40 protein-coding genes (1 of these 40 cut by a window edge) are annotated in these 45,542 nt (G+C 60.1%); 23 read left to right on the forward strand and 17 right to left on the reverse strand.

Features of this window, described 5'->3' with window-relative positions; translation table 11 throughout:
• Nucleotides 1-711 carry the 3' portion of an asparaginase gene (locus RUESEDTHA_RS15385; protein ID WP_180887635.1) on the forward strand. It extends 288 nt beyond the left edge of the window, so 711 of the gene's 999 nt are visible here — the last part of the coding sequence; the start codon falls outside the window, past its left edge; its stop codon occupies nt 709-711.
• A 3-nt stretch (nt 712-714) separates the two neighbouring features.
• Here RUESEDTHA_RS15385 and RUESEDTHA_RS15390 read toward each other — a convergent pair whose 3' ends face one another.
• The 8 genes from RUESEDTHA_RS15390 to hutI form a co-directional block, all read right to left on the reverse strand.
• Nucleotides 715-1,035 carry a YciI family protein gene (locus RUESEDTHA_RS15390; RefSeq protein ID WP_180887636.1) on the reverse strand — a complete coding sequence of 107 codons (321 nt, stop codon included), beginning with the start codon at nt 1,033-1,035 and terminating at the stop codon, nt 715-717.
• Between the two features lie 20 nt (nt 1,036-1,055).
• Complete coding sequence (locus RUESEDTHA_RS15395) at nt 1,056-1,484, reverse strand: SRPBCC domain-containing protein (protein WP_180887637.1); 429 nt, start codon at nt 1,482-1,484, stop codon at nt 1,056-1,058.
• Nucleotides 1,472-1,801, reverse strand: coding sequence for a helix-turn-helix transcriptional regulator (locus RUESEDTHA_RS15400; protein ID WP_180887638.1), 330 nt, complete (start codon nt 1,799-1,801; stop codon nt 1,472-1,474). The genes RUESEDTHA_RS15395 and RUESEDTHA_RS15400 overlap by 13 nt, the downstream gene beginning before the upstream one ends.
• 44 nt (nt 1,802-1,845) lie before the next feature.
• Nucleotides 1,846-2,724, reverse strand: a complete 879-nt coding sequence (gene serB, locus RUESEDTHA_RS15405) for a phosphoserine phosphatase SerB (RefSeq protein WP_180887639.1) — start codon at nt 2,722-2,724, stop codon at nt 1,846-1,848.
• 72 nt (nt 2,725-2,796) lie between these two features.
• The gene (gene hutU / locus RUESEDTHA_RS15410) at nt 2,797-4,479 is read right to left on the reverse strand and encodes a urocanate hydratase (RefSeq protein WP_180887640.1); all 1,683 of its coding nucleotides are present in this window, start codon (nt 4,477-4,479) and stop codon (nt 2,797-2,799) included.
• Nucleotides 4,476-5,294, reverse strand: coding sequence for an N-formylglutamate deformylase (hutG, locus tag RUESEDTHA_RS15415; protein WP_180887641.1), 819 nt, complete (start codon nt 5,292-5,294; stop codon nt 4,476-4,478). The genes hutU and hutG overlap by 4 nt, the downstream gene beginning before the upstream one ends.
• Entirely contained in the window at nt 5,294-6,823 is a 1,530-nt protein-coding gene (hutH, locus tag RUESEDTHA_RS15420; RefSeq protein WP_180887642.1) for a histidine ammonia-lyase, read from the reverse strand. The genes hutG and hutH overlap by 1 nt, the downstream gene beginning before the upstream one ends.
• Entirely contained in the window at nt 6,820-8,028 is a 1,209-nt protein-coding gene (hutI, locus tag RUESEDTHA_RS15425) for an imidazolonepropionase (protein WP_180887643.1), read from the reverse strand. Before hutI ends, hutH begins: the two co-directional genes overlap by 4 nt.
• Before the next feature lie 81 nt (nt 8,029-8,109).
• On the opposite strand from hutI, the gene RUESEDTHA_RS15430 reads away from it, so the two are divergent.
• The 3 genes from RUESEDTHA_RS15430 to RUESEDTHA_RS15440 all read left to right on the forward strand — a co-directional run bounded on the left by RUESEDTHA_RS15430 (nt 8,110) and on the right by RUESEDTHA_RS15440 (nt 11,804).
• The gene (locus RUESEDTHA_RS15430; protein WP_180887644.1) at nt 8,110-9,465 is read left to right on the forward strand and encodes a formimidoylglutamate deiminase; all 1,356 of its coding nucleotides are present in this window, start codon (nt 8,110-8,112) and stop codon (nt 9,463-9,465) included.
• A 25-nt stretch (nt 9,466-9,490) separates the two neighbouring features.
• Nucleotides 9,491-10,195 carry a GntR family transcriptional regulator gene (locus tag RUESEDTHA_RS15435; RefSeq protein WP_180887645.1) on the forward strand — a complete coding sequence of 235 codons (705 nt, stop codon included), beginning with the start codon at nt 9,491-9,493 and terminating at the stop codon, nt 10,193-10,195.
• A gap of 91 nt (nt 10,196-10,286) precedes the next feature.
• Nucleotides 10,287-11,804, forward strand: a complete 1,518-nt coding sequence (locus tag RUESEDTHA_RS15440) for a malonyl-CoA synthase (RefSeq protein WP_180887646.1) — start codon at nt 10,287-10,289, stop codon at nt 11,802-11,804.
• On the opposite strand, the gene RUESEDTHA_RS15445 is transcribed toward RUESEDTHA_RS15440, so the two are convergent.
• The 3 genes from RUESEDTHA_RS15445 to RUESEDTHA_RS15455 all read right to left on the reverse strand — a co-directional run bounded on the left by RUESEDTHA_RS15445 (nt 11,791) and on the right by RUESEDTHA_RS15455 (nt 15,483).
• Entirely contained in the window at nt 11,791-12,522 is a 732-nt protein-coding gene (locus RUESEDTHA_RS15445) for a metallophosphoesterase family protein (RefSeq protein ID WP_180887647.1), read from the reverse strand. The two genes, RUESEDTHA_RS15440 and RUESEDTHA_RS15445, sit on opposite strands and share 14 nt — an antisense overlap.
• 113 nt (nt 12,523-12,635) lie before the next feature.
• A complete protein-coding gene (serA, locus tag RUESEDTHA_RS15450) occupies nt 12,636-14,231 on the reverse strand; it encodes a phosphoglycerate dehydrogenase (RefSeq protein ID WP_180887648.1) in 1,596 nt (531 codons plus the stop codon).
• Nucleotides 14,232-14,328: 97 nt separating this feature from the next.
• Entirely contained in the window at nt 14,329-15,483 is a 1,155-nt protein-coding gene (locus RUESEDTHA_RS15455; RefSeq protein WP_180887649.1) for a phosphoserine transaminase, read from the reverse strand.
• 285 nt (nt 15,484-15,768) lie between these two features.
• Between RUESEDTHA_RS15455 and RUESEDTHA_RS15460 the strand changes: the two genes are divergently transcribed.
• From RUESEDTHA_RS15460 to RUESEDTHA_RS15495, 8 genes are all read left to right on the forward strand, one after another.
• Nucleotides 15,769-16,353: an ANTAR domain-containing response regulator gene (locus tag RUESEDTHA_RS15460; protein ID WP_180887650.1), complete on the forward strand. Its 585-nt coding sequence runs from the start codon at nt 15,769-15,771 to the stop codon at nt 16,351-16,353.
• Entirely contained in the window at nt 16,350-17,522 is a 1,173-nt protein-coding gene (locus tag RUESEDTHA_RS15465) for a CmpA/NrtA family ABC transporter substrate-binding protein (protein WP_180887651.1), read from the forward strand. Before RUESEDTHA_RS15460 ends, RUESEDTHA_RS15465 begins: the two co-directional genes overlap by 4 nt.
• 272 nt (nt 17,523-17,794) lie before the next feature.
• On the forward strand, nt 17,795-19,162 hold the full coding sequence (locus tag RUESEDTHA_RS15470) for a CmpA/NrtA family ABC transporter substrate-binding protein (protein ID WP_180887652.1): 1,368 nt from the start codon (nt 17,795-17,797) through the stop codon (nt 19,160-19,162).
• Nucleotides 19,163-19,261: 99 nt separating this feature from the next.
• Nucleotides 19,262-20,347 (forward strand): ABC transporter permease, encoded by a 1,086-nt coding sequence (locus RUESEDTHA_RS15475; RefSeq protein WP_180887653.1) that lies wholly within the window; start codon nt 19,262-19,264, stop codon nt 20,345-20,347.
• Between the two features lie 5 nt (nt 20,348-20,352).
• Nucleotides 20,353-22,038, forward strand: a complete 1,686-nt coding sequence (locus tag RUESEDTHA_RS15480) for an ABC transporter ATP-binding protein (RefSeq protein ID WP_180887654.1) — start codon at nt 20,353-20,355, stop codon at nt 22,036-22,038.
• 5 nt (nt 22,039-22,043) lie between these two features.
• Complete coding sequence (nirB, locus tag RUESEDTHA_RS15485) at nt 22,044-24,476, forward strand: nitrite reductase large subunit NirB (RefSeq protein ID WP_180887655.1); 2,433 nt, start codon at nt 22,044-22,046, stop codon at nt 24,474-24,476.
• Nucleotides 24,473-24,805 (forward strand): nitrite reductase small subunit NirD, encoded by a 333-nt coding sequence (gene nirD / locus RUESEDTHA_RS15490; RefSeq protein WP_180887656.1) that lies wholly within the window; start codon nt 24,473-24,475, stop codon nt 24,803-24,805. Before nirB ends, nirD begins: the two co-directional genes overlap by 4 nt.
• Complete coding sequence (locus RUESEDTHA_RS15495; protein WP_180887657.1) at nt 24,802-27,426, forward strand: nitrate reductase; 2,625 nt, start codon at nt 24,802-24,804, stop codon at nt 27,424-27,426. Before nirD ends, RUESEDTHA_RS15495 begins: the two co-directional genes overlap by 4 nt.
• Before the next feature lie 2 nt (nt 27,427-27,428).
• Here RUESEDTHA_RS15495 and RUESEDTHA_RS15500 read toward each other — a convergent pair whose 3' ends face one another.
• Together RUESEDTHA_RS15500 and RUESEDTHA_RS15505 are read right to left on the reverse strand one after the other, a co-directional pair.
• Nucleotides 27,429-28,520, reverse strand: coding sequence for a Gfo/Idh/MocA family protein (locus tag RUESEDTHA_RS15500; protein ID WP_180887658.1), 1,092 nt, complete (start codon nt 28,518-28,520; stop codon nt 27,429-27,431).
• Between the two features lie 12 nt (nt 28,521-28,532).
• A complete protein-coding gene (locus RUESEDTHA_RS15505) occupies nt 28,533-29,243 on the reverse strand; it encodes a GntR family transcriptional regulator (RefSeq protein ID WP_180887659.1) in 711 nt (236 codons plus the stop codon).
• A gap of 107 nt (nt 29,244-29,350) precedes the next feature.
• On the opposite strand from RUESEDTHA_RS15505, the gene RUESEDTHA_RS15510 reads away from it, so the two are divergent.
• The 6 genes from RUESEDTHA_RS15510 to dctP are packed head-to-tail and all read left to right on the forward strand — an operon-like array spanning nt 29,351 to nt 34,928.
• On the forward strand, nt 29,351-30,505 hold the full coding sequence (locus RUESEDTHA_RS15510; protein ID WP_180887660.1) for an LLM class flavin-dependent oxidoreductase: 1,155 nt from the start codon (nt 29,351-29,353) through the stop codon (nt 30,503-30,505).
• Nucleotides 30,505-31,395: an aldo/keto reductase family oxidoreductase gene (locus tag RUESEDTHA_RS15515; protein WP_180887661.1), complete on the forward strand. Its 891-nt coding sequence runs from the start codon at nt 30,505-30,507 to the stop codon at nt 31,393-31,395. The genes RUESEDTHA_RS15510 and RUESEDTHA_RS15515 overlap by 1 nt, the downstream gene beginning before the upstream one ends.
• On the forward strand, nt 31,395-31,910 hold the full coding sequence (locus RUESEDTHA_RS15520) for a flavin reductase family protein (protein ID WP_180887677.1): 516 nt from the start codon (nt 31,395-31,397) through the stop codon (nt 31,908-31,910). The genes RUESEDTHA_RS15515 and RUESEDTHA_RS15520 overlap by 1 nt, the downstream gene beginning before the upstream one ends.
• 53 nt (nt 31,911-31,963) lie before the next feature.
• Entirely contained in the window at nt 31,964-32,551 is a 588-nt protein-coding gene (locus RUESEDTHA_RS15525; RefSeq protein WP_180887662.1) for a TRAP transporter small permease, read from the forward strand.
• Nucleotides 32,552-33,841 carry a TRAP transporter large permease gene (locus RUESEDTHA_RS15530; RefSeq protein WP_171124626.1) on the forward strand — a complete coding sequence of 430 codons (1,290 nt, stop codon included), beginning with the start codon at nt 32,552-32,554 and terminating at the stop codon, nt 33,839-33,841. It begins immediately after the preceding gene.
• A 25-nt stretch (nt 33,842-33,866) separates the two neighbouring features.
• Nucleotides 33,867-34,928: a TRAP transporter substrate-binding protein DctP gene (gene dctP / locus RUESEDTHA_RS15535; RefSeq protein WP_180887663.1), complete on the forward strand. Its 1,062-nt coding sequence runs from the start codon at nt 33,867-33,869 to the stop codon at nt 34,926-34,928.
• A gap of 31 nt (nt 34,929-34,959) precedes the next feature.
• Here dctP and RUESEDTHA_RS15540 read toward each other — a convergent pair whose 3' ends face one another.
• Nucleotides 34,960-35,430 (reverse strand): tetratricopeptide repeat protein, encoded by a 471-nt coding sequence (locus RUESEDTHA_RS15540; protein ID WP_170485844.1) that lies wholly within the window; start codon nt 35,428-35,430, stop codon nt 34,960-34,962.
• Between the two features lie 42 nt (nt 35,431-35,472).
• Here RUESEDTHA_RS15540 and RUESEDTHA_RS15545 point away from each other — a divergent pair, with 42 nt between their 5' ends.
• Nucleotides 35,473-36,714, forward strand: a complete 1,242-nt coding sequence (locus RUESEDTHA_RS15545; protein ID WP_180887664.1) for a cytochrome-c peroxidase — start codon at nt 35,473-35,475, stop codon at nt 36,712-36,714.
• A gap of 29 nt (nt 36,715-36,743) precedes the next feature.
• Here RUESEDTHA_RS15545 and gcvP read toward each other — a convergent pair whose 3' ends face one another.
• From gcvP to gcvT, 3 genes are all read right to left on the reverse strand, one after another.
• On the reverse strand, nt 36,744-39,599 hold the full coding sequence (gcvP, locus tag RUESEDTHA_RS15550) for an aminomethyl-transferring glycine dehydrogenase (protein ID WP_180887665.1): 2,856 nt from the start codon (nt 39,597-39,599) through the stop codon (nt 36,744-36,746).
• A gap of 110 nt (nt 39,600-39,709) precedes the next feature.
• Nucleotides 39,710-40,075 (reverse strand): glycine cleavage system protein GcvH, encoded by a 366-nt coding sequence (gene gcvH, locus RUESEDTHA_RS15555; RefSeq protein WP_180887666.1) that lies wholly within the window; start codon nt 40,073-40,075, stop codon nt 39,710-39,712.
• Nucleotides 40,076-40,092: 17 nt separating this feature from the next.
• The gene (gene gcvT / locus RUESEDTHA_RS15560) at nt 40,093-41,190 is read right to left on the reverse strand and encodes a glycine cleavage system aminomethyltransferase GcvT (protein WP_180887667.1); all 1,098 of its coding nucleotides are present in this window, start codon (nt 41,188-41,190) and stop codon (nt 40,093-40,095) included.
• A 269-nt stretch (nt 41,191-41,459) separates the two neighbouring features.
• Between gcvT and RUESEDTHA_RS15565 the strand changes: the two genes are divergently transcribed.
• The 4 genes from RUESEDTHA_RS15565 to RUESEDTHA_RS15580 are packed head-to-tail and all read left to right on the forward strand — an operon-like array spanning nt 41,460 to nt 44,962.
• Entirely contained in the window at nt 41,460-42,110 is a 651-nt protein-coding gene (locus tag RUESEDTHA_RS15565) for a histidine phosphatase family protein (RefSeq protein ID WP_180887668.1), read from the forward strand.
• 12 nt (nt 42,111-42,122) lie between these two features.
• Complete coding sequence (locus tag RUESEDTHA_RS15570; RefSeq protein WP_180887669.1) at nt 42,123-42,737, forward strand: glutathione S-transferase family protein; 615 nt, start codon at nt 42,123-42,125, stop codon at nt 42,735-42,737.
• Nucleotides 42,738-42,751: 14 nt separating this feature from the next.
• Nucleotides 42,752-43,804, forward strand: a complete 1,053-nt coding sequence (locus tag RUESEDTHA_RS15575; protein WP_180887670.1) for a saccharopine dehydrogenase — start codon at nt 42,752-42,754, stop codon at nt 43,802-43,804.
• Between the two features lie 3 nt (nt 43,805-43,807).
• On the forward strand, nt 43,808-44,962 hold the full coding sequence (locus RUESEDTHA_RS15580; RefSeq protein ID WP_180887671.1) for a saccharopine dehydrogenase family protein: 1,155 nt from the start codon (nt 43,808-43,810) through the stop codon (nt 44,960-44,962).
• Nucleotides 44,963-45,542: the final 580 nt, after the last annotated feature.

Consider the following 45,542-nt stretch of genomic DNA (forward strand, 5'->3'; position numbering starts at 1 on the left):
CATCTGGGCCTGACCGAACACGATCTGCGCTGTGGCCCGCAGGAACCGCAAGACATGGCGGCGCGCGACGGTTTGATACTGGCGGATGACACACCCTGCCAGATTCACAACAACTGCTCTGGCAAGCATTCCGGGTTCCTGACCGTGGCTCAGCATATGGGGGCCGGGCCAGAATACCTTGAGATCGACCACCCCGTGCAACAAGCGTGCCTGTCAGCCATCGAAGAAACAACTGGCGAGACCAGCCCGGCCTATGGGATCGACGGTTGCTCGGCCCCCAACTTTGCAACCTCGCTGGCTGGGTTGGCGCGATCGATGGCATGGTTTGCCAGCGCCGCGGACCGGTCCGATCGCGCCAGCGATGCGGCGGCGCAACTGACGGCTGCGATGATCAAACATCCTGAACTGGTTGCCGGGGAAAGCCGCGCCTGCACCGAGTTAATGCGCGCCATGGGTGGCCGTGCAGCTATCAAAACCGGGGCTGAGGCCGTTTTTGTCGCCATCGTCCCCGAAAAACGCATGGGAGTCGCGCTGAAGATCACCGACGGCACCACGCGGGCAAGCGAATGCGCCATTGCCGCCATTCTGGTCAGCCTTGGGGTGCTGGAGGCCGATCACCCGGCCACCCGCAAGTTTATGAACGCCATACAATACAGCCGTCGTGGTCTGGAATGCGGGCTAATACGCCCAGCGCCGGGTTTCCCCGGCTAGGCGTTACATCTCGATCTCGTGTACCTCGGCCACCTCGACCGAGCCTGAACCGTTCACCACCATCGGGCAGCCCTTGGCCATCTCGGTTGCGGCATCCATGCTATCGGCCTTAACGACAGTAAAGCCCGAGGCCGGGTTTGCGCCGCCATTGTCGACTACACCACCGGAACTGACCGTATAGGACTGACCAACCGGGTTTCCGGGGATTTCAAGCGCTTCGCCCATGTTCTGGAACCAAGCGCCCCAAGCGGCCATGGTCGCTTCGATCTCGGCCGGGTCGGTCGGGGTATGACCACCATGATAAACAAAAAGAAATTGCGGCATTCTTTCCTCCCTACTGAAATCTAATTCAACTGCGCAGCAAGCTTGTTGAGCGTCGAGGTCCAGCCTTTTTCGTGGTTGGCTGCGATATCGTCATCACCCAGATCACGGTGATCAATGATCAGCCGTGCGCCTTGGCCAGCGGCTTCAACGAATAGCGTCACGTGACTTTCTACGCCGCGCCGATCCTGATCGTCATGCCAGCCAAATGTGAACCCAACAGATTTAGGCGGATCAACGTGTGTGACCTGCCCCGATACCTTGAAACGCTGTCCTTCCGCGTTCTGCATCACCGAATACCACGGGCCAAGGCGTGAAAAATCCAGATTGTGTTCGGGTATATGCACACCTTCCGGCCCCCACCACTGCAACAGCTTTTCTGCATTGCTGATCCAGGCAAACAGGTCTTTGGGGTCAATCGGGAACTCTCGTTCCAGTTTCAGGTCGGCCATGACTGCTCCTTTTCGATAGCGTCGCCCAGACGATCAAGGCTGCTTTCCCAGAATTGCCGTTTCGAGATGGTCCATTCAGCGACAGCCCGCAGACCTTCGGCGCGGATCGAATACATACGCTGAGTGCCGTGCACGCGTTGCTGCACCAGACCCGCCTCGCGCAGCACCTTCAAATGCCGCGAGATCGCAGCACCGGACATGCCGCGCCCTTCGATCAGGTCACCGGCAGGCAGTTCTCCGTCTTGCATTAACTGTTCGACGATCGAAAACCGGGTGACATCGGACAAGGCGGAAAAAGCGGTCAGAAGTGTGTTCATGACCTCTTATTAACATTTTTGTTAAATTTAGAAAAGCCCCGATATCACGCGCAGGCGAACTCGGACCGGGCGTATCCCTGCACGTATAGCAGAGCGGTCAGATCCCCGTGGTTGACCCGAACATCGCATTTCTCGGCGACTGAGGGCTTGGCATGCAGCGCGACACCCGTTCCGGCGCGGCCCAGCATCCCAAGATCATTTGCACCGTCGCCCACGGCAATCACGTCCGCATCGGACAACCCCAATCGCGCCGTGATCTGCTCCAGGGCATCCACCTTAGCCTGTCGTCCCAGAATTGGGTGCTGAACGTCGCCCGTCAGTTTGCCGTTCTCGGCCAGCAGGGTGTTGGCCCGGTTTTCATCGAAACCCAAAGCCTCTCCGACCTTTGCTGTGAAGGCCGTGAACCCGCCTGAAACAAGCGCAGCGTATCCGCCGGTTGCCCGCATGGTCGCAACCAGTTCCTGACCACCGGGCATCAGGGTAATGCGTTCGGCCAGCACTTTGGCAATCACGGCCTCGTCCAGCCCCTTCAAAAGACCGACGCGTTCGGTCAGCGCGCCCTCGAAATCCAGCTCTCCGTTCATCGCGCGGGCGGTGATGTCCTTGACGCGGTCGCCTACGCCCGCTTCGTCCGCCAGCTCGTCGATACATTCTTGCTGGATCATGGTGCTGTCCATATCGGCCAGCAGCATCTTTTTTCGCCGTCCTTCGGTGGGCTGCAGGACGAGATCAACACCCATCTTCTGAAGTTCCGCCCAAACATCCCATTGATTGTCGGGGACTTGAGATACCGAAAACTCGGCCGCCTCGTCCGGGCTGAGCCAAACGATGTCGCCCCCGCCCCACGCATTGCGCAACGAGTCCACCAGTGTCTGGTTCAGCGTCGGCGCGTCGGGGTTGGTGATCAGTGTGGCAACGTACATCTTCGGTCTCCTGCAATCTGCCCTGCGCATATCGCAGGTGCAGCATTTTCACCAGAGACAGATTGATGCGGCCTAGCCCAGAATTCCCGGCAACCGCAAACCATGGTCACGCGCGCAATCCTTTGCGATGTCATAGCCCGCATCCGCATGTCGCCACACACCCGAGGCCGGGTCGTTCCACAAAACGCGCTCCAACCGCCGTGCTGCATCCTCGGTACCGTCGGCGCAGATCACTACTCCGGCGTGCTGACTGAATCCCATGCCTACACCGCCCCCATGGTGCAGAGACACCCATGTCGCGCCGCTGGCCGTGTTGATCAACGCATTCAGCAAGGGCCAGTCACTTACCGCGTCGGACCCATCCAGCATCGCTTCGGTTTCGCGGTTGGGACTGGCGACCGAGCCGCTGTCCAGATGGTCGCGTCCGATCACGACCGGGGCTTTCAACTCACCACTCGCCACCATTTCGTTGAAGGCCAACCCAGCGCGGTGCCGATCGCCCAGCCCGATCCAGCAGATACGGGCAGGCAGGCCCTGAAATGCGATCCGGTTCCGCGCCATGTCCAGCCAACGATGGAGGTGCTCATTCTCGGGGAACAGTTCCTTCATCTTGGCGTCGGTCTTGTAGATATCCTCGGGGTCGCCGGACAGCGCGCACCAGCGGAACGGACCGATCCCTTTGCAGAACAGCGGTCGGATATAGGCAGGAACGAAACCGGGAAAGGCAAAGGCATTCTCCAGCCCTTCATCCTGCGCGACCTGTCGGATGTTGTTTCCATAATCCAGCGTCGGCACGCCTGCGTTCCAGAAGTCTACCATCGCTGCAACGTGCTGCTTCATTGATGCGCACGCGGCCTTTTCAACCGATTTAGGGTCTGTTTCACGCTTATCGCGCCATTCGGCCATCGACCATCCCAAGGGCAGATAGCCGTTGATCGGGTCATGTGCACTGGTCTGGTCAGTAACGATGTCTGGGCGCATTCCACCGTCGGCCATACGGCGGTAAATCTCGGGGAACACCTCGGCTGCATTGCCCAGCAGGCCAACCGATTTCGCCTCACCCGCTTTGGTCCAATGGTCGATCATCGCCAACGCCTCTTCCAGAGTGTCGGCCTTTTCGTCCAGATATTTTGTCCGCAGGCGGAAATCGATGCTGTCGGGATTGCACTCGACCGCCAGACAACAGGCCCCGGCGAAAACTGCCGCCAGAGGTTGCGCACCGCCCATGCCGCCCAGACCTCCGGTCAAAATCCACCGGCCCGTCAGGTCGCCGCCATAGTGCTGGCGCCCAGCCTCGGCAAAAGTCTCATAGGTGCCCTGAACGATGCCCTGCGTGCCAATATAGATCCACGACCCCGCCGTCATCTGGCCGTACATCATCAAGCCTTTCTTATCGAGCTCGTTGAAATGGTCCCATGTCGCCCAATGCGGCACGATGTTGGAATTGGCGATCAAGACGCGCGGCGCATCCTTGTGCGTGCGGATAATGGCCACTGGCTTGCCGGACTGGACGATCAGGGTCTCGTCCTCCTCCAGATCCTTTAGACCAGCCACGATCCTGTCGAAATCCTTCCACGTACGCGCCGCGCGTCCGATACCGCCATAAACCACCAGCTCATGCGGGTTTTCGGCCACGACCGGGTGCAGGTTGTTCATCAACATCCGCAGCGGAGCCTCGGTCACCCAACTTTTGGCATTCAACTCGGGGCCGGTCGGCGGATAGACATCGCGGGTGTTTTTACGCGGATCGCTCATGTTTGGGTTCCTGTGTTGATGAGTTCGCCTGAAAGCGCCAGTTCGTTTAAACGAGACAGCATTTTGCGCAGATGAGGTCGCAGGGCTGCGGCGCGGTCATCCCGCCACGTCCACGGGGGTGTTTCGTCCATATAGGCCCGCTGTGCGATTTCCATCTGGATCGCGTGGATACCCTCGGACGGGCGACCGTAATGGCGCGTCGTCCATCCCCCCCGGAAGCGACCGTTCAGAACGGATGAAAACCCGTCCGCCTCAATCGCGACGTGATGCACAGCCTGCTCAACAGCGGGATGACAACTCTGGCCGACATTTGTGCCTGTATTGAACACCGGCAATTCGCCTTCAAACAGATAGGAGATCACCGACCGGATCGAGTGGCAATCGAACAGGATTGCAACACCGTGGCGATCGCGGACCCGTTCCAACTCTTGCCGCAAAGCATCGTGATAGGGTGCATGAAACGCCCGCCGCCGGCTTTCCGTTTCGTCCGCCGAAGGAGTCTGACCCTCGGCCCAGATCGGGTGCCCGTCAAAATCTGTCAACGGGACAAGCGTCGTCGTGTTTTGCCCGGGATACAGCGACGCCCCATCCGGTGCGCGATTGGCATCAATGACGTAGCGATGGATGTTGGATTGAACAACGGAAACGCCGTCAAAAAGCCCTTCATAGAGCCTGTTTATGTGCCAGTCAGTATCGCTAAGCCCACGGCCGGTATCATTCAGGCGCGCCGCGATATCGGCGGGTACAAATGTCCCGCCATGAGGTTGCCCCAGCACGATCGGCCCGTCACCCTTTAGGACGTTGACCACTTGCATCAGTTCAGCCCCGGCATTGGGGTGCCTACCGCGCGCAGGATATCCCCACCTGCAACCAGCTTTTTCGCAGCCTCAAGGTCCGGGGCAAGATAGCGATCATCCTTTAGCGGATCGATGTCCGCGCGCAGACGCTTGATGACCTGTTGCAACGGCACGCTGGTCCCCAGCGGAGCGCGAAATTCCACACCCTGAGCAGCGCACAGCGATTCAACCCCCAGAATATAGCTTAGGTTGTCCACCATCCGCATCAGGCGCCGCGCCCCGTGTGCTGCCATCGAGACGTGGTCTTCTTGGTTGGCAGATGTTGGCGTGCTGTCTGTCACGCAAGGGTTTGCCAGATGCTTGTTTTCGCTCATCAACGCGGCTGTGGTGACTTCGGCGATCATCAGGCCCGAGTTCAATCCCGGCTCGGGCGTCAGGAAGGGCGGCAGGTCAAAGCTGAGCGCAGGGTCAACCATCAAAGCAATACGGCGCTGGGCAATCGCGCCGATTTCTGACAGGGCCAGTGCGATCATATCCGCCGCAAATCCCACGGGTTCGGCATGAAAGTTCCCGCCTGACAGGATTGCGTCCTCAAGCACCAACGGATTGTCCGTGGCGGCGTTGGCCTCAATCCCCAGCGTGGTCGCCGCCTGACGCATGACATCCATCGCCGCGCCCGTGACCTGTGGCTGGCACCGGATGCAATACGGGTCCTGCACGCGGGTGTCCCCGTCACGATGGCTCTCACGGATTTCGGACCCGGCAAGAATGGATCGCATGGCACCTGCGGCTTCGGTTTGCCCACGATGACCGCGCAGGGCGTGAATCTCGGGCCGCAGAGGGGCGGTAGATCCCATAATCGCGTCCGTCGAAAGCGCTGAAATGGTCAGAGCGTTCTGGGCTGCGCGCCAGGCTTCGAACAATCCGGACAGCGCGTATGCGGTTGAGAATTGGGTGCCATTAATAAAGGCCAGCCCTTCTTTCGGTCCAAGCGCAACAGGCTCTAACCCGACCGAATTCAGCGCTTCGCGCCCGGGTAATAGGCTGCCGTCTACGTCGGCCTCACCCTCTCCGATCAAAACGGCTGTCATATGCGCCAGAGGTGCAAGATCGCCAGAAGCACCTACAGACCCCTGCGCAGGCACAACCGGAGTAACCCCGCGCTCAAGCATATTTTGCAACAGCTCGATCAGGTCCCAACGCACACCCGACGCTCCGCGCCCAAAAGAAATCAGCTTGAGCGTCATCATCAGCCGGGTAATGCGGCGGGGCACAGCAGATCCGACGCCACAGCAATGGCTGAGGATCAGGTTATGCTGCAGCTTGGCGGTGTCATCCGCCTTGATCTTATGGCTGGCCAGCTTGCCAAAGCCGGTATTGACGCCATAAACGGCGGCTTCTCCTGCGGCGGCCTCACGAACACGTGCCGCTGCCGCATCAACTGCTGGCCTGCACCCGTCGTCCAGAAAAGCCGAAGCCTGCGTCCAATAGATCTCCGCAAGATCAGACAGCGAAACCTGTCCTGGCACCAAAGCGTAACGCGTCATGCCTGACCTCCGAATAAGCGCGTATGCAAGGGGTTGAAACCGATCCGGTACGGCAACTCTGCCGGATGCTGAACATCCCACACTGCCAGATCAGCGCGCTGACCAACAGCGATCGTGCCGGTATCCCGAAGCCCAAGCGCGCGGGCCGCATTCCGGGTGACCCCGGCCCATGCGTCTTCGGGGGTCAGGCGGAACAGTGTGCAGGCCATGTTCATCGTCAGCAAAATGGAGGCCAACGGGGACGACCCCGGATTGCAATCCGTCGCCAGCGCGATAGGCACATGCCTGTCCCTTAGCATCTGCACCGGAGGAACCTGCGTTTCGCGCAAAGTGTAGAACGCCCCCGGCAAAAGCACTGCTACGGTGCCTGCTTTCGCCATCTCGGATACGCCATCTCCGTCCAGGTACTCGATATGATCAGCGGACAAAGCCCCGTATCTGGCCGCCAGTTTTGCGCCACCAAGGTTTGAAAGCTGTTCGGCATGCAGTTTAACGGGCAGCCCAAGGTGCTTGGCTTCGTCAAAAACAACGGCAATCTGGTCGGGTGAGAAAGCTATTCCCTCACAAAAGCCGTCCACCGCATCCACCAGACCCTCGGCCTGAGCCGCGCGCAGGGTTGGAAGGCAGACCTCGTTCAGATAGTCGTCTGGCCGGCCCGCAAAGTCAGGTGGCACAGCATGCGCGCCCAAAAAGCTTGTTCTGACCCGAACCCGGCGAGCCTGCCCGATCAGTCGCGCCACGCGCAGCATTTTCAGTTCGGTTTCAGTATCCAACCCATAACCGGATTTGATTTCGATGCAGGCGACACCTTCGGCCATCAATGCATCCACGCGTGTCAGGGCATCGGCCAAAAGCTCTGCTTCGCTGGCCTGTCGTGTTGCCGTAACGGTGGACAGGATTCCGCCCCCCGCGCGGGCAATCTGTTCATAAGAGGCACCGTTCAGCCGCATTTCGAACTCAGCGGCCCGGTTGCCCCCGAATACAATATGTGTGTGAGCGTCAATCAGGGCCGGTGTCATCAGCCTTTCCCCGAAATCCGTGCTTTGCCACCCCGAATATTGCTGGGGCAAAGCGGACTTGGAGCCGACCCAAGCAATTCTCTCACCTTCGACCGCAACCGCCATGTCCTGGCCCAAACCGTATGGCTCTGACCCCGGCATCATCGAGGCCACCTGCGAACAGAAAAGGACCGATTGTGCCGCCATGACGATTCCTTGGAGTTCCCGTTGCAATTTGCTATTTCGTATATGTATAAATATTTAAAGTCTACACAAATTGGAATACCTATGTCGATCCATGCCAAAACCGCCTTGTTAGGTTCTGATTGGGTCCACGACCTTTTGGTCAAGGTGGAAAAAGGCCGGATTGCGCAGCTACAAACCGGGGTCGCTGCCAAACCGGATGACGTGCGCGTGGATGTTCTGTTGCCAGCTTTGGCCAACCTGCACAGCCACGCCTTCCAAAGGGCCATAGCAGGCATGACCGAAGTGCGCGCAGCCGGTCGCGAAAGCTTTTGGACATGGCGGACCCTGATGTACCGCTTTCTGGACAGGCTGACCCCAGAACAGGTTCAAGCCATTGCAGCATTGGTCTACATGGAGATGCAGGAGGCTGGATACGCATCGGTGGGTGAGTTTCACTATGTCCACAACCAACCCGGCGGGCAGCCTTACGACACGCCTTCCGAACTCAGTCAGCGCATCTTTGCCGCCGCAAGTCAGACCGGCATCGGATTGACGCATTTGCCGGTGCTCTACACCTATGGCGGCGTGCGGCAGGAGCCTTTGACCGGCGGGCAATTGCGATTTGGCAACTCGACCAATCAGTTTCTGAAGCTGGTCGAAGACTGCCAAAAAGCCCTGCCCCATGCGGATTCCGCAATTGGGATCGCGCCCCACTCACTGCGTGCAACCACAGCGCAGGACATTCGGGCCGTACTCGACGCGCGACCAACCGGCCCTGTTCACATGCACATCGCCGAGCAGGTGCAGGAAGTCTCCGACGTCGAAGCCGCCCTTGGCGATCGTCCAGTAAGCTGGCTGCTCAGCAACTTTGACGTGGATAGCCGCTGGTGCCTGATCCATGCCACGCATATGACCAACGCGGAAACGCAGCGGCTGGCACGATCCGAGGCCGTGGCAGGGCTGTGCCCGATCACCGAGGCCAACCTTGGGGACGGTATCTTCAACGGCGCAGAGTACATCAACAATGGCGGGCGGTTCGGGATCGGATCAGACTCGAATATCCGGATATCACTGCCCGAAGAGCTTCGGATGCTGGAATATTCACAACGCCTCCGCGACCGGGTGCGCACCATTATGGTGTCGCCAGAAGGATCGGTTGGCCACGCCCTTTACACAGGTGCGGCCTGCGGTGGCGCTCAGGCGCTGGGGCGTAACGGCGGGGAAATTGCCGTAGGCAAGTTAGCAGACCTTGTCGCCATCGACCAATCGCACTCGACGCTGTGTGCCTTGCGCGAGGATCAAGTGCTGGACGGTCTGTGTTTTGCAGCCCCCGATGGGCTGGTGACAGACCTGTGGTCGGCAGGGCGCCATATGGTGCGGCTGGGGCGGCACATTCATCGTGAACAGATCATCCCTTCTTATCGGGCAGCGATTGCCGAACTGCTGAGTGAACTCTAAGACAAGGTACCAATCCCGAGGCCACATGACCCAATCCACCGAGAACACCAGCTACAAAGACATCAAGAAAACCGTTCTGGCACGTATTCGGTCCGGTGAGTGGCAGCCGGACTCCTTGCTGCCGAATGAGTCGGAACTTGCCACCGAGTTTTCGTGCACCCGCACCACCGTCAACCGGGCGCTGAGGGAACTGGCCGAGGAAGGATATCTGGAACGCCGCCGCAAGGCCGGAACGCGGGTCCTGAGCGCACCGCAACGTCAGGCGCGTTTCACCATCCCCATGGTCCGGGATGAGGTTGAGGCGTTAGGCGGAACCTATCGCTATGCGCTTGTATCCTGCGATCAGAAAACAGCCCCCGACTGGTTGACCGCGCGGCTTGCCCTATCGCCGGGTCAGGACGTCGTGCATGTGCGCTGCATGCACTATTCGGGCAACACCCCATTTCAGTACGAGGACCGCTGGATCGTTACCGACAGCGTACCGCAAGTGAAGCAGGCGAATTTTTCGGAGATTGGCCCGAATGAATGGCTGATCCAGACCGTGCCCTTCACCAATGTGGAACTGACCTTTCTGGCCAGCCGTGCCGATGCAGCACTGGCCGATTTTCTGGATGTCGCAGAAGGTGAGCCGGTTTTCACTGGTGAGCGCATCACGTGGCTTGAGGGGCGGCCGGTTACCTTCGCCAAGATGTATTTTGCAGCCGGGTACCGCATGACCACTCAGTTCTGAGAGGATCAGGGTTTTCGCAATTTTGACTTTACCGCCCCCGCATTCCAAGCCAGATTCAGAACCGGATATTCCGGCATAAGGGACTGATGGCATGGGCAACCCGCTCTATGATCGCTTGTTTGGCATTCACGCGGGCAAAGACACCCCGTTCCTGCAATTGCCGGATGGCCAGACGCTGACCCATGCCGCGTTTCTGGACATGGCTGCGCGGATCGCAAACGCACTGACCGGATATGGCCTTGAACCCGGAGACCGGGTTGCCGTTCAGGTGGAAAAGTCGCCCGAAGCCTTGGCCGTCTATGCGGCCTGTGCGCAAACCGGGTTAGTCTTTCTGCCGCTCAACACGGGGTACACGGTTGGCGAGCTGACCTATTTTATCGAAAACAGCGGCGCGTCGCTGGTCCTGTGCGACCCCCGGATCGAGGCAGACCTTGCGCCAATCGCCCAAGCACAAAATGCGCGGCTTGAAACTCTGAGTTCTGACGGCACTGGCAGCCTTATGCGGCGTGCGCTTGGCATGTTGCCCGCCTTTGAACCGGTTCGGCGGACCGAGGATGACTTGGCGGCTTTCCTTTATACTTCGGGCACGACAGGACGGTCCAAGGGGGCGATGCTGTCACAGGCCAACCTGCTGTCCAATGCAGACACTTTGGTGCAGGAATGGCGGTTCACCCGTGCCGATGTGCTTTTGCACGCGCTGCCGATCTTTCACACACATGGGCTGTTTGTGGCGACGAACGTGGCGCTGGCATCGGGTGGGTCGATGATATTTCTGCCGAAATTCGATCTGGACGACGTGCTGCGCCTGATGCCCCAGGCCACCTCCATGATGGGTGTCCCGACCTTTTACACGCGCCTGCTGGCCGATGACCGTTTTACCGGCGATTTAGCACAGCACATGCGGCTGTTCATATCAGGTTCGGCACCCCTGCTTGCAGAAACGCATGAAAGGTTCGAGGCGCGCACCGGTCATCGCATCCTTGAGCGCTATGGCATGACCGAAACCAACATGAACACGTCCAACCCCTATGACGGGGAACGCCGTGCCGGAACAGTTGGCTTTCCCTTGCCGGATGTCGAGCTTAAGGTCACCGATCCGGACACCGGCGACGCGCTGCCTCAGGGTGAAATCGGAATGATCGAGGTGCGCGGCCCAAATGTTTTTCAGGGCTATTGGGACATGCCGGAAAAGACAGCCGCCGAATTGCGCGAGGATGGGTTCTTTATCACAGGTGATCTCGGGCACGTGGACGCAGATGGGTACGTTCATATCGTCGGGCGCGGCAAAGACCTGATCATATCGGGCGGATACAACATTTACCCAAAAGAGGTAGAGCTGGTGCTGGATGATCAACCCGGCGTGCTGGAAAGCGCCGTGATCGGCGTGCCGCACCCGGATTTTGGTGAAACCGTTCTGGGTATTCTGGTGGCGGAACCGGGCCAAACACCGGATATCGCGTTGATTCAGGCAAATGTGCAAAAAGAACTGGCCCGCTTCAAACACCCGCGCAAGCTTATCGTGCTGGACGAACTGCCGCGCAATACGATGGGCAAAGTGCAGAAGAACATCCTGCGGGACAGGTATCAGGACCTGTTCACACAGGCATAAGCGGCATCCGCCCGCAATCCGTCAAAAGCCAGCACTGCCGCCCTTGGAACACGGCTGACGACAGTGGACGACCGTAGCCAGCGCCTGTATCCAGATTGACCCGATTGCCGCAATGTTCAGCCTGATCCACCGGCGTATGCCCATGCACGATCAGCCATGGATGCGTATTCGTGTCCCTAAGGAATTCGTGCCGAATCCAAACCAGATCATTCTCCGACTGCTGATCCAAGGGCACCCCGGGGCGAATACCGGCATGCACAAACAACAGGTCATCTTCCGTGTGGTAAGTCGGCAAGGCATTGATGAAATCAAGATGCGCTTGCGGCACTGCTTCACGCGCGCGTTCATGAGCCTGATAGATACGATCTGTATCGTCGATCATAACCCCGTAAGAGGCCAGAGTCTCGCGCCCACCCAGACGCGGGTGCAACCAGTTGAGCGTGATCGGAAGATGCGTGTCGGCGATCTCGGCATCTTGGACGAACCCCGCCATCATCCTGTCGTGGTTTCCTTTGACCATCACCCAGTTCCGCCCTGCGCGCTGACCTTCGATCAAAAGGTCAAGCACGCCGCGACTGTTCGGCCCCCGGTCCACGTAATCCCCAAGAAAGACGACACGCGCATCGGGACCGCCATCTTTCTCGATCCGCGACAGCGCATCCTGCAACATATCAAGCTGCCCATGGATATCCCCGACGGCGTAGACAGGTGTCGTCACTGCAATGCCCTTTCTTAGCGCGCCGCGTGTGCGGCCTGTGATGGTCAGCGAAAAAAGACAATGCCCGCACTAACTGAGCGCGGGCATTGAATTTGTTGTCCGTTTAAAGATGCTTATGCAACATCGAATTTCAGCGGCTTGATCTGTGTGAAAAGACCGGTTTCAGCCAACTGCGCTCGCGCCTCGGCCGGAACAGGCTCATCCACGTACAGCAAGGCGATGGCCTCGCCCCCGGCCTCGGACCGGCCCAGAGTAAAGTTCGCGATGTTGACGTCGTGGTCGCCCATGGTCCGACCCAGTGCACCGATGATGCCGGGCACGTCCTCGTTGGTGGTGTAGAGCATGTGCGAACCCACCTCGGCGTCGATATTGATGCCTTTGATCTGGATAAAACGCGGTTTGCCGTCGCTGAAGACAGTACCACCGATGGACCGCTCGCGCTTTTCTGTCACGACGGTCACTTTGATGTACCCTTCGAACGCGCCCGATTTGTCCTGATTGGTGGTCGAGATCTTGATCCCCCGCTCCTTGGCCACAACCGGGGCTGAAACCATGTTCACCTCGGGATTGAATTTCTTCATGATCCCGGCCACGACCGAACAGTTCAGCGCCGCCAGGTTCATCTCAGCCGCGACCCCGTCATACAGGATGTTGATCGCCTTGATCGGCTCATCCGTCATCTGGCCGATGAAGCTGCCCAGATGCCCGGCCAGTTTGATCCACGGCCCCATGATCTTGGCTTCTTCAGCCGTCACGCTGGGCATGTTCAATGCGTTTTCAACCGCCCCGGTCAGCAGATAGTTCGAAATCTGCTCGGCAACCTGCAGCGCGACGTTCTCCTGCGCCTCGGTCGTGGCTGCGCCCAGATGCGGTGTACAGACAACGTTGGGCAGGTTGAACAGCGCGTTTTCCTTGGCTGGTTCTTCGCTGAACACATCAAAAGCCGCGCCCGCAACGTGGCCCGATTGCAGCAGTTCAGCCAGCGCGTCCTCGTCGACCAGACCTCCACGCGCACAGTTCACGATGCGCACGCCCTTCTTGGTCTTGGCTAGATTTTCACGGCTGAGGATGTTGCGGGTCTGATCTGTCAAAGGCACGTGCAGGGTGATGAAATCGGCCCGCGCCAACAACTCATCCAGTTCGACCTTTTCGACACCCATCTTTGCGGCTTGCTCTTCGCCCAGATAAGGGTCATAGGCGACGACTTTCATCTTGAGGCCCAGCGCGCGTTCACAGACGATCCCGCCAATGTTGCCTGCCCCGATGACGCCAAGCGTCTTGTTGGTCAACTCGATCCCCATGAATTTCGACTTTTCCCACTTGCCCGCATGGGTCGAAGTGCTGGCCTCGGGGATTTGCCGCGCCACGGCGAACATCATCGCAATTGCGTGTTCGGCGGTGGTGATCATGTTACCAAAGGGCGTGTTCATCACGATCACGCCTTTTTTGCTGGCCGCTTCCTTGTCGACATTGTCGGTGCCGATCCCGGCACGACCGATGACTTTCAGATTGTCGGCTTTCTCCAGCAGGGTGGGCGTGACCTTGGTGGCTGAACGGATCGCAAGGCCGTCATACTGGCCGATCAGTTCGGCCAACTTGTCCTTGTCTTTGCCCAGGTCGGGCATGAAATCCACGTCGATGCCGCGATCGCGGAAAATCTGCACGGCGGTTTCGCTGAGCTTGTCAGATACGAGTACTTTGGGGGCCATATGCTCTGGTCCTTTAAAGAGTTTTGCGGGTGGCGGGCTGAAGCCCGCCTTACGTTGAGAGGGTGTGTAGGCCGGGCTTCAGCCCGGCACTTGCGGTTCAGGCAGCCTCAGACTGCGCCGCGATCTCGGCTTCAAAGGCCCAAGCGAGCCAAGGCAGCATCGCCTCGATATCCGAGGTTTCGACCGTGCCACCGCACCAGATGCGCAGGCCCGCAGGGGCGTCGCGATAGGCACCGATGTCCAGCGCGATACTCTCGGCCTCCAACCGCTTAGCCACGGCCTTGGCGAATGCCGCCCCATCCTGAATGCGCGGATCGGTGAATTTCAGACACACGGACGTGTTCGACTGCGTCGCCGCATCCTCGGCCAGATTGGCGATCCAGTCATTCTGATCGCAGAACGCATGCACCGCGCCCGCATTGGCATCCGCGCGGGCGATCAACCCTTGCAGGCCGCCAACCGAGCGCGCCCAGTCCAGAGCGAACAGATAATCCTCGACCGCCAGCATGGACGGCGTGTTGATCGTGGCCCCTGTAAAGATACCGTCGATCAGCTTGCCACCTTTGGTCAGGCGGAAAATCTTCGGCAGAGGCCATGCGGGGGTGTAGCTTTCCAGCCGCTCAACCGCGCGTGGGCTGAGGATCAGCATCCCGTGCGCAGCCTCGCCACCCAGCACCTTTTGCCAGCTAAAGGTTGTCACATCCAGCTTGTCCCACGGCAGGTCCATCGCAAAGGCAGCCGAGGTCGCATCACAGATCGTCAGACCCTGGCGATCATCCGCGATCCAGTCTCCATTGGGCACCCGCACGCCCGAGGTCGTGCCATTCCACGTAAACACCACATCGTTGACGAAATCGACCGAAGCCAGATCGACAACCTGTCCATAGTCGGCGGTTTTCACCTCGGCGTCGATCTTCAGTTGCTTAACCACGTCGGTAACCCAACCGGCGCCAAAGCTTTCCCACGCCAGCATTTCGACCTTGCGTTCGCCCAAAAGCGACCACAGCGCCATCTCGACCGCGCCTGTGTCGGATGCGGGTACGATGCCGATCTTGTAATCCGCCGGAATGCCCAGCACCTCGCGCGTGCCTTCGATGGCCGCCTTCAGCTTATCCTTGCCAACTACAGCACGGTGCGACCGGCCCAGCGCGGCATCGGCCAGTTTAGTCAGATCAAATGTCGGGGGTTTGGCGCAGGGGCCCGAAGAAAAACGCGGATTCGCCGGCCGCGTGACCGGTTGTTCAATGCTCATGTGTATTACCCTTCCAGATACACGCCCCTCGTTGGGGAGGGGTGTCCCGCCGCCACACCTAGAAAGCCCGCCGCGCTGCAGCAAGCGGAAAAGACTCTTCAAAGTCGGAAAACGACATTCAATTTGGCCCAATCCGCAGTCATGAGTTTCCGATAGGCGAAAGATTTGCAGTCCGTTAACGCGACTCGGTGAGCTTTTGACTATTTTTTAGGCAGCTCCCCTTGGGCCGCAACGGAAAGGGCTCGGAACACTTGTGATCATTCTGAAGCACAGTGAAAAGGTCCCATGCCCGATACCCTGACCATTGTCGTTGTAGAAGAAGACCGCGAGCGAGCGATTGCCATCGTCGACGCGCTCAAGGTGTCCGGGGCCTATGATGTGCATGTGATCGGCAACGTCTCGAGCCTTGCGCGCAAAATCGCCGCGCTGGTGCCCGATGTGGTGCTAATCGACATCGACAACCCGACCCGTGACATGCTTGAGGAGCTGACGCTGGCATCCGGCCCGCTGGAACGGCCCGTGGCCATGTTCGTGTCGGGCGCAGCCGGTGATCTGGCCTCGACCGCCATCGAGGCTGGGTTGTCAGCCTATGTGGTCGACGGGATGCAGCCGGATCGCTTGAAACCTGTGCTGGACGCCGCCATCGCCCGGTTCCAAATTGTGCGCCAGATGCGCCGTGAACTGGCCGAGACCAAACGTGCGCTGGAAGAACGCAAAGTAATCGACCGCGCCAAGGGCCTGCTGATGAAGGCGCGCGGGGTTGAAGAAGAAGAGGCTTATGCCCTGCTGCGCAAGGCCGCGATGGATCAGGGTCGCCGCGTCGCCGATGTGGCCGAGGCGCTGGTCACGGCCTCGGGGTTGCTGTCATGAATGCCGTGACCCTGCCCGTTGCTTATGTTCCGCTGGTGGATGCCGCCCCCCTGATCGTGGCGCATGAAATGGGCCTAGCCCGCGCCGAAGGGGTCGAGCTGGAGCTGATCGCAGCGCCTTCTTGGTCGTCAGTGCGCGATATGCTGGCCTTTGGGCGGGTGGATGCGGCGCACCTGCTGTCGCCGGTTCCCGTTGCGATGGCATTGGGGCTAGGCGGGGTTACACAACCCTTGTCCGCCGTCTCGGTCCTGTCTGTGAATGGAGATGTCATCGGCGTCAGCCGCACATTGGAAACCCGCCTGCGCGACGCAGGCTATGGGTTCGACTTCCGCGATCCTTTCAAGGCCGCCGCCGCGCTGGCCTCGGTCGCGGATGGGCCATTGGTCTTTGGTGTGCCCTTCCCGTTTTCGTTGCATGTGGAACTGCTGCATTGCTGGCTTGAGGCCACCGAACTGTCCAAAATCGGGGTCGAAGTGCGCACCATCCCGCCGCCGCTGATGGCGCAGGCCTTAGCCGAGGGCGATGTGGACGCGTTCTGCGTGGGTGAACCCTGGGGCTCGGTCGCTGTGGAATCGCAGGCTGGTGCATTGTTGCTGCCCGGTCAGGCGATCTGGGCCTTTGCGCCGGAAAAGGTGCTGGCCGTGCGCACCGACTGGGCAGATACCGAACCGCATCTGCTGGGCAAGCTGATGCGGGCCGTCTGGCGCGCCGGGCGTTGGTTGGATCAGCCAGGCAGTCACACCGCCGCCGCCGAAATCCTTGCACGCGACACCTATCTGAACCTGCCCTCGGAACTGATCGACCGGGCGCTGTCGGGTCGGTTCACGATCACCGGCCATGCCGAGCAGCGCGAAGTACCGGGGTTTGTCGAGTTCCACGACGGGGCCGCGAATTTCCCGTGGCGCAGTCAGGCCAAGTGGATCGCGCATCGTCTGGCCCAGAGATACGGTCTGGACCCCCATCTGGCGCTGGCGCAGGCAGGCAGCGTGTTCCGCAGCGATATCTACCGCGATCAGATGGCCGGGCTGGGGGCCGATCTGCCCGGTGCGTCGGAAAAGCTAGAAGGCGCGATTCGCGACACCACACCCGTTGCATCCCATAACGGACAGCTATCGCTGAAACGGGATGCGTTTCTGGATGGGCGCATTTTTGACCCTCAGGATATCTGACGCCCAAGAATTAGGCAGACCCGCGCCCGGCAATGCGCAATCGCAGCATTTAACGCTGCGTCGCAGCAAAATCGCTTGAACGGCTTCGACGCATTTACCACTGTGAACCCATCGGTACGCAAAGGCGTGTACCGCAAGAATTCCTCCCAAAGTTTGGGAACGACTGAGCAAAGCCGCTCACACTCTGGCCACTCCTCCCGGTCAGAGCGTGCAGCGGCTTTTTGTTTTTCACCCCTCCCGGATGGCCGGGACCAAGAAAGGGACAGACCCACATGAAGAAATTGCTTGCAGGCCTTGTCGCCACCACCGCCCTGCTCAGCCCCGCGCTGGCCGAAACGCTGGAGTTGGAAAAGGACGAACTGACCTTTGGCTTTATCAAACTGACGGACATGGCCCCGCTGGCTGTGGCTTATGAGAACGGGTATTTTCTGGATGAGGGCCTGTTCGTCACGCTGGAAGCACAGGCCAACTGGAAAGTGCTGTTGGACGGCGTGATCGACGGGCAGTTGGACGGCGCGCATATGCTGGCCGGTCAGCCGCTGGCCGCCACCATCGGTTACGGCACCGAGGCGCATATCATCACCCCCTTCTCGATGGACCTGAACGGCAACGGCATCACCGTGTCGAACGAGGTCTGGGAAGAGATGAAGCCCAACATCCCGAAAATGGATGACGGCCGCCCGCAGCACCCGATTTCGGCCGAGGCTCTGGCCCCGGTGGTCGAGAAATACAAATCCGAAGGCAAGCCCTTTAACATGGGCATGGTCTTCCCGGTTTCGACGCACAACTATGAACTGCGCTACTGGCTGGCCGCTGGCGGCCTGCATCCGGGTTACTACAGCCCTGAAAACGTGACCGGCCAGATTGGCGCGGATGTGTTCCTGTCGGTGACGCCTCCGCCGCAGATGCCGGCCACGTTGGAAGCAGGCACCATCTATGGCTATTGCGTGGGTGAGCCGTGGAACCAGCAGGCCGTGTTCAAGGGCATCGGCGTGCCGGTCATCACCGATTACGAGCTGTGGAAGAACAACCCCGAAAAGGTCTTTGGCATCAACGCCGAGTTCGCCGAGCAGTACCCGAACACCACCCGCGCCGTCACCAAAGCTCTGATCCGCGCCGCGATGTGGCTGGATGAAAACGACAACGCCAACCGCCCCGCTGCGGTCGAGATGCTGAGCCAGCCGGAATATGTGGGTGCTGATTACGACGTGATCGCGAACTCGATGACTGGCACGTTCGAGTATGAAAAAGGCGACAAGCGCGACGTGCCCGATTTCAACGTGTTCTTCCGCTATAACGCGACCTACCCGTTCTATTCGGACGCCATCTGGTATCTGACCCAGATGCGCCGCTGGGGCCAGATCGCCGAGCCGCAGACCGATGCGTGGTATGATGAGGTCGCCAAATCCGTCTATCGCCCCGACATCTATCTGGACGCTGCGAAAATGCTGGTCGACGAAGGCTTGGCGAACAAGGCCGATTTCCCCTGGGACAGCGACGGCTACAAAGCCCCCACGCCCGCCGAGGATATCATCGACGGCATTCCCTATGACGCCCGCCAGCCCAACGCTTATCTGCAAAGCCTGCCGATCGGTCTGAAGGGCGAGCAGGTCGTCGTCGGCACCGAAGTACAGGGTTAACGCCCCTGCCTCCCGGCCCTTGGCGGCTGGGGGGCTTCCCCATTCAAACAGAATTCCACCCCCGCCCGGCGCTGAACGACCGGGCCAGGAGACCGCAAGATGACAGCCATCGACCACGATACGCTATCCGCTGATGCCGAACGCGAGGCCCGTCGCGCCCGCCTGTTCACCCGGATCAACGCCGCAGACAAATGGTTTCAGGTTCTGGGCCTGGCCTGGATCACCCCCATCCTGAAGGCCAGCGCAGGCGACAACCCGCGCGCCCAGATGGGCGAGATTTGGCGCCTGCTGGTCGTGCCGCTGCTGGCCATCTTCGCCTTCCTGCTGATGTGGGGCACGCTGGCCCCCAAGGTACAAACCTCGCTGGGGGCCGTCCCCGGACCGGCGCAGGTCTGGTCCGAGGCCGTCAGCCTGCATCAGGACGCGCAGGCCAAGGCCGCCAAAAAGGCCAAGTTCGAGGCGATGGTCGAAAAGCGCAACCAGAAGTTCATCGACGCAGGCCAGCCCGAAAAAGTCAAAGAGGTCGCCTATACCGGCGCGCCCAGCTATTACACCCAGATCTGGACCTCGATCAAAACCGTGTTCTTCGGCTTTCTGATCGCCACCATCGTCGCCGTTCCGCTGGGTATCGCTGCGGGCCTGTCGCCCACCGCAAATGCGGCGCTGAACCCGCTGATCCAAATCTTCAAACCGGTCTCGCCGCTGGCATGGCTGCCGATTGTGACCATGATCGTCTCGGCCGTTTACGTCACCAATGACGGCTGGTTCGCAAAATCCTTCCTGATCTCGGCCATCACCGTGACGCTGTGTTCGTTGTGGCCGACGCTGATCAACACCTCGCTGGGTGTTGCCTCCATCGACAAGGATCTGGTGAACGTGTCCAAAGTTCTGAAAATGAACACCTATACCAAGATCACCAAGCTGGTGCTGCCCTCGGCCCTGCCGCTGATCTTCACCGGCCTGCGCCTGAGCTTGGGTGTCGGCTGGATGGTCCTGATCGCGGCCGAGATGCTGGCGCAGAACCCCGGCTTGGGCAAATTCGTCTGGGATGAGTTCCAGAACGGCTCGTCCAGCTCGCTCGCCAAGATCATGGTGGCTGTGTTCACCATCGGCATCATCGGCTTCCTGCTGGATCGCGTAATGTATGCGTTGCAGTCGCTGTTTACCTTCTCGAACAACCGGTGACCGACATGGCTGTGATCGACTTCAAGAATGTCAGCAAATCCTTCGGCACCGGCACCGCTGCGACGGATGTGCTGAAAGACATCAACCTCTCGGTTCAGGAAGGTGAGTTTGTGGTGCTGCTGGGCTTTTCCGGCACCGGCAAGACCACGCTGATCAACCTGATGGCGGGGATCGAATTCCCCACCAAGGGCAGCGTCACCTTCCGCGACAAACCCATCACCGGCCCCGCGCCCGAACGGGGGGTGATCTTTCAGAACTACTCGCTGATGCCGTGGCTGACGGTGACGGGCAATGTGCGGCTGGCCGTGGACGCGGTTTTCCCCAAAATGCCCAAGGCCGAGAAAGAGAAAAAGGTAGCCCATTACATCCGCATGGTCGGCCTCAGCCACGCTGCTGGTCGTCGTCCGGCGGAATTGTCGGGCGGGATGCGGCAGCGGGTGAACGTGGCCCGCGCGCTGGCAATGGACCCCGAGGTTCTGCTGCTGGACGAGCCGCTGTCGGCGCTGGACGCGCTGACCCGTGGCAATCTGGCGGAAGAAATCGAAAAGATCTGGGAGGCCGACCGCAAGACCTGTGTCCTGATCACCAATGACGTGGACGAGGCGATCCTGCTGGCCGACCGCATCATCCCGCTGAACCCCGATGGCACGCTGGGGACCGAATTTAAGGTCTCGATCCCCCGCCCGCGCGACCGGTCCGCCATGAACCATGACGAGACGTTCAAGGCGCTGCGCGGCGAGGTCACGAAATACCTGATGGATGTGGGGATCGAGGCCAAGGTCGAAGGCACCAAAACCCTGCCCGACGTGACCCCGATCCATGGTGTTCCGGCGGCGGTGAAAGAGGCGCAGTCGGGTCTGATCGAAGATCGCTATCTGGATTTCAGCCAGTTGCACAAGGTCTACCCCACGCCCAAAGGCCCGCTGACCGTGGTCGAGGATTTCAACCTGAAACTCAACCGCGGCAAGTTCATCTCGCTGATCGGCCACTCGGGCTGTGGCAAGTCCACGGTGCTGACCATGGCCGCTGGTCTGAACGAAATCTCGAAAGGTGCGATCAAGCTGGATGGCCGCCATGTCGAAGGGGCCGACCCGGAACGCGCCGTGGTGTTCCAGTCACCTTCGCTGTTCCCGTGGCTGACCGCCAAGGAAAACGTCTCGGTCGGAGTGGACCGCGTGTATCCGCGCGCCAGTCAGGCCGAGCGGCAGGATGTGGTGGAATACTATCTGGAACGGGTCGGTCTGGCTGACGCGATGGACAAATCCGCGGCCGATATGTCGAACGGGATGCGCCAGCGTGTGGGCATCGCCCGCGCCTTTGCCCTGTCTCCGAAACTGCTGCTGCTGGATGAGCCCTTCGGGATGCTCGACAGCCTCACCCGGTGGGAATTGCAAGAGGTTCTGATGGAGGTCTGGTCGCGTACCAAGGTCACCACCATCTGCGTCACCCATGATGTGGATGAGGCGATCCTGTTGGCTGACCGCGTGGTGATGATGACCAACGGCCCGCAGGCCACCATCGGCAAGATCACCAATGTCGACCTGCCGCGCCCGCGCACCCGCAAGGCGCTGTTGGCCCATCCTGATTACTATGAATACCGGCAAGAGGTGTTGGATTTCCTTGAGGAATACGAACACGGGGCCAAACCTAAGCCCAAATCCCCTGCCCCCAAAGCCATCGCTGCGGAGTGAATGAGATGAAACAAAAACTGGTTGTCATCGGAGCCGGCATGGCCTCGGGCAGGGTGCTGGAACACCTGACCGACGCTGCCCCCGATGCGTTCGACATCACCCTTTTCAACGCCGAGCCGCGCGGAAACTACAACCGCATCATGCTGAGCCCGGTTCTGGCAGGTGATCAGACCTATGAAGAGATCGTCACACATGACGACGCCTGGTATGCCGAGCGCGGGATCACCTGCCGGTTTGGCGAGAAAGTGGTCAAAATCGACCGTGATCTGAAGGTGGTCGAAGGCGAGAACGGTCATGTGCCGTACGATAAGCTAATCTTTGGCACCGGATCGAACCCTTTCATGATCCCGATGCCGGGGCATGATCTGGACGGTGTGATCGCCTATCGCGATCTGGAAGACACCGAACAGATGATGGGCATGGGCGCGGGCAACAAAGTGGTCGTGATCGGCGGCGGCTTGCTGGGGCTTGAGGCTGCCGCAGGCATGGCCGCGCGCGGCGCTGACGTAACCGTGGTGCATATCATGGGCCACCTAATGGAGCGTCAGCTGGACCCCGCCGCAGGCTACCTGCTGAAGAAATCACTGGAAGAAAAAGGCATCACCGTTCTGCTGAATGCCAAATCAACCGAGATCGCGGGCAAGGATGGCAAGGCCCGCGCGCTGCTGTTGGAGGACGGCACCGAGCTGCCCTGTGACCTGCTGGTGATGGCCGTGGGCATCCGCCCCAACACCGCTCTGGCGCAGGAAACGGGCCTTGCCGTGGGTCGGGGCATCCATGTGGACGATCAGATGATCACCTCGGACGCCGATATCTATGCCGTTGGCGAATGCGTCGAACATCAGGGCGAGGTCTTTGGCCTTGTCGCACCGCTCTACGACCAAGCCAAAGTGCTGGCGCAGACCCTGCTGGGCGAGGATGCAGCGTTCAAACAACGTTCGCTCTCGACCAAGCTGAAGGTTACCGGCTGCGACCTGTTCAGCGCTGGCGACTTTGCCGAGGGCGAGACCCGCGAGGACATCGTTTTCCGCGATCCAGCGCGCGGCGTTTACAAACGGCTGGTGCTGGAAGGCGACAAGCTGGTTGGCGCGGTGATGTATGGCGACACCGCCGACAGCAACTGGTTCTTCGGTCTGATCCGCGACGCTGAGGACGTGTCCGAGATGCGCGAGACGCTGATCTTTGGCCCGGCCTATCAGGGAGGTGCCACTGCGGACCCTCTCTCAGCCGTTGCAGCATTGCCGCCTGAGGCGGAAATCTGCGGCTGCAACGGCGTTTGCAAATCCGAAATCACCGCAGCCATTGCAGATGGCGCAACCGATCTGGGCGCAATCCGCGCGACCACCAAGGCCAGCGCGTCCTGCGGGACATGCACCGGGCTGGTCGAACAGTTGCTACAGGTCACGCTGGGCGATGACTTCCAAATGCCCACGGCACAACCCATCTGCGGTTGCTGCGACCTGACCCACGAAGACGTCCGCCGTCTGATCAAATCGCAAGAGTTGAAAAGTCAGGAGGCCGTCTGGCAGGAGCTGGGCTGGAAAACGCTCAACGGTTGCCATGTCTGCCGCCCGGCGGTGAACTACTACCTGCTGGCCGACTGGCCGGTGGAATATCAGGACGACCCGCAAAGCCGTTTCGTCAACGAACGCAAACACGCCAACATCCAGAAGGATGGTACATTCAGCGTGGTGCCCCGCATGTGGGGTGGCATCACCAACCCGGCAGAACTGCGCGCCATCGCCGACGCGGCCGAGAAATACGACGTGCCCACGGTCAAAGTCACCGGCGGTCAGCGCATCGACCTGCTGGGCGTGAAAGGCGCGGACCTGCCCTATATCTGGTCCGATCTGAACAAGGCCGGGCTGGTTTCAGGCCATGCCTATTCCAAGGGTCTGCGCACGGTGAAAACCTGTGTCGGCACCGATCACTGCCGGTTCGGCACGCAGGACAGCACGGGCCTTGGCATCAAGCTCGAGAAACTCCTGTGGGGCTCGTGGACACCGCACAAGCTGAAGCTGGCGGTCTCGGGCTGCCCGCGCAACTGCGCCGAGGCGACGTGCAAGGATATCGGACTGGTCTGCGTCGACTCGGGCTTCCAGATCAGCATCGGTGGCGCGGCTGGCATGGACGTCAAGGAAACCGAACTGCTGGTGCAAGTCCCCACCGAGGAAGAGGCAATCGAGGTCGTGATGGCCGTCACCCAGGCCTACCGCGAGGGCGGCAAGTATCTGGACCGTCTGTATAAATGGATGGCGAAGGTCGGCCTCGACTGGATCAGGGAAACCGTGGTGGACGATCTGGACAACCGCCGCGCTTTGGCGGAGCGGTTCGAACTCAGCCAATCCATCTACCGCAAAGACCCATGGGCCGAGCAGGCCAAAGAGGCCCCGCGCTTTGCGCCCATGGCCGATCTGACATTGGAGGCCGCAGAATGAGCTGGATCGACATCGGACATATCGACGATATCCCCCTGCGCGGCGCACGCGTGGTGAAAACGCCCGTGGGCTGCGTCGCCCTGTTCCGCACAGCCAAGGATGAGGTCTTTGCCGCCTCGGACACCTGCCCCCACAAGGGCGGGCCGCTGTCCGAGGGCATCGTGCATGGCCAGTCCGTGACCTGCCCGCTGCACAATTGGGTGTTTGACCTGAATTCGGGTCAGGCGCAGGGCGCGGATGAGGGGCAAATCGCCACCTATTCGGTGCAGTTGGACGGAGATCGCATCCTGCTGGACAGCACCTCATTGGGGCAAAGGAGCGCCGCGTGAAAGACCTGAGTGCCTGCGCCGCGCGCTCGACCTGTCCCTATTGCGGGGTGGGTTGCGGTGTTCTGCTGCAACCGGATGGCGTGGGGGGCCTGACCGTCACCGGCGACCCGGATCACCCGGCCAATCAGGGGCGGCTGTGTTCCAAGGGCTCGGCTTTGGCCGAAACGGTGGGCCTGTCGCAACGGCTGCTGTCGCCCGTGGTCGCAGGCGAGCAGACCGGCTGGGACGATGCCCTGCAACTGGTTGCCGACCGGTTCCGCGACATGATCGCCGAACACGGGCCGGATTCGGTGGCTTTCTACGTCTCGGGGCAGTTGCTGACCGAGGATTACTATGTCGCCAACAAGCTGATGAAAGGCTTCATCGGCTCGGCCAATATCGACACGAATTCGCGGCTGTGCATGGCCTCGACCGTTGCAGGCCACAAACGCGCCTTTGGCACCGACACCGTACCCGGCACCTATGAGGATCTGGACAAAGCCGATCTGGTCGTGCTGGTCGGGTCCAATCTGGCGTGGTGCCACCCGGTTCTGTATCAGCGCCTGATGGCGGCGCGGCAAGCGCACGGGACCAAGATCGTCGTGATCGACCCGCGCCGCACGGCGTCCTGTGACAGCGCCGACCTGCACCTGCCCTTGGCGGTGGGCAGCGATGTGGCGCTGTTCAATCACCTGCTGACGAAGATCGACGCCGCAGGGCTGGTGGATACCGATTTCCTGACTCACACCACCGGCATTCATGAGGCACTGGACAGTGCGCTGGCCGATGACGTCTCAGTCACAGAATTGAACCCCGACGACATCGCTCAGTTCTGTCAGATGTGGATGGGCACCGAAAAGGTCGTGACGATCTTCAGTCAGGGCGTGAACCAATCCAGCGCGGGCAGCGACAAGGTCAACGCGATCCTGAACTGCCATCTGGCCACGGGGCGCATCGGCAAGCCCGGGTGCGGCCCGCTGTCAGTCACCGGTCAACCCAACGCCATGGGCGGGCGCGAGGTCGGCGGGCTGGCCAATATGCTCGCCTGTCATCTGGATATCGAAAACGCCGATCACCGCGCCGCCGTGCGTGATTTTTGGTCCGCACCGACCATGCCCGAGGTCCCCGGCCTGAAAGCCGTGGACCTGTTCCGCGCCGTGGGCGACGGGCGCATCAAGGCGCTGTGGGTGATCCATACCAACCCCGTGGTTTCGATGCCCGAAGCCGACGCAGTGCGCGATGCAATCTCCGCCTGCCCGTTCACCGTGGTCTCGGACATCACCGCGCGCACCGATACAGCGCGGCTGGCGGATGTGCTGCTGCCCGCGGCTGCATGGGCCGAGAAAGGCGGTACCGTCACCAATTCCGACCGCACAATCAGCCGACAACGCGCGGTCTTGCCTGTACCCGGACAGGCCCGCGCGGATTGGGACATATTGGCCGAGGTCGGGCGGCGGATGGGTTGGCCCTCGGCCTTCGACTATCAAACGCCCGGAGAGATTTTCCGCGAATACGCCACACTGTCTGGCGTGGCCGCAAAGTTTGGACGCGATTTCGATATCTCGGGCCTGAGCGATCTGGACGCGGCGGGGTATGACGCTCTGAAGCCGACGCGCTGGCCCGTCTCGGCTACACGGCAGGGCGGGCGGTTCTTTGCGGATGGGCAGTTCTATCATCCTGACGGCAAGGCCCGGCTGCTGCCGGTCACATGGCGCGCGCCTGCGGCCAAAACCGAACCGCGCTATCCGTTCTGGCTGAACACCGGGCGGCTGCGCGATCAATGGCACACGATGACCCGCACTGGCCTGTCCGCGCGCCTGTCCGCGCACCTGCCCGAACCGTTTCTGGACATCCACCCCGACGATGCGCGCGACAAGGGAATAGACCCCGCCGATTTGGTGCAGGTTTCCAGCCCGCATGGTACATCCATCCTGCGGGCGCGGATCTCTCGTGATGTCACCAAAGGGCAGGTGTTTGCGCCCATCCACTGGACCGGGGAAACCGCCCCTTCGGCCCGGATCGACACTGTGGTTGCGGCGGCGACGGACCCAGTATCGGGGCAACCCGAAAGCAAAGCGTCCGTGGTGAACATCACCCGGTTCAACGCCAAATGGTATGGGTTTGCGGTGTCGGATCGTGAAATGACGCCTGCGTGCGAATATTGGGCACAAACACCCACCAAATCCGGCTACCGTGCGGAACTGGCCGGATCAGAGGATATCGGCGACTGGCAAATCGCCGCGCGCAGTCTGTTTGGACTGCCTGACGCCGACGTCACAGCGCTTGAAGACCCCGCGCGCAGAGTAGCGCGGCTCGCGTTTCACGAGAACGGACGTCTGGTGGCTGCCTTGTTCGTCGCGCCTGAACCGGTGGCCGTGATGCGCGACTATCTGGCAACGCTGCCGCAGGTTCCCGACCTGTTGTCCGGTCGTGCGCCTGCGGACCGGCCCGACCCCGGCCCGGTTCTGTGTTCCTGTTTCGACGTGGGCGTGAACACCATCCTCACCGCCGTCGAAACCAAAGGTCTGATGACCGTCGAAGCCATTGGCGACGCGCTGCAGGCCGGAACCAATTGCGGATCATGCCGCCCGGAACTGGCAAGCCTGCTGGCGTCAGCGCACCAGAAAGAGGCCGCCCAGTAACCCTAGAACCGCACAGACTCGCCAGTCTCCAACGCCTGCTGCGCGGCCAGGCCCATACGCACAGCCCACATCCCGTCCTGCAAGGTTACCTCGGGGGCGGGCTTTTCACCGCGCAAGACAGCCAGAAAGCCTTGATGCTGGTAAAAGGTGGATCCGTTATGATCACCGGCCGCCAGTAGGCGCGGATCGACGGGGATGTCCTTGGCGACCGGCCCCTTGGGTGCACGAGGGCTGACAATCAGTTGCGGCACCGGCGCATCGCCCAGATGCTCGGGCCAGAAACGGCCCGGGCCGGGCACCAACGCCTCGATCTTAGCATCCGGACCAACCGCTGAGATTTCTTCCTGATACCGCGCGCCTTCAGCGAACATACACAGTTCCAACATCGCCCGCGCGCCCGAGGCGAAGTCGACCATGACGTAGCCGTGGTCTAGAATGTCAGGCTTTTCGCCGTCGTAAGCCTCGTCCAGATGATTAACGGCTTGCCCACCGCTGGCCGTTACACGCACCGGGTCCGATTGCAGGATCAGACGCATAAGGTCGAAGAAGTGGCAGCATTTCTCGACAAAAGTTCCGCCAGTATTGCGGTTGAAGCGGTTCCAATTGCCAACCTTTTCCAGAAAGGGAAAGCGGTGTTCCCTGATGGTCAGCATTTTGACCCCGCCGGTCACCTGCGCCTCGTCAATCAGGGCAGCGATGGGCGGCATATAGCGATACTCCATCGCCACCCAGATCGGATGGGGGTAATCGCGCTGGATGGCCTCTAATCGCGCCTTATCCGACGGGTCCGTGAACAGGGGTTTTTCCACCAGCAAGGGCAAAGGCCGCGCCCGCGCAATCTGTTCGATTTGATCCACGTGCAGGTGATTTGGGCTGGCGATCACAATGCAATCCAGATCCTCCACGGCAAGCAGGTCTTCGACCGACGCCACCATCTGCGCGCTGGGTGCAATCGCTTGTGCCGCTTTGGCCATTTCGGCGTCTGGTTCGAAAATCGCCGACACCTGCGTGCCCTCGAGCAACGCGATATTATGCAGGTGCTCCTGCCCCATCATGCCGCATCCGATCAGCCCGTAATGGATGGTCCGGGTCATGCGCGTTTCCTTCTACTTCAGACGTTGGACATAGGTGGCCCGATCCGGGTCGAACCACGTTTTTGAAAACTCGACCGGCTCCGGCCCCTCGGACCAGCTGAACCGCTCAATATAACCCGCCGTTTCGCCAGCGGGTTTGGTAAAGGTCTCAGGCGTCCACTTGGGCAGCGCTTGTACCGAAACGCGATCCTCGGCCCGCGTGATCCAGAAACCAAGCTGCTGCTGATAATAACGATAGAGCGAATCCGACAGCAGCGCCTGATCGACTTTTCCGGCGGAATCATCCAGCCAGATTTCCTCGACCGCGATGATTGTGTCATTCAAATAGCGCATTCGGCGCACCCGCGAGCCTTTGGCCGAGATGCCGAATTCCGGCAGATCGGCGGGCTTTTCAAGATGATCCACCGACAGGATATCGGCGCGCGGCAGGCCACCGCCTTGGGGCAGTTCCAGCCGGAACATCGCATAAACACTGTTCTGCGTCCCAGTCTCGCGGATGTAATTGCCCGAGCCTTGGATACGCTCCAACATCCCTTTTTTCTCAAGCTCAGCCAGCGATTTTCGCAGCGTCCCGACCGAGACATTCAGGTTCGCCGCCATCTCGCGCTCGGGCGGCAAACGCTCACCATCAATCAAGCGACCCGCAGCGATATCGCGGATCAAAAGCTCGGCGATCTGAACATAGATCGGCAGCGCATTGGGGTTGCGGCTGTTGGCAGTCATTTCGGGGTGCTTCACCGAGTCGCGGAAAAAATTGATACACTATTGATCTACATCAATGTGATTGCTACGCAAGAGGAAAGTCAAAAGATGCACGGAGAACGAATCAAATGACCATCGTCCCCATCACATCCCCCGATCTGGATGCGGCCGAAGTTTCTTGGTTCGCGGCGCTGTGTTCGGATGACTATCAATTCTTGGGTGTGCCGGATGGCGATCTGCGGTCGAGTTGGGAGCATTGTTCCGGCATCGTGCGCGAGGCCGAGGCGCAGGGGTTCCGCAATATCCTGTGCCCATCTTCCTATCAGGTCGGTCAGGACACGCTGAGTTTCGTGGCGGGTTGCGCGCCGATCACCGAAAAGATCAACCTGCTGGCCGCCGTGCGCTGTGGCGAGATGCAGCCCATCATGCTGGCCCGCACCATTGCGACGCTGGATCACATGCTGCAGGGGCGGCTGACGGTGAACATCATCTCATCCGATTTCCCTGGCGAAAAAGCCGACAGCGCGTTCCGCTATCAACGCTCGCGCGAGGTAGTCGAGATTCTCAAGCAAGCGTGGACACAGGATGAAATCAACAACGCGGGCGAGGTCTATAACTTCTCGGGCCTGACCACTGATCCAGCCAAACCCTATCAGACCGGCGGTCCGCTTCTGTACTTCGGCGGGTATTCTCCGTCGGCGCTGGACCTGTGTGGCGAACATTGCGACGTCTACCTGATGTGGCCCGAAACCAAAGATCAACTGGCCGAGCGGATGAAGGCTGTCCACGCGGTTGCAGAAAACTATGACCGCACACTGGATTACGGCCTGCGCGTGCACATGATCGTCCGCGATACTGAGGCCGAAGCGCAGGAATATGCGGATTACATCGTCTCGAAACTGGACGACGAATATGGTCGTGCGATCCGGGAACGGGCGCTGGACGCGACGTCTTTGGGCGTCGCGCATCAGGCTAAGAACCGCGATCTGGCGGATGAATATGGCTATGTCGAACCCGGTCTTTGGACAGGCGTCGGCCGCGCGCGATCCGGCTGCGGTGCAGCGCTTGTCGGGTCAACCGATCAGGTCATGACCAAGATCGAGGAATATCAGAAGATGGGCATCCGCGCTTTCATCTTCTCGGGCTACCCGCACATGGATGAGGCAAAGCACTTTGGTGCCCGTGTCATGCCCAACCTGAAAACCTGTTCGCTGCCCGAAGCCTATGGGCGCGTACCTGCAACCACCCCGGCCACTCCGCTGGGCAACGGAGTTCGTCGCTAATGCAACGTGTAAAACTATCCAACACGCTGGAAATGAGCCGCCTAGTCTATGGCATGTGGCGGCTGGGCGATGACAGCGATACCTCGGCTTCTCATGTCGAGGCCAAGATTCAAGCCTGCCTGGATCAGGGCATTACCAGTTTCGATCAGGCGGATATCTATGGCGATTACGGGGCCGAGGCGGTACTGGGTAACGCCCTGCGCGCCAATCCCGCGCTGCGCGCGAAGATGGAGATCGTCACCAAGTGCGATATCGTGGCACCGATCGGGCGATACTCGGACGCGAAGGTCAAATACTATGACACCTCGCGCGCCCATATTCTGAAATCGGTCGAGACTTCTCTGACCGAGATGGCGATCGACCATATCGACCTGCTGCTGATCCACCGACCCGATCCGTTCATGGACCATCACGAAACCGGTGCCGCGCTGGACGAAGTGGTTGCCAGTGGCAAGGTCCGCGCGGTTGGTGTGTCGAATTTCCGACCTTGGGACTGGACCCTACTACAATCGGCGATGAATACACCGCTGGTCACCAATCAGATCGAAATTTCTCTGGGCGAGATCAGCCCATTTACCAATGGCGATCTGGCCTTTCACCAGCAGCATGGTCAGCCCGTGATGGCGTGGTCGCCGCTGGGAGGCGGGATGTTGATGGCCGGAAACCCACCTGTTGGGATAGTCGCGGATGAGATCGCTGCTGAATTCGGCGTGGACCGCGCGGCGGTGGCTGTTGCGTTCCTGTTGGCGCACCCCGCAGGCATCCTTCCGGTGATGGGCACCAACAATCTGACGCGGGTTAAGACCATCTCGGACGCATTGAAAGTCAATCTGGATCGCGAAAGCTGGTTCCGCCTGTACGAGGCGGCGCTGGGGCATGAGGTACCATGATGAATGCAATCTCAAAGGACATGACCCACACATTCGTCCCGCACAAGGACGACACCCGCACGTTGCGGGACGCCTTTGGACGGTTCGCCACTGGCGTCACGATCGTCACCTGCAACAGCGATGACGGCCCGGTCTGCATCACGGCGAACAGCTTTTCATCCCTGTCGCTGGACCCGCCGCTGATCATGTGGGCCGGTGACCGCAACTCGCGCCGGTTCCCCTATTTCCACAAGGCACGCCATTTCAGTGTGCACGTGCTATCGTCGGAACAGGCCGAGCTATGTTTTGGATGCTCGAAAGACGCGTTTGCGCTGCGGGATATTGACCACGACTGGTGCGGGAACGGAACACCACTGCTGCCGGATTGTCTGGCGCGGTTCGAATGCGAACAGCATGCCTATCACGACGCAGGCGACCATGTGATCGTCGTGGGCAAAGTTCTCAAGGTCAGCATGGCGGATGGAGACGCGCTGACCTTCTATGCCGGGAAACTCGGCCAATTCGCGCAGCACTAAGCGCGATCTGACGACCGCGGGGCAAATCTGCGGCTGAACAAGGGAGGATCCGCATGGGCGGACTGGCAACGGCGCTTGCGCCGATTGCATTCGTGAACGAAACCGTGCTGCGTTTTGGCCGCGCGGTTGGCATTGTTGCGATTGCATTAATGGTGATCGCAATTCTGATTCAGGTATTCTTCCGATACGTTCTGGGCAACGCCCTGCCCTGGCCGGATGAAGCCGCGCGGTTCTGTATGTTATGGATGACCGGGTTGATGGCCCCCACTGCGTTCCGGCGTGGCGGGTTCGTTGCAATCGACATGGTGCCCATGATGCTGCCGCGTGTGCTGGGGCAGTTGCTGACCTTGTTTTTGCTGATCGTCTCGCTGGCCGTTTTGTTGGTGGCGGTAAATATCGGCTGGTCCGAAGTGACCGGCTTTGGCGGCAAGTTCGCGACGGCCGCGCTGTATATCCCCACCTCCTTCGGGTTCGATGAATGGTACCGCGTCCCGCGTAGCTGGATGATGGCCTCGCTGCTGGTTGGGGTGATCTTGTTGATCGCAGTGAATATCGAGCTGATCCTGCGGGCCATCGTGACTCTGATGGGGGGCGGAGACCTGTTGCCCGAAATTGCAGATGCACCTGTGGGGGCTGAATAGATGCTGATCTGGTTCCTCCCCACCTTCCTGATTTTTCTGATGATCGGCCTGCCGGTCTTTTTCGCCCTTCTGGCCGCGCCCGGTATTCTGTTGTGGCTGAACGGCCAGACCAATGACATCACGTTGCTGTATCGCAATGTCTACAACGGCATGGACAGCTTCCCGCTGATGGCGATCCCCTTTTTTATGCTGGCCGGAGAGTTGATGAACCGCGGCGGCATCACCATCCGTCTGGTCGAGTTCTCTCAGGCATTGATGGGTCACTTCCGGGGTGGTCTGGCCCATGTGAATGTTCTGAGTTCGATCCTGTTCGCTGGCCTCTCGGGGTCGGCGGTGGCCGATACCTCGGCACTGGGGTCGATGCTGATTCCGGCGATGGAGAAACAGGGTTATACCCGCCGCTTCGCTGCCGCTATCACAGCGGCCAGTTCGGTGATCGGGCCAATCATTCCACCCTCGGGCATCATGATCATCTACGCTTATGTCATGGGCGAAAGCGTGGCAGCCCTGTTTCTTGCAGGCATCGTGCCCGGCGTGATGGTCGGCGTCGGTCTGATGCTGATGATCAAGGTGATGGCCGACAAATACGACTTCCCTGTCGCCAGCCGCAAATACACGTGGCCCGAGCGTCGTCAGGCCAGCCTCAAGGCGTTCTTTCCGCTGCTGACACCCGTTATCATTCTGGGCGGCATCCTCGGCGGCATCTTCACCCCGACCGAGGCCGCTGCGGTCGCTGTAGGCTATGCATTCATCATCGGGTTCTTTGTCCTGCGCACGCTCACCCTGAAAGAAGTGCCCGAGATCCTCAGCAATGCGGGCCTGACCTCGGCGGTCGTCTTGCTGCTGGTCGGTGCCGCGATGGCGTTCAAGACGGTTGTCAGCCTCAGCCATGCGCCGGAACAACTGGCAGCGCTGATCCTTGGCCTGTCGGAAAACCCGCTGATCCTGCTGTTCCTGATCAACTTGCTGCTGTTTGTCGTCGGCATGTTTCTGGACGCAGGCCCGGCGATCATCATCCTTGGCCCCATCCTTGCGCCCATCTTTACCAGCCTTGGTGTGGACCCAATCCACTTTGCCATTATCATGAGCGTCAACCTGACCGTCGGTCTGGCCACGCCACCCATGGGGCTGGTGCTGTTCGTGGCCGCTGCCGTGTCGCGCGAAAAGGTCGAAACCATCGCCAAGGCGATCCTGCCGTTTCTGGCTGTCGAAATCATAGTGATCTTCCTGATCACCTATGTCCCCGCACTATCCATGACGATCCCGAGGATAACGGGATTTGCAAACTGAACTGAGTATCACAGGGAGGAAACGAATGCTCAGAAGATTTATCAGAACCGCCGCGGTGGCCACCTCGGTGTTGGCCGCATCCGCACTTGCCGCCACAGCCGCAGACTACACCCTGCGCGCCACCGCGAACTCGAATGAAAATGACGAAGACTATGACGGTCTGATCGTCTTCAAAAACTATGTCGAAGCCGCATCGAACGGCGCGATTGAAGTCGAGTTGTTCATTGGTACTCAGCTGTGCTCGAACGGGGCTGAATGTCTGCAGGGCGTGGCAGATGGCACCATCGACATCTACATCTCAACCTCAGGCGGCGCGTCGGGCATCTTCCCCTATGTTCAGGTACTGGACCTGCCTTACCTGATGGCGGATGACCGCGTGGCCGAACACGTGCTGTCCGGCGATTTCACACGCAAAATGCGCGAAATGGCCCTTGAGGATTCCGGTGGCGCGATCCGCCTGATGACCATCGGCAACACCGGAGGCTGGCGCAACTTTGCCAACACGCAGCGTAGGATTGCTGAACCAGCCGATATGGAAGGTCTGAAAATCCGCACGGTGGTCGCGGACCTGCCGCAGGAACTGGTTAAGGCGTTGGGTGCGTCGCCCACACCGATCCCGTGGCCAGAATTGTTCACCAGCTTCCAGACCGGCGTGGTTGAAGGGTCGAAAAACGGCATCACTGACATCATGGGGATGAAATTCCCCGATGCAGGTCTGCAATACGTCACTCTGGACGGCCACGCCTATATGGGCGCGCTGTGGTGGATGAACAACGCCAAGTTCCAAGAGATGCCCGAGGACCTGCGCCGCGTCGTGGTCGATGGGTTCTATGCGCTGCAACAGGCGACCTTTGCCTCGCCCAAGCGTAAGTCGATCCAGGCCTATGAGGATTTCGTCGCCGGTGGCGGTGACCTCTATGTCCCGACGCCCGAACAGAAGGCCGCCTTCAAAGAGGCCGCAACCCCTGTCTATGAGTGGTTCCAGACCAATGTGGGCCGTGGGGATGAGGTGTTCAACGCGCTGACCGAGGCAGTCGCCGAGGCAGAGGCCGACATCAACGCCTCACGCGATGCGGACCTGAACTAAGCGAAATGGGCCGGGCGTTGGCGTCCGGCCCCTACCGAAACGGGTACATCCACCCTTTGTAGTCATTTACCAAAACATGCGCCCTTTCGATCTGCTCCGGCGACATTTTCTTGACCACTTCCTCAAGGCTGATCGCCGCGTCGGGATCGCCGCCAATGGCGCTGAGCGTGTACCACATATAGGCCCTAACCAGATCGGGCGCGGGCATTCCCAGACCCAGTTCGTAATACCAGCCGATACCCGATTGGGCCCCCGGATGCCCCTTCATCGAGGCGCGCAGATACCATTCAAACGCGCGTTCGTAATCCTGTTCGACCCCCAGCCCAAGGCCGTACATGACGCCGATCAACTCCTCGGCCTCGGCATTACCGGACCGGGCCGCTGGCAGCAGTTCTTCGCGCGCGGCTTCAAATTCACCGGCTTCCATCATGTCACGAGCCTGTTCCAACTCGGCCAACGCCGGGGATGCAAAAAGACAAAGGGCAAATACAAGCTGGCGCATGGGGTTTTCTTCCTTTTCGTCAATGCAGCGACAGCGCAGGACTTGCCGCGCCCGCTGACCGATGATGACTTTATCCTCTTTGATAGGGAACAGGCTGCAATCGGTCATCAACTGTTTTACGACCCCATCTTGTCAGGCAACCAGAACATATCCTGCGCCCATTGCCACCACCCGGATTTCGGTACATCCGATGGGTTGTCTTTGGGCATAGGCGAAGGCGGGCAAGGGTTGGGACCGGATCGCACGCCCGGCACCGGGACGGACAAAATCCGCAAACGTATCCCGCGTAATTCACCGGGTCTTTGGAACCTTGGAGCGAAAGAAATTCACACGGTCTTCCACGATGGCCGCCTGAGTGTCTCGGATGTCTACGGCAACGGCTTCAACTCACCCGCGCAGGAATGGATGCCTGAAGGGTTGAACTCATTACTGGCCGCGCAAGCGCTATTTCCGCTGACCTCGCAATTCGAAATGGCCGGAAATGTCGGCGAGAATCAGGTGACCGGGGCGGTTGCTGACCGGATTGATCTGGGCTGGCCGATCCTTGCCAAACGCGTGCGCACCGATCCGCGCTACGGCCCTGCGATGGTCGCCGCCTTTGATGAGGTCAACACGACCGAGGACATCACAATAACCCAGATCGCCAACGCGCTGGCCGCGTTCATGGCCGTTGAGTGGCGCAGCACGGACAGCCCGTTCGATCACTATCTTGCGGGCGACGCCAACGCCCTGACACATGCCCAAAAGGACGGGATGGGCTTGTTCTATGGCAAGGCCCAATGTTCCACCTGCCACTCCGGTCCGTTGATGTCAGATCAGAAGTTCCACGCGCTGGCCTTGCCGCCCTTTGGTCCGGGACGCACCCGGCAATGGGACCCCTATGTGCGCGACGTCGGGCGCATGGGTGAAAGCGACCGGCTGGAGGACGCCTACCGCTTTCGCACACCGATGCTGCGCAACGTGGCTCTGACCGCGCCTTATGGACATAACGGGGCCTTTCCCGATCTCGAAAGCATGATCCGCCATCACCTGAACCCGAAACGCAGCCTGTCACAATGGAGCCGTGACATGGCTGCATTGCCCGAGGTTCCGTGGTTGCACAAAGCCGATTTCGTTGTCTGGGACGACCGGTTCGAGATGGAACGTCAGCGCCGCAAGATCGACATCACACCGCTTACACTGACGGACGCGGACATCCAAAACCTTGTGGCGTTTCTGAACGCGCTGACCGGGTCGAGCGTGGACACGCCACCATTCGGCGTGCCCGACAATTTCCAACCCTAAGAAAAACCCCGCACGTGGCGGGGTTCTTGTTACTCTGCGGCTTCCTCATATTCTGACATGGGCGGGCATGTGCAGACGAGGTTCCGATCCCCATACGCATTATCGACGCGGTTGACCGGCGACCAATACTTGTCAACACCCATGGAACCCGGAGGGAAACACGCCTGTTCACGGGTATAGGGGCGATCCCAGTCGCCGACCAGATCGCGCACCGTGTGGGGGGCGTTTTTCAGCGGGTTGTTTTCCGCGTCGATCTTGCCGTCGATGATGTCCTGCGCCTCGGCCCGGATCGACAGCATCGCGTCGCAGAAGCGGTCCAACTCAGCCATCGGTTCAGATTCGGTGGGTTCGACCATAAGGGTTCCAGCCACCGGCCAGCTCATCGTAGGCGCGTGGAAGCCTGAATCGACCAGACGTTTGGCAATGTCATCCACGCTGACATTGGCTGCCTCGTCCAAGGGCCGGGTGTCGAGGATACACTCATGCGCCACACGACCCGACTCGGACGTGTAGAGGATCGGATAGGCCTCCTGAAGACGCGCCGCGATGTAGTTGGCGTTCAGGATCGCCACTTTGGTCGCCTGCGTCAGACCCGCGCCGCCCATCAGCAGCACATAGGCCCATGAAACCGGCAGAATCGAAGGCGAGCCAAAGGGCGCGGCCGAGACCGGACCGACGGCAGTGCCGTATTCCGGGTGACCAGGCAGATGTTCCTCCAGATGCGCCTTGACGCCGATCGGACCCATGCCGGGGCCGCCGCCGCCATGGGGGATGCAGAAGGTCTTGTGAAGGTTCAGGTGACTGACGTCGCCGCCGATGTCCCCGGGGCGCGACAGGCCGACCATCGCGTTCATGTTGGCGCCGTCGATATAGACCTGACCGCCGTGATCATGGGTGATCTGGCAGACCTCCTGCACGGTGGTCTCGAACACGCCGTGGGTCGAGGGGTAGGTGATCATGCACCCGGCCAGATGATCGGAATGCTTCTCGGCCTTGGTGCGGAAGTCGTTCAGATCAATATTGCCATTCTCATCCGATTGCACCGGCACCACCTGCCAGCCCACCATCTGCGCCGAGGCCGGGTTGGTGCCATGGGCCGAGGTCGGGATCAGGCAGACATTGCGGTGCCCTTCGCCGCGGGCGAAGTGATAGTTGCGGATGGTCAGCAGGCCTGCATATTCGCCCTGCGCGCCCGAGTTGGGCTGTTGGCTGATCGCGTCATAGCCGGTGATCTGGCACAGTTTGTCGTTCAGATCGGCAATCATCTCATGATAGCCCTGCGCCTGATCTTCAGGGCAGAACGGGTGCAGATTGCCGAACTCGGGCCATGTGACCGGGATCATCTCGATCGTGGCGTTCAGCTTCATGGTGCACGAGCCCAGCGGGATCATCGCCCGGTCCAGCGCCAGATCGCGGTCGGCCAGACGGCGCATATAGCGGGTCATTTCGGCCTCGGCCCGGTTCTTGTGGAAGATCGGGTGGGTCAGATAAGGCGTCTCGCGCAGGGCGTAATCCGGCAGGCGATAGGCAACGTTGGAACTGTCGTCTTGACGGTCGATGCCGAAGGCACCCCAGACGGCCTCGATGGTTTCGGCGCGGGTCTGTTCGTCCAAGCTGATGCCCACTTTCGTCTCGCCGACCTTGCGCAGGTTGACACCACGGGCCACGGCGGCCTCCATGACGGTCTTTTGCAGATGGCCAACCTCGACCGTGATCGTGTCAAAGAACACTTCCGGTTCGACGGCAAAGCCCGCCTCCTCTAGCCCGACGGCCAGACGCGAGGTCTTGCGGTGTACCGATTGTGCAATCGCCTTGATGCCATCTGGGCCATGATAGACCGCATACATCGAGGCAATCACCGCCAGCAGCGCCTGCGCAGTACAGACGTTCGAGTTCGCTTTCTCGCGCCGGATATGCTGTTCGCGGGTTTGCAGCGCGAGGCGATACGCTTTGTTGCCGCGGCTGTCGATGCTGACACCGATGATCCGGCCCGGCATCGCGCGCTTCAGCTTGTCGGTGGTCGCCATGTAAGCGGCGTGCGGACCGCCATAGCCCATTGGAACGCCAAAGCGCTGGGTCGAGCCGATGGCGATATCCGCGCCCATCTCACCCGGTGACTTAAGCAGAGCCAGCGACAGGATGTCGGCGGCAACGATGGCGATGGCTTTGTGTTCATGCAGGGCCGCGATTTCCGATGTGAAGTCGCGCACATGGCCGTGGGTGCCGGGATACTGGAAGATCGCGCCAAAGACGGCACCTGCATCCAGCGTGTCCGGATCGGCGACTTGCACGTCGATACCCAGAGGCTCGGCGCGGGTTTTAATGACTGCGATGGTCTGCGGGTGGCAGTTCTTGTCCACGAAGAAGGCCGCGTTGTTGGCCTTCGAACGTCCGCCGCGCTTGGCCATCGCCATGGCCTCAGCCGCCGCTGTAGCTTCGTCCAGCAAGGACGCGTTCGCCACGTCCAGGCCGGTCAGGTCGCTGACCATGGTCTGGAAGTTCAACAGCGCCTCAAGCCGACCCTGGCTGATCTCGGGTTGATAGGGCGTGTAGGCAGTGTACCAGGCCGGGTTTTCCAGGATGTTGCGCAGGATCGGCGCGGGCGTGGTGGTGCCGTAATACCCTTGGCCGATCAGCGAGGTCAGAACCTTGTTCTTGCTCGCCACCTCTTTCATGTGAAAGAGCGCGTCGCGTTCCGTCATTGCCGGACCCCAATCCAGCGGTTCCTCCTGCCGGATCGCCGGCGGGACAGTGGCGTCGATCAGCTGGTCCAGCGTCTTGAAGCCGATCACCTTGAGCATATCGCGCATCTCGGTCGGGCTGGGCCCGATATGGCGGCGATTGGCAAAGTCATAGGCTTCGTAGTCGGTCAGTTTGAAAGCCATGTGGTGCGCTCCTGTCGGGTAGGTCAGGCCCGACGGAGACTGCAGGAGCCTCCGGCGGGGATATTTTTAGCCAGATGAAGGGCGGATCCGTGCAAAGATCCGCCGAGAGTTTAGCCGATGAAGTCCTTGTAACCGGCCTCGTCCATCAGATCTTCGAGCTGCGACGCGTCGGTGATCTTGATCTTGTAGATCCATGCCTCACCTTCGGGGTCTTCGTTCAGCGCGCCGGGATTGTCGGCAAGCGTTTCGTTGACCTCGACGATCTCACCATCCACCGGAGCGTAGAGTTCCGAGGCCGCCTTGACGGATTCGATTACGCCGATCTCGCCGTCTTTTGCGAATTCGTCCCCAACTTCCTGCTGTTCTACAAAGACCACATCGCCCAATTGTTCGGCCGCGTGTTTGGTGATGCCCAGCGTGGCCGTGTCGCCGTTCACGTCGATCCATTCGTGCTCTTCGGAATAATAGGTTGCCATGCTTCTCTCTCCTGACTTCAACGCTTGTAATTCTGGGTGACGAAGGGCAACGCCACGATCAGTGCGGGTTGCGGTTTGCCCCGGATGATCAGATTGACCATCCCGCCGGGTGCGGCATGGCCCGCGGACACATAGCCCATCGCGACCGGGCCACCCACGGTGGGTCCAAACCCGCCGGATGTGATCTGACCGATTGTGTTGCCTTCGGCACTTTGGATTTCAACGCCCTGACGGGCAGGCGCGCGGCCCTCGGGCTTGATGCCCACCAGCTTGCGTGCGGGGCCATCGGCCAATTCCCTTTGGATGCGGTCAGCGCCGGGAAAGCCGCCCTCTTCCTTGCGGCGCTTCTGGATGGCCCAGCCAAGGCTTGCCTCGATGGGTGAGGTGCTCTGGTCGATGTCATTGCCATAAAGGCACAGCCCTGCCTCCAGCCGCAAGCTGTCGCGCGCGCCCAAGCCGGCGGCTTCGCAATCGTCATGGGCAAGAAAGGCACGGGTGATCTCGATGGCCTTGTCCTCGGGGATCGAGATTTCATACCCGTCCTCGCCAGTGTAGCCCAGCCGCGAAATACGACACTCGGTGCCCAGGATATCCGCCACGGTGGTTTCCATGAACTTCAGATCGCGGGCAGCGGGGCAGAGGTCACCCACCACATCCTCGGCCTTGGGGCCTTGAACGGCCACCAGCGCGCGGTCGAAGATCTCAGTCACTTCGACGCCATCCAGATTTGCCTGCATATGCGGAATGTCCTGATGACGCAGCGCGGCGTTCACGACGACAAAATAGTGATCGCCCGCATTCGAAACGATCAGGTCATCCATGATCCCGCCTTCGGCATTCGTGAAAAACCCATAACGCGCCTTGCCCTCTTTCAAGGTCGCATAGGCTTGGGGGCACAGCGATTCCAGTTTCTCGCCCACACCCTCGCCACGCAGGATCACCTGACCCATGTGGCTGACATCAAACACAGCCGCCTTTTCCCGGCATTGCTTATGTTCGCCCATAATCCCCAGCGGGTATTGAACCGGCATCTCCCAACCGGCGAAATCGACCATCTTACCGCCAAGCTCGACGTGAAGATCATATAGCGGAGTACGCTTCGGTGCGTCAGTCATATCCGTGACCTTTCCAATCCCGTTGTCAGTCAATGCTGTGCAAAAAGCAATGGTCACCCGGCCATTCGGCATACAGGGGCATACAGCAGATTTGTAGCGTATAGGAAACTTTTTTCCGTTACGCAACACCCGCCATGTACGAAAAGTATCACGACCGGTTCAGCATTGGGCAAGGCATTCTGACAAATAGAATTATTTTCAAACACTGGCCCAACGGCTCTGGCCCCGACCGGTAACCTGCCCTAAGACTCCGCCCAAGAGGGACGGCCATGTCACATATAACACTGGTGCGTCACGGCCAGGCGAATACCGAAGCACGTGACGAGGCAAACTACGACAAACTCAGCGATCTGGGTCATCAGCAGGCACGCTGGCTGGGTGCTCATTTACAAAGTACACGCGCACATCATCCGCGGGTATTTTGTGGAACGCTCACGCGGCACGTGGAAACCGCCGCCAGCATGGGCTTGCCGGAACCAACACGGGACGCCCGGTTGAATGAGTTGGAGTATTTCACCATTGCCAAACTGTTCGAGGAACAGCACGGCATTGCAGTTCCGACCGACCGCGAAGAGTTTGTCGAGCATCTGCCGCGCACGTTTGACGCATGGGCCAAGGGGCAAATCACAGGTGCGCCAGAAACCTTCGAGGACTTTGAAGACCGTGTATCTGGTGCGCTGCGTGATATCGGCACGGAAGGCGGGCCTGCGATTGTGGTGACCTCAGGGGGGTTGATCTCGATGGTGGTGCGGCAAGCAATGGGGCTGGATATACCTTCCATGGCGCGCGTGGCTCTTGCCATCATGAACACGTCGATGCATCGTCTGCACCCGATCGGTGCACAGCTTGCCCCGGTGCTGTTCAACGCAGTTCCACACCTGGAAGCCCCAGACCGGCAATACGCCCAGACCCACCTGTAACCGGAGGCTCAGATGCAGCTTTACTTCGCCCCCCGCACGATCTCGGTCGCTGTTGCCATAGCTCTGGAAGAGGCCGGGTTAGAGTATGAGGCGATCAAGTTGGATTTCCCAAACGGCGAGCAGACCAAACCCGCCTATAAACAGATCAATCCCAAGGGTCGCGTGCCTGCGCTGGTGGTTGACGGGGGCATCCTGACCGAAACTGGTGCGCTGTTGGATTACATCGCCACTGTGGCACCGCAGGCCGGGTTGGTGCCGTCTGACCCGATTATGGCCGCGCGAATGCGCGAGGTGATGTATTACCTTGCTTCGACCATGCATGTGAACCACGCCCACAAAGTACGAGGTGAACGGTGGGCCGACAAGGAATCCAGTTGGCAGGATATGCAGGGCAAGGTCACGCAAACTATGACGGCCTCTTGCGAATACATCTGCTCGAACGGGCTGCGTGGGCCATTTGTACTGGGGGATGAGGTCTCGCTTGCGGATATCTACCTTTACGTGGTGTGTAGTTGGTTGGAGGGCGACGGTGTCGATGTGTCGGCCTTCCCCAAGATAATCGCATTTCGCAAGGCGATGGAGGCACGGCCTTCCGTGCAGGAAGTACGCGCTGCCGGAATGCTATGACTAAAGGAACTGACATGACACATCTCTGGGTCCGGGCGGAACAGCGCCCGAACGAGGAACGGGTCGGGCTGACCCCCGAAGGTGCCGCCGCCCTGATCGCCGCAGGTGTCCGCGTGACAGTCGAGGAAAGCCATGTCCGTGCCATCCCGTTGCAAGGCTACAAGGATGCAGGCTGCGAGATCGCGGCTGAGAATTCATGGCCCGACGCCCCGCTGGATGCGATCATCTTCGGCCTAAAGGAACTGCCCGAAGACGGCACGCCCCTGCCCCACCGCCACATCATGTTCGGCCATGCCTATAAGGGGCAACATTCTGGCCGCGCTTTGTTGGAACGCTTCAAGGCCGGGGGCGGTACGCTTTATGATCTGGAATATCTGGTCGACGAAGACAGCCGCCGGGTTGCTGCCTTTGGCTATTGGGCGGGCTATGCAGGCGCGGCAGTCACACTGAAAACATGGGCCGCGCAGCAACGGGGGCAGGAATGCCCTCCAGTCGGGGTGTATCCGAACAAGGACGCTCTGAACGCCGAGCTGCTGGCCGAATTGGACGCCACCGGCACCCGCCCCCGTGCCATCGTCATAGGCGCGTTGGGCCGCGTCGGTACGGGTGCTGCGGATATGTGCGAGGCGATGGGCGTTTCCGTCACCAAATGGGACATGGCCGAGACCGCAAGCGGTGGGCCGTTCCCGGAAATCCTTGACCATGACCTGTTCCTGAACTGCATCTTTGCGCGCCCGGGCACACCGGTCTTTGTCCCGCATGACGCGCTGACCGCGCCGCGCAATCTGACCGCAATCGGCGACGTGGCCTGCGACCCCGACAGCGACTACAACCCGGTCCCAGTCTATGACCGCGCCACCACATGGGAGGCCCCCGCCCTGCGCGTGGCAACTGATCCGGTGATGGACGTTATGGCCATCGACAACCTACCGTCGATGCTGCCCGTCGAAAGCTCGGAAGACTACGCCGCGCAACTGTTGCCCTCGTTGCTGACACTGACCGATCTGGACAAAGGCGTTTGGGGCCGGGCCGAAACAACTTTCAAAACCCATATGAAAGGGATCTGAGCGATGACGATTCACTGGTGTGGCACCGGCCTGTCGGCCATCCCCGGCCTGCGCCGCCTGATCGAGGGCGGCCACAAAGTCACCGTCTGGAACCGGACCATCGACAAGGCCAAGGCCGAGGTCGGAGACCTGACCGACGACATCCGCGCCTTTGACATCGACGCGCTTGGCGCAGTGCTGGAAAAAGGCGACGTAATCGTATCCATGCTGCCGGGCGACTGGCACGTTCCTCTTGCCGAGTTGGCGATTGCGAAGAGCGCGAACTTTGTCTCGTCTTCTTACATCGCACCCGAAATGCGCGCGTTGGACGACAAGGCGCGCGAGGCCGGTGCGACCCTGGTCAACGAGGTTGGTCTGGACCCCGGCATTGATCACCTGATGGCGCACGCGCTGGTCGCCGATTACCGCAACTCGGACGCGTTTGATCCGCAAAACCACCTGAGTTTCATATCCTATTGCGGCGGCGTCCCGAAGAACCCCAATCCGTTCCGCTACAAGTTTAGCTGGTCGCCTTTGGGGGTGTTAAAAGCCCTACGGTCGCCGTCAAAATCAATCCGTGACTACGCACCACTGGACGTCGCCCGCCCGTGGGACGCGATCACCAGCTACATCGCGCCTCTGCCAACCCCAGAAAGCTTCGAGGTCTACCCCAACCGCGACTCGCTGCCCTTCAAGGCCGAATACCAGTTCGAGGATCACTGGCCGATCAAGGAATTCGTCCGCGGCACCCTGCGCCTGAACGGATGGGCCGATGCCTGGTCGGACGTGTTCACCGAAATCGAAACCCTGTCCGGCCCGGAAGGCGACGCGCGCCTGAAAGAAATGTCGGATCAGTTCTGGGACGAAAACGCCTATGACGAAGGCGAGCCTGACCGCGTGGTTCTGTGCGTGGGCCTGAAGGCCGAAAAAGACGGCTCCGAGGTCTGGCACAAGACCTATGTTATGGATGCCTGGGGTGACGAACGCGGAACCGCAATGGCGCGACTGGTATCCATCCCTGTGTCTCTGGCTGTTGAGTCTGTGTTGAATCGCGAGATACCAGCCGGGGTACATGCCGCACCCAGCGACCCTAAGCTTGTGCAAGGCTGGATGTCTGAAATCGACAAGCTGGCTCAGCACTTGCAAGTGGTGACACACTCGACAGAGGCCGTGTCCTGAGCGCGCGTGTGCGGGCAAGTCGCACTTCAGGGAATTTTCACGCTTTTAGCCTCTTCCTCCTATTCCCGAGGGGGAACCATCACATAGTAATAGCTGCAGATTTGGCTATTACTTTGCTAAATTGGCAGAATTTGACGTTTAGAATTGGAGGCCACTTGGAAGTGATTAAGTTCGTTGCGTGAGACGAAACACAAGCGGTTTCAACCTCTTAAGCCTATTGCCGCCCTCCCTGACGAAGCAACTATTCGGCACTCAGATCGGGTCGCACCAATTTAGTATTCGACGCCCCATTAGTCCCACCTAACGACGCGGTTTGATCGTTAGTCGATTGATCGAGTGGATCGATTTTAGTGATGCGGGCTGTTTTGGGTTTTTCTGACGCTGGTTGCGGGAGCAGGATTTGAACCTACGACCTTGAGGTTAAGAGGCTGACGCGGTTTGATCGTTAGGCGATTGATCGAGTGGATCAATTTTAGTGATGCGGGCTGCTTTGAAGGTTTCCGACCTGGTTGCGGGAGTAGGATTTGAACCTACGACCTTCAGGTTATGAGCCTGACGAGCTACCGGGCTGCTCCATCCC

Origin of the sequence: Ruegeria sp. THAF57, assembly GCF_903914075.1 — a bacterium.
In the GTDB taxonomy this organism is placed as follows: Bacteria; Pseudomonadota; Alphaproteobacteria; order Rhodobacterales; family Rhodobacteraceae; genus Ruegeria.

Coding starts and splice junctions, on each gene's coding strand:
- RUESEDTHA_RS15435 (WP_180887645.1), top strand. CDS start 9,491: ATGACCCAATCCACCGAGAACACCAGCTACAAAGACATCAAGAAAACC.
- hutU (WP_180887640.1), bottom strand. CDS start 4,479: ATGAGCGATCCGCGTAAAAACACCCGCGATGTCTATCCGCCGACCGGC.
- hutI (WP_180887643.1), bottom strand. CDS start 8,028: ATGGCGGCACAATCGGTCCTTTTCTGTTCGCAGGTGGCCTCGATGATG.
- RUESEDTHA_RS15515 (WP_180887661.1), top strand. CDS start 30,505: ATGCAACGTGTAAAACTATCCAACACGCTGGAAATGAGCCGCCTAGTC.
- dctP (WP_180887663.1), top strand. CDS start 33,867: ATGCTCAGAAGATTTATCAGAACCGCCGCGGTGGCCACCTCGGTGTTG.
- RUESEDTHA_RS15570 (WP_180887669.1), top strand. CDS start 42,123: ATGCAGCTTTACTTCGCCCCCCGCACGATCTCGGTCGCTGTTGCCATA.
- RUESEDTHA_RS15505 (WP_180887659.1), bottom strand. CDS start 29,243: ATGACTGCCAACAGCCGCAACCCCAATGCGCTGCCGATCTATGTTCAG.
- RUESEDTHA_RS15395 (WP_180887637.1), bottom strand. CDS start 1,484: ATGGCCGACCTGAAACTGGAACGAGAGTTCCCGATTGACCCCAAAGAC.
- hutH (WP_180887642.1), bottom strand. CDS start 6,823: ATGACGCGTTACGCTTTGGTGCCAGGACAGGTTTCGCTGTCTGATCTT.
- RUESEDTHA_RS15540 (WP_170485844.1), bottom strand. CDS start 35,430: ATGCGCCAGCTTGTATTTGCCCTTTGTCTTTTTGCATCCCCGGCGTTG.
- RUESEDTHA_RS15580 (WP_180887671.1), top strand. CDS start 43,808: ATGACGATTCACTGGTGTGGCACCGGCCTGTCGGCCATCCCCGGCCTG.
- RUESEDTHA_RS15430 (WP_180887644.1), top strand. CDS start 8,110: ATGTCGATCCATGCCAAAACCGCCTTGTTAGGTTCTGATTGGGTCCAC.
- RUESEDTHA_RS15500 (WP_180887658.1), bottom strand. CDS start 28,520: ATGACCCGGACCATCCATTACGGGCTGATCGGATGCGGCATGATGGGG.
- RUESEDTHA_RS15575 (WP_180887670.1), top strand. CDS start 42,752: ATGACACATCTCTGGGTCCGGGCGGAACAGCGCCCGAACGAGGAACGG.
- nirD (WP_180887656.1), top strand. CDS start 24,473: ATGAGCTGGATCGACATCGGACATATCGACGATATCCCCCTGCGCGGC.
- RUESEDTHA_RS15480 (WP_180887654.1), top strand. CDS start 20,353: ATGGCTGTGATCGACTTCAAGAATGTCAGCAAATCCTTCGGCACCGGC.
- RUESEDTHA_RS15470 (WP_180887652.1), top strand. CDS start 17,795: ATGAAGAAATTGCTTGCAGGCCTTGTCGCCACCACCGCCCTGCTCAGC.
- RUESEDTHA_RS15440 (WP_180887646.1), top strand. CDS start 10,287: ATGGGCAACCCGCTCTATGATCGCTTGTTTGGCATTCACGCGGGCAAA.
- hutG (WP_180887641.1), bottom strand. CDS start 5,294: ATGCAAGTGGTCAACGTCCTAAAGGGTGACGGGCCGATCGTGCTGGGG.
- RUESEDTHA_RS15460 (WP_180887650.1), top strand. CDS start 15,769: ATGCCCGATACCCTGACCATTGTCGTTGTAGAAGAAGACCGCGAGCGA.
- RUESEDTHA_RS15475 (WP_180887653.1), top strand. CDS start 19,262: ATGACAGCCATCGACCACGATACGCTATCCGCTGATGCCGAACGCGAG.
- RUESEDTHA_RS15510 (WP_180887660.1), top strand. CDS start 29,351: ATGACCATCGTCCCCATCACATCCCCCGATCTGGATGCGGCCGAAGTT.
- RUESEDTHA_RS15390 (WP_180887636.1), bottom strand. CDS start 1,035: ATGCCGCAATTTCTTTTTGTTTATCATGGTGGTCATACCCCGACCGAC.
- RUESEDTHA_RS15465 (WP_180887651.1), top strand. CDS start 16,350: ATGAATGCCGTGACCCTGCCCGTTGCTTATGTTCCGCTGGTGGATGCC.
- RUESEDTHA_RS15455 (WP_180887649.1), bottom strand. CDS start 15,483: ATGAGCATTGAACAACCGGTCACGCGGCCGGCGAATCCGCGTTTTTCT.
- RUESEDTHA_RS15565 (WP_180887668.1), top strand. CDS start 41,460: ATGTCACATATAACACTGGTGCGTCACGGCCAGGCGAATACCGAAGCA.
- RUESEDTHA_RS15400 (WP_180887638.1), bottom strand. CDS start 1,801: ATGAACACACTTCTGACCGCTTTTTCCGCCTTGTCCGATGTCACCCGG.
- gcvH (WP_180887666.1), bottom strand. CDS start 40,075: ATGGCAACCTATTATTCCGAAGAGCACGAATGGATCGACGTGAACGGC.
- RUESEDTHA_RS15520 (WP_180887677.1), top strand. CDS start 31,395: ATGAATGCAATCTCAAAGGACATGACCCACACATTCGTCCCGCACAAG.
- serB (WP_180887639.1), bottom strand. CDS start 2,724: ATGTACGTTGCCACACTGATCACCAACCCCGACGCGCCGACGCTGAAC.
- RUESEDTHA_RS15530 (WP_171124626.1), top strand. CDS start 32,552: ATGCTGATCTGGTTCCTCCCCACCTTCCTGATTTTTCTGATGATCGGC.
- nirB (WP_180887655.1), top strand. CDS start 22,044: ATGAAACAAAAACTGGTTGTCATCGGAGCCGGCATGGCCTCGGGCAGG.
- serA (WP_180887648.1), bottom strand. CDS start 14,231: ATGGCCCCCAAAGTACTCGTATCTGACAAGCTCAGCGAAACCGCCGTG.
- RUESEDTHA_RS15525 (WP_180887662.1), top strand. CDS start 31,964: ATGGGCGGACTGGCAACGGCGCTTGCGCCGATTGCATTCGTGAACGAA.
- gcvT (WP_180887667.1), bottom strand. CDS start 41,190: ATGACTGACGCACCGAAGCGTACTCCGCTATATGATCTTCACGTCGAG.
- gcvP (WP_180887665.1), bottom strand. CDS start 39,599: ATGGCTTTCAAACTGACCGACTACGAAGCCTATGACTTTGCCAATCGC.